The following is a 57272-nucleotide window of genomic DNA, read 5'->3' as shown; positions in this document are numbered from 1 at the left end:
GCGTGTCACGGAATGTTCCTCTCCCCGGCGGGCGTGCGCCCTCGTCCGACTGCGTTCGCTGGGCGCCTCCGGGCATGGGGGCATGCGCGGAGGCAGGACAGAAAGCGCTTCCGGCGCGACGATAGAAAGCGCTTTCTGACGCGGATGACGCTAGCCTGCCGACAACACGCCGGACAAGGGCCCCGCACCTTCGGCCTTGGAGGTACGCACGCGATGCCGGAGGCACGCACGATGGCGCAGGCACGCACGAAGTCGGACGCACCCACGAAGGCGCAGACGCTCACGAGGGCGCAGGCACGCATGAAGGCGCAGGCGCTCACGAAGGCGCAGGCACGCACGAAGTCGGAGGTACGCACGCGATGACCGTCACCCTGGCGGACGTGGCCGCCCGCGCCCGGGTCTCCCCCGCGACCGTCTCCCGCGTCCTCAACGGCAACTACCCGGTCGCCGCCTCGACGCGCGAGCGGGTCCTCAGAGCCGTGGAGGAGCTGGACTACGTCCTGAACGGGCCCGCGAGCTCACTCGCCGCCGCCACCTCCGACCTGGTCGGCGTGCTGGTCAACGACATCGCCGACCCCTTCTTCGGGATCATGGCGAGCGCCGCGCAGAGCGCGATCGGCGAGGGCGGCTCGGGCCGGGCGGGCGGCGAGAAGCTGGCCGTCGTCTGCAACACCGGCGGCTCCCCCGAGCGCGAGCTGACCTACCTCACGCTGCTCCAGCGACAGCGGGCCGCCGCCGTGATCCTCATGGGCGGCTCCCTGGAGGACCCCGAGCACCTGGCCGCGACGGCGGCGAAGCTGGCCCGGATGGCGGAGGCCGGGACCCGGGTCGTCCTCTGCGGGCGCCCGCCCGTGCCCGGGGACGCGCACCTCGCCGCGCTCGTCTTCGACAACCGCGCCGGGGGCCGCCGGCTCGCCGAGCACCTGCTCGGCCTCGGCCACACGCGGATCGGATACGTCGCGGGCCCCGCCGACCGCACCACCACCCGGCACCGCCTGGAGGGCCACCGGGAGGCCCTCGCGGCGGCGGGCGTCGCCGAGGGGCCGACCGTGCACGGCCCCTACGACCGCGCCGCCGGCCACGCGGCCGTCGCGGAGCTGCTCGCCCGCGACCCGGAGCTCACGGCCGTCGTCGCCGCCAACGACACGGTGGCCCTCGGCGTCTGCGCGGCCCTGCGGGAGCGGGGCCTGTCGATCCCCGGCGACGTCTCCGTCGCCGGCTTCGACGACCTCCCCTTCTCGATCGACGCGGTCCCCGCCCTGACCACCGTCCACCTCCCCCTCCACGAGTCCGGGGTCCGGGCCGGCCGCCTGGCGATGGGCACGGAGGACGCCCCGCCGACCGGCACGGAGACGGTCCCGGGCGCGCTGGTGGTGCGGGACTCGACGGGGGCGCCGCGGAGCTAGCGGCGGAAGGGCGGACGGCGTGCCCCGGCCACGGGCACCGGCACCCCCACCCCTGACCAGGAACGCCCACCCCGGCCATGGATGCCCGTTTCGCGCCTTTCGCCCGTATAGCCTGGCCCCATGTGTACACGCGCCTTGTGGCGGGCCGCCGGACAACCGGTGGTCGTCGGCCGGAACATGGACTGGAAGCAGAGCCTCGGGACCTCGCTGTGGGTGCTGCCGAGGGGCGCCGAGCGGATCGGGGTCGGAGGCGGGGATCCGGCGCCGCTGCGGTGGTCCGCCGCGTACGGGAGCGTGGTCGCGACCGCGTACGACGCCGCCACCACCGACGGGGTGAACGAACGGGGCCTGGGCGCCCACCTGTTGTGGCTGACCGAGGCCGACTTCGGGGAGCGGCGGCCGGAGCTGCCGGCGGTGAGCGTCTCGCTGTGGACCCAGTACGTGCTCGACCGGTTCGCGACGGTCGCGGAGGCGGTGGCGTCGATGGAGGCCGCGCCGTTCCAGGTCCGGCCGCAGGGCGACGCGCACGCGGGCACCTGGAGCACCGTCCATCTGGCGATCGAGGACGCGGGCGGGGACTCGGCGGTGATCGAGTTCCTGGACGGCGAGCCGCGGATCCATCACGACCGGTCGTACACGGTGATGACCAACTCGCCGCCGTTCGACGAGCAGTTGGACCATCTGAAGCGGTACGAGGGGTTCGGCGGCGAGCTGCCGCTGCCGGGGACGACGGAGGCGGCCGACCGGTTCGTCCGGGCCGCGTACTACCTGGACCGGCTGCCGCCGGCCGACAGCCCGGCGCGGGCCTACGCCGCGCTGCTGAGCGTGATGCGGAACGCGGCGCAGCCCTTCGGGACGCCCGATCCGGCCCGGCCGAACATCTCGGCGACGATCTGGCGCACCCTCGCCGATCTGACGAACGGCGTGTACGCCTTCGAGTCCTCGTACTCCCCCGACATCGTCTGGACCCATCTCGACCGGGTCGACTTCGGCCGGGCGGCACGCCTCGACGTGACGCGGGAGGGACTCGCCGGGGACGTGACGGACCGCTACGAGCCGGCGGAGCCGTTCTCCTTCGCGTCCGCGTAGGCGTCGGCTTCGGCTTCGGCTTCGGCTTCGGCTTCGGCTTCGGCCTAGGCGTCCGTGTAGGCGGTCAGGCCGGTGGCGGCGAGGACCGCGTCGACCGTCTCGTCGACCGTCTGGTCGGCGTTGTCGATCCAGATTCCCTCGCCGGAGAGTTCCTCGCGCATGGCCTCGTCGAGGAAGGACCAGTCGGTGGTGAGGCGCTTGTGGCGGGCGTTGTTGCGCTCCCAGGCCTTGTCGGGGCCGGGGGCGAGGAAGACCACGTGCAGCGGGCCCGCCGCCATCTGGTCGCGGTAGAAGCCCAGGTGGGAGCGGCGGACGACGACGTCGTCGACGACCGGCAGGAAGCCGGCCGTGACGAAGCTGCCGGCGAGCAGGGCGGCGTTGCGGGCCCGGAGGAAGATCTGCCGGTCGGCCTCCGGGTCGCCGTCCGGGGTGGGCCAGTGGCAGCCCCGCACGATCAGGTTCTGGAGCTCGTCGACCTCGATGTGCGCGGACCACGCGAAGCGGGCGGCGAGGGCTGCGGCGACGGTGGACTTGCCGCTGCCGGGGATGCCGCTGAGCAGGACGGTTCCGGGGGCGGAGGGGTCGCGGTCGACGGGTACGAGATCCATGGCCGCACCCTATCCGGATGATCCGACCGGGCGTTCGACGATTTCCCGCCGCCCCGTCCCGTTCAGAAGGCGAGCGTGCCCTGCTCGCCCGCCTGCCACGGGCCCGTGTCCCCCGGGGTGTTGCCGACCCCGTCCTGGAAGGTCATGGTTCCGGAGCCGGTCACCCGGTGGTAGCGGCCGGGACGGGAGGCCGGTTCGACGACGGCGGTCGCGTCGAGGACGTGACCGTCCTCGCCGAAGGTGCAGTACGTGCCGCTGAGCACCTTGCGCCAGCCGATGCCCGGGTGGTCGAGCCGCCGGTGGAAGGTCACGGTACTGCCCTCCGCCAGCGGCTGGCAGCCCTGCGCGTCCCAGTCGCCGGCGGTGCGGAGCTCCACCACGACGTCGAGCTCGTCCTGCCCGTACGGGAGTCCGGCACCCGTCGCGGTGCCGGTGAAGACCCACTGGCAGGCGGCGGCCGCGGTCGGCTCGCAGGACACCACGGATCCCTCCGCGCCGGACTCGCTCAGGGCGAAGTCCTCCTGGGCCGCGGCGGCCGGGTGGGCGAGGAGCGGGATCGTCAGGAGGGCACCGAGCAGCGCTCCGTACAGCGGTCGTGTGTTCACTGGGCCATTGAAACCTCCCCCTCCTGAAGGAGGGGGATTCCTAGCTCACTGCGCCTGACCCCTGGCAGGGGGCAGGGCTTACAAGGTCAGCACTAGCCGGGTTGAGACCAGCCCGGACGAGCATCACGCGGGCGGAGTTCTTGTCCCTGGGCGAGACGGCTCCGCACACGGTGCACGTATACGTTCTCTCGGAAAGAGGTAGGCGGTGCTTGGCTCTCGCTCCGCAGCGCGCGCAGTCCATAGTGGTGTGCGCGGGGTTGACCAGGTGCACGGTACGGCCGTGCTTGCGGGCCATCTCGACCAGGGCGGTCTTCGTGGCGCCGATCGCGGCGTCGGCCGCCTTGCGGGCCATGGTGGTCTTCGCGAGGAACTTCGGCCGGAAGTCCTCAACCGCCAGGTGGTCGAAGTCGCGGACGACCCGCTTGGCCCACTTGCGGCCGGTGTCGGTCCGCTGCCGGGCGATCTTCTTGGACACCTTCGCCGCCACCCGGCGGGCCTTCTTGTAGCCCTTGGAGTCGGGCTGGTTCTTCGGCGCCTTCCGGCGGGCCATCATCCGCTGGTAGTGCGCGAGCTTCTGCGCGGCCGTCCGCCCATGCTGGGCGTGCGGGAGGTCGTGCAGGTCGCTCGTGGTGGTCGCGGTCTCCCTGACGCCCCAGTCGATACCGATGGCGCGGCCGGTCTCCGGCAGGGCCTCGGTCACGGTGGCCACGACGAACGAGGCGTACCAGTGCCCGAGGCCGTCCCGGTAGACACGCACGCTGGACGGCGGCTCGGGCAGGTCACGCGACCACACCACCGTCAGCACGATCCCGCCCGCCAGGTGCAGACGGCCGTCCTTGATCCGGAAGCCCCTGGCCGTGTAGTTCAACGACGGCGCGGCATCACGCTTGCGCTTGATGCGGGGCATCCCGGCACGCTGCCGCATCGGCAGCTTCGCCTTGATGTCCTTCAAAGCCTTGGCCCGGGACGTGGCGAAGTCCCGGATGATCTGCTGCTGAGGGACGGACGCGCCCTCGCGCAGCCAGCTCATCGACCGGCGGGCCCCGGTCAGCATCCTGTCAAGCTGCGCCGGACCGCACGTCGCCTTCGTCTCGGCGCCCTTGTTGAGCCGGTGGACCTTGCGGGACATCGCCACGCACTCGTTCCACACCCACCTGCACCGCCCCCACTCCGCTTCCAGAGCGGTACGGGCAGTGGACGACAGACGCACCCGGTAGGTGTACCGGGCGTGCCCGGCCACCGTCTCGGCCATCGCCGCTGTCGTCATGATCCGCAAGCTAACACCCGCCACTGACATGCGAAGAGAACTCCGCCCCTTCGCGGCTCCGATCCGAGGACCCATTCCTCCCCGGCCTGAAGGCCAGGGCATCCTGGGAGAAGTCAGGTGAAGGGCTGCCGGGCGCGGGGGGCGGTGCGGCGGGCTGAGGCTGTCCCCCGGAGGGGGCAGGGGAGACGTCCGAATGCCCGGCGTCCGCCCGCCCGGCACCTGCCTTCCCGGCGTCCGTCTTCCCGGCGCCTGCCTTCCCGGCGTCCGCCTTCCGCGGTGCCAGGGTCGTCAGGGCCACGCCGCCGACCAGCAGGGCCGCCGCGAGCCAGCGCAGGGGGGTGACCGTCTCGCCCAGGAGGAGCGCGGCCGAGGACATGCCGAAGACGGGGACGAGGAGGGAGAAGGGGGCCACGGAGGAAGCGGGGTGGCGGCGGAGCAGCCAGCCCCAGGCGCCGAAGCCGAAGACGGTGGTGACCCAGGCGACGTAGAGGATGACGCCGGCACCGGTCCAGTCGAGGGCGCGCAGCGCGGCCAGGTCCCGCTCGGGGCCCTCCAGGAGGAGGGAGAGGGCGAGCAGCGGCAGGACGGGCACGGTGCTGACCCAGACCATCCAGTTGAGCGGGTCGGGCGGGGCGGCCTTGCGGGTCAGGACGTTGGAGACGCCCCAGCAGGCGGCGGCCGCGACGACCAGGACGAAGCCGGTGACGGGCCCGGAGGCACCCTCGTCGACGGCGGCGACGCCGATGCCGGCGAGGGCCACGCCCATGCCGAGGACGGCGGGCCGTCCGGGGCGCTCGCCGAGGGCCGCGAAGGCGAACAGGGCGGTGAAGACGGCCTGGACCTGTAGGACGAGGGAGGAGAGTCCGGCGGGCGCGCCGAGGTCCATGCCGGTGAAGAGCAGGCCGAACTTCGCGACGCCCAGGGCGAGTCCGACGGCGATGATCCACTTCCAGGCGACCTTGGGCCGGCCGACGAGGAAGACGGCGGGGAGGGCGGCGACGAGGAAGCGAAGAGCGGAGAAGAGCAGCGGCGGGAAGTGGTCGAGGCCGATCTCGATGACGACGAAGTTGACTCCCCAGACCGCGGCGACGAGCGCGGCGAGGGCGATGTGTGCGGGGCGCATGCGGTCGAGCATGGCGGGGCCCGACCATGTAGCACCAGCGCGGGTTTCTTCATGGTTGGATGAAGTAATACTGAATCCAAATGTTGGATCCAATATTTGGATCCCGGATCCCGGATCCCGGATCCCGGATCCCGGATCCCGGATCCCGGATCCAGAATCCGAATATTGGATCCAGGATCCGCGATCCGGATATCGAATCCAGGGGGCTCCCGTGCTCGATCTCGGCCGTCTGCGCGCCCTGTACGCCGTCTCCGTCCACGGCAGCGTGGGCGCCGCGGCGGCTGCCCTCGGCTACACCCCGTCGGCGGTCTCCCAGCAGATCGCGAAGCTGGAGCGGGAGACGCGTACGACGCTGCTCGAACGGAGCGGGCGGGGCGTCCGCCTCACCGACGAGGCCCGGCAGCTCTGCGACACCGCACGGCAGTTGCTGTCGCTGGTGGAGGAGGCGGAGGTGCGGCTCGAAGAGCGGCGCGGGCTGCCCGCCGGGCTGCTGGCGGTCGGCTGCTTCCCGAGCGCGGCGCGCGGGCTCATGCCCCGGGTGCTCGCGGAGCTGGCGCGGCGCCATCCCGGTCTGGACGCCCGGCTGACGGAGGTCGACCCGCATCTGTCGGTGGACCTGGTGGCGCGCGGGGTGCTCGATCTGGCGGTGGCGCACGACTGGGACATCGCGCCGCTGCCGGCGCCGCCCGGGGTGGAGCAGGCGGTGATCGGCGACGACGGCTGTGACGTGCTGGTCCACCGGGACCATCCGCTGGCGGCGCGGCGGGCGGTGCGGCGGGAGGAGCTGGCGGAGGAGCGGTGGATCTCGCAGCCGCCGGGGACGGTGTGCCACGACTGGCTGACGCGGACGCTGCGGGCGGCCGGGGCCGAGCCGTTGATCGTCCATCAGGCGGAGGAGAACCACACGCAGGTCGCCCTGGTCGCGGCCGGTCTGGGCATCGCGCTCGTACCGCGGCTGGGGCGTGGCGCGCTGCCGCCGGAGGTGGCGCCGCTGCGGCTCGACCCGGCTCCGACGCGGCGGCTGCACGCGCTGTGGCGGGCGGGGGCGGCACGGCGGCCGGCGATCCGGGAGGCGGTCCGTACGCTCCAGGAGTCGTGGCCGTCGATCGCGTCGGCGGCCTGAAGCCGACCGCGGCGGCCCGGACCGGGAGACGCGACTCCCTTCTCGGCGATTCGTGCGGGAATCCTTGACCGGGCAGTTACTTTCAGACTATCCGTTCATCTTGGAAGTTTCTTTCACCCTCGCACGGCCGGAAGGAGCACCAGTGCCCCACCCCACCCGACGCACCCTGCTCGCCGTCACGGCGGTCGCGGCCGCCGCCGCCACGGGGGCCGCCGCCCCCGCCCACGCCACCGACGCCCGCACCGAGGAGCGGCTGCGCCGGATCGTCGGCCGGATGTCGCTGGAGGAGAAGGTCGGCCAGCTCTTCGTCTCGCGGGTGTACGGCCACTCGGCCACCGCCCCCGACCAGGCGGACGTCGACGCCAACCTCCGCGAGCTGGGCGTCCGCACCGCCGCCGAACTGGTCGGGCGCTACCACCTCGGCGGGATCATCTACTTCGCCTGGGCCCACAACACCCGCTCCCCGCACCAGATCGCCGAGCTGTCCAACGGCATCCAGGCCGCCTCCCGGCTCCCCGTGCTGATCTCCACCGACCAGGAGCACGGCATCGTCTGCCGGGTCGGCGAGCCCGCCACCCTGCTGCCCGGCGCGATGGCGCTCGGCGCGGGCGGCTCCCCCGCGGACACCCGCAAGGCCGCCCGGATCGCCGGGGCCGAGCTGGCCGCCCTCGGCATCCGGCAGAACTACGCCCCGGTCGCCGACGTCAACGTGAACCCCGCCAACCCGGTCATCGGCGTCCGCTCCCTCGGCTCCGACCCGCGCGCGGTCTCCGCCCTCGTCACCGCGCAGATCCGCGGCTACCAGGGCGCCGGGGTCGCGGCCACCGCCAAGCACTTCCCCGGCCACGGCGACACCGCCGTCGACAGCCATTACGGCCTGCCGGTCATCACCCACAGCCGTGCGCAGTGGTCCGAGCTCGACGCCCCGCCGTTCCGGGCCGCGATCGCCGCCGGCATCGACGCGATCATGACCGCGCACCTCGTCGTCCCGGCGCTCGACCCGTCCGAGGACCCGGCGACGCTCTCGTACCCGATCCTCACCGGGGTGCTCCGCGAACAGCTCGGCTACGACGGCGTGGTGGTCACCGACGCCCTCGACATGCAGGGCGTGCGCACCAAGTACGGCGACGACCGGGTGCCGGTGCTCGCCCTGCAGGCCGGGGTGGACCAGCTGCTCAACCCGCCGAAGCTCGACGTCGCGTGGAACGCGGTCCTCGGGGCCGTACGGAACGGGGAGCTGACGGAGGAACGGCTGGACGAATCGGTTCTGCGGATCCTGCGGCTGAAGGCCCGGCGGGGCCTGTTCACCGCTCCCGCCACCACCCCGGCGGAGGTCGACGCGACCGTCGGCACCGCCCGGCACCTCGCCGAGGCCGACCGGATCGCCGAGCGGACCACCACCCTCCTCGTCAACGAGGACGGCTTCCTGCCGCTCTCCCCCGCCTCGCACGGCAGGGTCCTGGTCGTCGGCGCCGACCCCGCCTCCCCCTCCGGTACGACGGGACCGCCGACGGCCACGCTCGCCGGGGCCCTGCGCGACCTGGGCTTCACCGCGACCGCGCTCTCCACCGGGATCACCCCGACGGCGGCCCGGATCGAGGAGGCGGTGGCAGCCTCGGCCGGGCAGGACGTGATCGTGGTGGGCACGTACAACGTCACCGCGACCAGCCCGCAGCGCACCCTGGTGGAGCGGCTCGTGGCGACCGGGGTGCCGGTGGTGACGGTCGCGATCCGCAACCCGTACGACGTCGCCCGGCTCGCCGGGCAGCGGGCCACGCTCGCCGCGTACTCCTGGACCGACGTCGAACTCCGCGCCGCCGTCCGGGTCCTCGCCGGCCGGGCGGAGCCGCGCGGGCGGCTGCCGGTGCCGGTGCGGAGCGCCGAGGACCCGGCGGTGACGCTCTACCCGGTGGGGTTCGGGCTCTCCTACGCCTGACGGCACGAGGGGCGCGCCCACCGGGCGCACCCCTCGTCGGGGGCTACGGCCGCAGGCCGTGGCCCGGCATCGCGTCCTCGTCCACCGGGCGGTCCAGGCGGGCGTCGAAGGCGGCGAGCGGGCGGGCCGCCTCGACGGCGGGGGCGTCGACGCCGGCCCAGGCCAGGATGCGGGCGGTGGCGTTCTCCCGCTCGGCGTCGGCGAGTCCGGCGACGTTGGCGCCGTGGTTGGCGCCGGGCGCGTAGTAGACGTAGCTGTCGCGGGCGCCCTTGCCGAGGCGGAAGGGCTCGGCGCCCCACGGGTCGTGCTCGCCGTAGACGAAGAGCATCCGGTTCGCGTTCTTGCGGACCCAGTCGTCGACGTCGCGCATCACCCACGGCTTGAACTTCATGGGGATCTCACGGGGCACGAAGTTCGAGGCCGGCTGGTAGCCGTAGCGGCTGAGCCCGGCGAGGTGCGGCTGCTTGATGGTGGGCGAGCCGAGCTCGGTGGCCGCCTGGTAGTAGTACGGCGTGTAGTACTCCAGGCCCTGGTCGGTGTAGGCGTACCAGCCGGCGTAGGCGTCGATCGTCTCGTAGACGGTGTCGTCGCTCGCGGTCTCGGCGTCCGGGATCGTGTCGCAGACGTCCTCGCCGTAGTACTGCCAGAAGCCCCAGACGAAGTCGAGGACGGTCGCCTCCCACGCCTTGTCGACCGAGCCGAGCGTGTTGAAGGTGACGCCCTCGGCGGCGGCCCAGGTCTTGAACTTCTCCTGGAGCGGGCCGCGCCGGAGCAGGGCCTCGCGCTGCATGGAGTTCAGACGGTCGCGGCACTCCTTGGTGCCGACGGTGGCGAAGAACCGGTCGTAGGCCGAGTCCTCCTTGTTCACCACGTCGTTGGGGGCCACGTAGGCGACGACGCCGTCCATGTCGCGCGGGTAGAAGCGCTCGTAGTAGGTGGCGGTCATGCCGCCTTTCGAGGCGCCGGTGGAGAGCCAGTTCTCGCCGTAGACCTTCTTCAGCGCGGTGAAGATGCGGTGCTGGTCGGAGGCGGCCTGCCAGATGTCGAGCTTGGACCAGTCGGCGGGCTGCGGACGGGACGGCGTGAAGAAGCGGTACTCCATGGAGACCTGGTTGCCGTCGACGATCCGGGTCGGCTCGGCCCGGCCCGGGGTGGTGCTCAGACCGTAGCCGCTGGTGCGGAAGACGGTGGGGCGGTCGGTGCCCTTGTGGAGGACCGAGATCCGCTGCTTGAACGTGCCGGCCCAGGGCCGCTTGTGGTCGATCGGCTGCACGAAGTCCAGGACGAAGAAGCGGTAGCCGGCGTACGGCTTCTCCTCGATCAGGCTCATCCCAGGGATCGCCAGGAGGCGGTCCTTGATGTCCGAGCTCTGCGCGTCCGCGACGGTGCTGCGGGACTCCGTCTCCGCGGCGGTGGCGGTGGCCACGCCGGTGGAGCCCACGGTGCCTATGAGCACCGAAAGCGACAGCATCAGTCTCAGCGACTTACGCATTCACCCTCCCATGATTCACAACGGTGCCGTGAACCTAGCGGGGTGAACGTCCGGGCCGCCAGACCCGGTTGGGCCTTACCTGTGGCTCAGCACAGGATCCAGCCGGTGGAGGCGGAGCGTCCGGAGACGGTGGCGGTGGCGCGGACGCAGCGGTTGAGCGCGTGCACGGTCACCGGTCCGGCCTGCCGGCCCCAGCGCCCGCTGACGGCGGCGGCCCGGCCGCCGCGCGGCTGGAGGGTGACCTTCATGGGGCGCGTGGCGCCGGGCCGCTTGGCGAGGACCAGGGCGCAGGCGTAGTGGCGGGTGCGGTAGACGCGCAGCTCGCCGGTGGCGAAGGAGACCGTGCGGGCGGGCCTGCCCTGGCAGACGGAGACCGCCTCCGCGGTGCCCGCGCCGGGCCCGGCCAGGGTCAGCAGCCCGGCGGCGAAGGCGAGGGCGAGGATGTACGCGACGGGGTGCGCACGCGCGCGTGCGAGAGCCCGCCGGACCGCAGTACCTCCGGGCATGCCCGTCTCCTCCCCCACCGCTCTTCTTGCCGTACACACATACGACGTTCGAGAGGTCCGTACGGTTGCCCTGGTGGCGTCGATCAGCCGTTGAAGTACGCCATGACGAGGCCGAGGAAGAGCAGCTCGGCGCCGATCAGCGTCCACAGGGCGGCCCAGCGGGCCCGGGTGGGCGGGGCGCCGTAGGGGACGGTGAGCGCCCGGAGCCAGGCGCCGCCCCCGACGGCCAGGGTGACCCAGTAGAGCCAGCCGGGGACCTCGCCGCACGTCCCCCGCATCACGCACGCCGTGCCGCTCTCGGAGGCCAGGGCGAGCACGACGCCGAGCAGGACCGCCGGGAGGAACAGCAGTCCGGCGCAGAGCGCGCTGCGGCGCAGCAGCCGGACCGCCCGGTCGGGAGCGGGGGCGGAAGCGGTGGGGCCGGTGGGAGCGGTGGGAGCAGTGGGAGCGGTGGGGGCGGGAGCGGTGGGGGCGTGGTCGTTCACGGCACCGATCCAACCCCGCCCGCCGCGCCCGGGCATGAGCCCACGTACTCAGATCGCGGCGGGTTCCTCCTCCGGCTCCGCCTCCGGGTCCGCCTCGCCGATGAAGGTGCGCCACAGGGTCGCGTAGCGGCCGTCGCGGGCGAGGAGTTCGTCGTGGCTGCCGTCCTCGGCGACCCGGCCGTGGTCCATGACGACGACCCGGTCCGCGCGGGCCGCCGTGGTCAGGCGGTGGGCGACGATCAGGGTCGTACGGCGGCCGGAGAGGCGCTCGGTGGCGGCGTTCACCTGCGCCTCGGTGGCCAGGTCCAGGGCGGCCGTGGCCTCGTCGAGGAGGAGGACGTCCGGGTCGACCAGCTCGGCGCGGGCCAGGGCGATCAGCTGCCGCTGGCCCGCCGAGAGGTTCCGGCCGCGCTCGGCGACCTCGTGGAGGTAGCCGCCGTCCAGGGTGGCGATCATGTCGTGCGCGCCGGCCGCGCGGGCCGCGGCCTCCACCTCGGCGTCGGTGGCGCCGGGCCGCCCGTAGGCGATGGCGTCGCGGACCGTGCCGGCGAAGAGGTACGCCTCCTGGGGGACGACGCCGAGCCGGTGCCGGTACGCGGTGAGGTCGAGGTCCCTGAGGTCGGTGCCGTCCGCGGTGACCCGGCCCGAGGTCGGGTCGTAGAAGCGGGCGACCAGCTTGACCAGGGTGGACTTGCCGGCGCCGGTCTCGCCGACGAAGGCGACGGTCTGCCCGGCGGGGATCCGCAGGTCGATGCCGGTGAGGGCGGTCTCCTCCCGGCCCTTCTCCGTGCCCCCCTCCGGGCCGTCCCCCGTGCTCTCCCCCGCTCCGTACGCGAAGGACACGGACTCGAAGGCGAGGTCGCCGCGGAGCGACGGCACCGCGCGGGGCTTCTCGGCGGCGGCCGTCGACGTCGGCTCGCGGAGCAGTTCCTGCATGCGGCCCAGCGAGACGGCGGCCTGCTGGTAGCCGTCGAAGACCTGGGAGAGCTGCTGGACGGGGGCGAAGAACAGGTCGATGTAGAGGAGGTAGGCGACGAGGGCGCCGGTGGTGAGGGTGCCGGCCTCGATCCGGTTCGCGCCGACGATCATCACGGCCGCGGCGGCGGCCGAGGACAGCAGGGTGACGAACGGGAAGTAGACCGAGATCAGCCACTGGCCGCGCACGCGCGCGTCCCGGTAGGCGTCGCCGCGCTCGGCGAACCGGGTGGCGCCCGCCCGCTCGCGGCCGAAGGCCTGCACGATCCGCAGCCCGGCGACGGACTCCTGGAGGTCGGCGTTGACGACGCTGATCCGCTCGCGGGCCAGCTCGTACGCCTTCACGCTGGAGCGGCGGAAGTAGTACGTGGCGACGGCGAGGAACGGCAGCGAGGCGAAGACGACCAGGGCCAGCTGGAGGTCGAGGACGAGCAGCGCGGCCATGATCCCGAAGAAGGTGACGACCGAGACGAAGGCGGTGACCAGGCCCGTCTGGAGGAAGCTCGACATGGCGTCGACGTCCGTCGTCATCCGGGTCATGATCCGGCCGGTCAGCTCACGCTCGTAGTAGTCGAGGCCGAGGCGCTGGAGCTGGGCGAAGATCTTCAGGCGGAGCGCGTAGAGGACCCGCTCGCCGGTGCGGCCGGTCATGCGGGTCTCGGCGGTCTGCGCCACCCACTGCACGAGGACGGTGACGAGGGCGAGCGCGGAGGCGGCCCAGACGGCGCCGATCGCCAGCCGGTTCACGCCCTCGTCGATGCCGTGCCGGATGAGGACCGGCAGCAGCAGGCCGGCGCCGGCGTCGAGGGCGACCAGGCCGAGGCTGATGAGGAGGGGCGCGCCGAAGCCGCGCAGCAGCCGGCGGAGCCCGTACTCGGTCTCCGGCTCGACGGCCCGGGCCTCGTCCACGTCCGGGGTGTCGGCGGCGGGCGGCAGGGCGGCGACGGCGGCGAGCAGCTCGGGGGTGGCTCCGGCGGCCTTCGCGGCCCGGTCGGGGGCCTCGTCCCGCACCCAGAGGGCGGGGGTGATGCCGCGCTCGGCGTCGAACTCGGCGTCCAGCTCGGCCCGCAGGCCCGCGTCCTCCACCAGCTCCTCGGTGGCCTTCAGGACGTGGCCGGGCGAGACGCCGCCGAGCTCGTCGGGGTCGGTGAGGAGGCGGCGGTAGAGGGCGGAGCGCTCCTGGAGCTCCTCGTGGGTGCCGAGGTCGGCGAGCCGGCCGCCGTCGAGGACGGCGATCCGGTCGGCGAGGCCGAGGGTGGAGCGGCGGTGCGCGATGAGCAGGGTCGTACGCCCCGCCATGACGGACTTCAGGGCCTCGTGGATCTCGTGCTCGACCTTGGCGTCGACGGCGGAGGTGGCGTCGTCGAGGACGAGGAGGCGGGGGTCGGTGAGGATCGCGCGGGCCAGGGCGACGCGCTGGCGCTGGCCGCCGGAGAGGGTGAGGCCGTGCTCGCCGACCTTGGTGGCGTAGCCGTCCGGCAGCTCGGCGATGAAGCCGTCCGCGCGGGCGGCCCGGGCGGCGGCCTCGACCTGCTCGTCGGTGGCGTCGGGGACGCCGTACGCGATGTTGGCGCGGACGGTGTCGGAGAAGAGGAAGGAGTCCTCGGGGACGAGGCCGATCGCGGCCCGCAGCGACTCCAGGGTCAGCTCGCGGACGTCGTGGCCGCCGACGAGGACGGCGCCGCGGTCGACGTCGTAGAAGCGGGGCAGGAGGAGGGAGACGGTCGACTTGCCGGAGCCGGAGGAGCCGACGAGGGCGACGGTCTCGCCCTCCCGCAGCTCCAGCGAGAACCCGTCGAGGACGGGCTTCCCGCCCGCGTCGCCGTCGCCGTAGCCGTAGCCGAAGCTCACGTCGTCGAACTCGACGGTCGCGGGGGCGTCGGCCGGGAGCTCCTTCGTGCCGTCGTCGATGACCGGCTCGGTGTCGATCAGCTCGACGACGCGCTCCACGCCCGCGCGTGCCTGCTGGCCGACGGTGAGGACCATGGCGAGCATCCGGACCGGGCCGACGAGGGAGGCCAGGTAGGAGGAGAAGGCGACGAAGGTGCCGAGGGTGATCTGGCCCTTGTACGCGAGCCAGCCGCCGAGCGCGAGCACGGCGACCTGCCCGAGGGCGGGGACGGCCTGCAGGGCGGGCGTGTAGCGCGAGTTCAGCCGGATCGTCCGCAGCCGCGCGGCGAACAGCTTCCGCCCCGCGTCCCGGATCTTCCCGGTCTCCTGCGCCTCCTGCCCGAAGCCCTTCACGACCCGGACGCCGGTGACGGCCCCGTCGACGACCCCGGCGACGCCGGCGGCCTCCTGCTGGGCGGCCCAGGTGGCCGGGTGGAGTCGGGTACGGCTCCGCTTGGCGATCCACCAGAGGGCGGGGGCGACGGCGAGCGCGACGAGGGTCAGCGGGATCGACAGCCACGCCATGACGGCCAGCGAGATCAGGAACAGCAGGACGTTCCCGATGGTCATCGGGAGCATGAACAGCAGGCCCTGGATGAGCTGGAGATCGCTGGTGGCCCGCCCCACGACCTGCCCGGTCGACAGCTCGTCCTGCCGCCGCCCGTCGAGCCGCAGGATCGTCCCGTACATGTCGTCCCGGAGGTCCCGCTGCACGTCGAGCGCGAGGCGGCCGCCGTAGTAGCGCCGGATGTACGTCAGCCCGTACACGAGGACGGCGGCGCCGAGCAGCAGCCCGGTCCACACGGCCAGGGACCGCGTCCCCGCGCCGATCACGTCATCGATGATCACCTTGGTGATGAGCGGCACCAGCGCGAGCAGCGCCATGCCGGCCAGCGACGACCCGAGTGCGAGCACGACGTCCGCCTTGTACCGCCAGGCGTAGCCCCACAGCCGCCGCGCCCACCCCTCTTGCCGCTCCACCACCACGTGGCGCCTCCCGTCCGTCCTGGTCTACCGGAAGGCCACAACACCCCCGACGTGCGTTTTCATCCCGCCGCGACAAAGACCGGGCGCTGGTCCTAGGACTGGCCGGGTCACCCGAGGAGCTGCCAGCAGCCGCAGTAGGTCACGAGACCGGCGCCGCCCGCGAGGGCGACGAAGACGGCGAGGGCGGTCCCGGCGAGCCACCCCTGACGCCGTCCTGGCCCCCGGGCGTACTGCACGCCGCCGTATCCGGCAAGGGCCAGGAGCCCGGCGCCGCCGGCGAGGGCCCCCACCGGGCTCGCCGCGTACGCCGCGGCGCCGAGGAACACGACGCCGAGGAGGAGTCCCACGGCAAGCGCGCACAGCAGGAACTCCCCCACCACCTCCCCGACGAACTCGCCGAAGAACCTGCCTGTCTTCCCCAGCACGCGCATCCCGGATCCCCTGATTCCCTCGTACGGCCCGGCCGGGCCGTACGAGGGAAAGGACTCACGGCAGGGCCGTGTCGTTGCCCCGACGGGTCCGTCAGAGGTGCGTCGGTTCGAACATCCTCAGGTGGGCCGGGAGGACGACGACCGAGGGGCCCGGGGTCGTCAGGGACTTCGACAGGTCGGCCGTGAGGGTCTCGGGGGTGGTCAGGGTGGCCGGGACGCCGAAGGATTCGGCGAGGGCGACGAAGTCGGGGCGGGTGAGTTCGGTGCCGGTGGCCTCGCCGTAGGTGTCCGTCATGTACTCGCGGAGGATGCCGTAGCCGCCGTCGTCGACGATCAGCCAGGTGACGTCGAAGCCGTACTGCTTCGCCGTGGCCAGCTCCGCGAGCGAGTACATCGCGCCGCCGTCGCCGGAGACGGCGAGGACCGGGACCGTCGGGTCGGCCGCCGCCGCGCCGAGGGCGGCGGGGAGGGCGTAGCCGAGGCCGCCGGCGCCCTGCGCGGAGTGCATGGTGTTGGGGTGCCGGGGGTCGAAGGCGGACCACGCCCAGTAGGCGAGGATCGTCATGTCCCAGAAGCTGGGGGCGCGGGGCGGGAGGGCTTCGCGGACCGCGGCCACCAGGTGGCGTTCCAGGGCCAGGTCCTGGGCGTCCAGGCGGGCCGCGACGCGGTCCAGGACCGCGCGGACCCGTTCGGGGGCGGTGGCGTCCGTGCGGGGCTCGGTCGTCTCCAGGAGGGCCTGGAGGGCGAGGCGGGCGTCGGCGTGGATGCCGAGCCCCGGGTGGTTGGACTCCAGCTTGCCCGCGTCCGCCTCGATCTGGATCACCCGGCCGCGCGGGGCGAAGGTGTGGTAGTTCGAGGACAGCTCGCCGAGCCCGGAGCCGACCACGAGGAGGACGTCGGCGTCCTCCAGGAAGTCGGTGGTGTGCCGGTCCTCCAGCCAGGACTGGAGGGACAGCGGGTGCTTCCAGGGGAACGCGCCCTTGCCGCCGAAGGTGGTGACGACCGGCGCGTCGAGCCGCTCGGCGAGCGCGCGGAGCTTGCCGGAGGCGTCGGAGCGGATCACCCCGCCGCCGGCGATGATCGCGGGCCGCTCGGCCGTCGAGAGGAGGTGCGCCGCCAGCGCGGTCAGTTCCGGGCGCGGCGCGAGCTCCTCGGGCGTGGCGTCCATGGCCGTGACGACGGGGAGGATCGTTTCCGCCGTGAGGACGTCCTGCGGGATCTCGACCCAGACCGGGCCGTGCGGGGCGGTGAGCGCCGACTCCCAGGCGGCGGCGATCGCGGACGGGATCTGGGAGTGCGTACGGGCCGTGTGGACGGACTTCACGACGTCCCGGAAGCTCGCCTGCTGGTCGCGGAGCTCGTGGAGGTGGCCGTGTCGGCCGCCGCCGAGCCCGGCGGCCGGGACCTGGCTGCCGATGGCGAGGACCGGCGCGGAGGCGGCGGCCGCCTCCTGGAGCGCGGCGAGCGACATGAGCGCGCCGGGGCCGGTGGAGAGGAGGAGGGGCGCGGCCTCGCCGGTGATCCGGCCGTACGCGTCGGCGGCGAAGCCCGCGTTGTTCTCGGCGCGCAGGCCGATGTAGCGGAGGTCCGAGCGGCGCAGGGCGTCGAAGACGCCGAGGGTGTGCTGGCCGGGGAGACCGAAGACCGTGGTGGCGCCGAGGCCGGTGAGGGTCTCGACGACGAGGTCGCCTCCGGTGCGCCCGGGGGGCGGGTCGAGGGCGGCTTCCGTCTGCGCGGGCGTGGGGCGCAGGACCAGGTCGTGGTCGTGGGTCATGGGCCGGTTCCTCCGGGCGTGGTCGGTCTCGTACGCGACGGGTGCCCGGCCCCGCGGGAGCAGGGCCGGGCACCCCCGGGAATTATCGACCGGCCGCGATCTGGCGGCTCATGATCGTGGTCAGTTCGTACGCCGTGTGGGAGGCGGCGACGGCCGTGATCTCGGCGTGGTCGTAGGCCGGGGCGACCTCGACGACGTCCGCGGAGACCAGGTTGCAGGAGGAGAGGCCGCGGAGGATCTCCAGGAGCTCGCGGGAGGTCATGCCGCCCGCCTCGGGGGTGCCGGTGCCGGGGGCGTGGGCCGGGTCGAGGCAGTCGATGTCGATGGAGATGTACAGGGGGCGGTCGCCGATGCGCTGGCGGAGCTGGTCGGCGACCTCGTCGGCGCCGCGGCGGTAGATGTCGGCGGAGGTGACGATGCCGAAGCCCATCTTCTCGTCGTCCGTGAGGTCCTGCTTGCCGTACAGCGGGCCGCGGGTGCCGACGTGGGAGAGGGCCTCGGTGTCGAGGATGCCCTCCTCGACGGCGCGGCGGAACGGCGTGCCGTGGGTGTACTCGGCGCCGAAGTAGGTGTCCCAGGTGTCCAGGTGGGCGTCGAAGTGGAGCAGGGCGACGGGGCCGTGCTTCTTGGCGACCGAGCGGAGCAGCGGGAGGGCGATGGTGTGGTCGCCGCCGAGGGTCATCATGCGGGCGCCGGTGCCGAGGAGCTCGTCGGCGGCGGCCTCGATGGTCTCGACGGCCTCGTTGATGTTGAAGGGGTTGACGGCGATGTCGCCGCCGTCGGCGACCTGCGTGAGGGCGAACGGGGAGGCGTCCTGCGCCGGGTTGTAGGGGCGCAGGAGGCGGGAGGCCTCGCGGATGGCGTTGCCGCCGAAGCGGGCGCCGGGGCGGTAGGAGACACCGCTGTCGAAGGGGACGCCGACCACGGCGATGTCGGCGGTGCCGACCTCGTCGAGCCGCGGCAGCCGGGCGAACGTCGCGGGACCGGCGTACCGCGGGACGCGGGACGAGTCGATCGGACCGCGCGGGGTGCTCTGGTCGCTGCTCATGGTCGGTGCCTCCTGGGCTGTCGTCGGGGTGCGGCTCGACGGTAAGTCGCCCGAAAGCCACATTGAAGTGTACGTTTCCTCCACTGTCGTGGCGGGAGATGTACGGAAGGACCATGTCCATGGCGCGTACCGAGTCGCGTACCGAGGCACGTACCGATCCGGGCTCCGCCCCTCCGGCGCCGCCGGTGCCGCTCGCCGCGCTGCTGGCCCGCCGTGAGCTCCGGCTCCGGCTGCTGACCGGCACGGACGAGGTGGCGCTGCACGGGGTGCACACCTCGGAGATGGCCGACCCGTATCCGTATCTCCTCGGCGGTGAGCTGCTGCTGACGGCGGGGGTGCAGCTGACGGATCCGGCGCGGTTCGTGGAGCGGGTGGTGGAGGCGGGGGCGGCGGCGCTCGGCTTCGGGGTGACACCGGTGTACGACACGGTGCCGGCGGAGCTGGTCGAGGCGTGTGCCCGGCACGGGCTGCCGCTGGTCGAGGTCGAGCCCGGGACGCCGTTCGCGGCGGTGGCGCGGGCGCTGTGGCGGCTGATGGCGGAGGCCAGGTTGTCGGAGCTGCGCCGGGTGACGGAGGCCCAGCAGTCCCTCGCGACGGCCGCCGCGCGTCCGGCGCCGGTCCCGGCCGTCCTCCACGCGCTGGCCTCGCGGCTCGGCGGCCGGGCGGTCCTGTACGGCGGGGACGGCGCGGAGTGGGCGGCGGCGGGCCGGGAGCCGTCCCCGGAGGCGGCGCGGGCCCTGGCGGAGCTCGCCGGGGTCGTCGGCCCGCGTCCGGGCGGTCCCGCGTCGGCGAGCGGCGAGGGCGGCGGACTGCGCCTCGCGGCGTACGCGCTGGGCGGCGGCGAGGGGCTGACGCTCGGCGTGGCGACGGAGCGCCGCGACCCCGGCGACCACACGGTCGCCGGGGTGGCGGTGGTGCTGCTCTCGCTGCTGACCGCGCCGCACCGGGCGAGCGACGTGGCGGTACGGGACGGGGTGCTGACCCGGCTGCTGCTCGGCGCCCCGGCGGCGGAGGCCGCGGCCGCCCTCTCCCCCGGCCCGTGGACGGTGGTGCACGCCCGGGGCGGCGACGGCACCCCGTTCGCGGCGGCGGGCCTGGCGGCGGCGCTCGGCACGGACCTGGTCGACGCGGGCCCGGTGGTACGGCTCCTGCTGCCGCCGGGCGCGCCCGCGACGGCCCAGTCCGGCTGGACCCTCGGCGTCTCCGCCCCGGCCGGGCCGTCCGACCTGCCCGCGGCGGACGCGCAGGCGGGCCGGGCGCTGCGGCGGGCGGAGGCGACCCGGACCCCCCTGGTCCGTCACCGGGCGAACGGCCTCGCGGGTCTGGTCGACCCGGCGGAGGCCGCCGCCCACGCGCGCGCGCTCCTCGCTCCCCTCGGCGAGGCGCAGGCCGAGACCCTGCGCGCCTGGCTCTCCCTGCACGGCAGCTGGGACCGGACGGCCGCCGCGCTGGGCGTCCACCGCAACACGGTCCGGCAGCGGATCGCCCGCTGCGCGGTCCTCCTCGACCGGGACCTGGACGATCCGGACGTGCGGATGGAGCTGTGGTTCGCGCTCGGCCGGGCTCAGTAGAGCTTGTTGACCGCGGTCTTCGTCGTGGTGCGGAAGCCGTTCAGCGGGGCGTCGGCGAGGTCGCCCATCTGGCCCCACCGGACGTAGGTGACGGTGCGGCCGTCGCGGCCGACGGAGAACAGGTGGATGTCGGTGTTCCCGATCTCCGGGTCGTCGGTGTCCAGGCTGTAGACCCAGGCGCCCTCCTCCACGGCGAGCTTGCCGTGGTAGGCGCTGACGGCGTTCAGGCCCGGGTTCTGCCGCTCCAGGAGGGCGCCGCAGCCGGCGATCGCCTTGCGGAGGGTGTCGACCAGCTTCACGGCGTCGGCCTCGGTGCGGGCGACGGTGGTGATCTGGACGCCGTTGGTGTCGAGCTCGGTGCTGAACTCGCGGTAGCGGGTGTGCTGCGCCGGGATCTTGTAGGGGGCGCAGAGGGCGCCGCCGTTCTCCGGCACGCCGGTGAAGACCGGGGTGGCGGTCCACGGCGTCGACGACGCCGGCATCTGGGCGGCGGAGAGGAAGGCGGGCCGGGCGGCGGCCTGCGCCGGGGCGGCGGCCTGCGCCGGGGCGGCGGCGAGGGCGGCGAGGCCCAGGGCTGCGGCGGCGGTGGCGGCGAGTGCGGTACGGAGCTTGCTCATGGTGGTGGATCCCCCGTCGGGTCGTTCGGTCGGTGCTCCACCAGCGTCGGGCCCCCGCCCGCCCCGGGCAACGGTGACGCGCCCGCCACCCGTCCCGGAACCATTCCACCCCCGCTGACGTGCAAGGACGTGAGGCGAGTGGGACGCAGGGTCGGGGGGCGGAATGGCGAAGGACGCCGCGGTCGAGGAGTTCGCGGGGCTCGTGCGCGCGCTGAAGACGCGGGACGGGCGGAGTTACGAGGCGCTGGGCCGGCGTCTGAACGTGAGCGCGTCCACCCTCCACCGGTACTGCTCCGGCGCGACCGTCCCGGAGGACTTCGCCGTGGTCGACCGGCTGGCGCGGCTGTGCGGGGCGGACGAGGAGGAGCGGCGGGCCCTGGAGGCGGCCTGGACCCGCGCGGACGGCGCCCGCCGCCCTCCGGCACCGGAACCCGGCGCGGAGCCGACGTCGGCTCCGGAGCCCGTGCCGGTCCCGGTGGCGGCGCCCGAGCCCGAGCTGGACCCCGTGCACGCGCGCGTGCCGGGCCTCCCGTCCGAGCGGCGGCGGCGCCGGTGGGGGTGGGTGGGCGTGGTCGGAGGGGCGCTGGCGGTCGTGGGGGCGGTGACGCTCGGAGCCGTACTCCTGCCCGGGAAGACCGGGGAGCGGGTCGCCGAACCGCCGGCGCCGCTGACGTGGACGGTCGCGTCGCACATCTGGAAGAACGGGTGCGGGCACACCTACCTCGTGGAACGGACGCCCCCTCCTCCGCCGGAGGCGGCCGACGCGCGGAGCTGGGCGACGGCGCAGGGGGCCGTGGACGGCGGGGAGACGCTGGTGCGGGTGTCGGTGCAGGGGAAGGGCGCGGCGGCGGTGGTGCTCCAGGCGTTGCACGTGCGGGTGGTCGAGCGGGGCGCGCCGCTGCCGTGGGCGGCGTACCGGACGGACGACGGGTGCGGCGGGGCGGTGACGCCGCGCCGTTTCGAGGTGGACCTGGACCGGCCGCGGCCGGTGGCGCGGGCGCTGGACGGGTACGACGCCTCCGGACAGGAGGGGCGGACGATCCCTGCGGTCTCCTTCCCGTACGCGGTCACCGCCGCCGAGCCGGAGGAGCTGCGGGTGTCGGCGCGGACGGCGGGGTGCGACTGCCGCTGGTACCTGGAACTGGAGTGGAGCGCGGAGGGGCGGAGCGGCACGGTGCGGATCGGGGACGAGGACGGGCAACCCTTCCGGACGAGCGGGGTGGGGAGAGGGCCGGTGTACGGGTACGACTCCGTGGGACGGGCCTGGATCACAGGCCGGGAGTCTGGACAGGGCGGGTGACCGCTGGGTAACTTCGGACCTGACAGACTGAGCAAGCGCTTAGACAACTGGGCTCGCACACCGGAGGAGTCGCACCGTGCGCCGTACCGTATTCAACGAGGACCACGAGGCGTTCCGGGAGACCATCCGGGCCTTCATCGAGGCCGAGGTCGTCCCCGTCTACGACGAGTGGTTCGCGGCCGGCCAGGCGCCGCGCGACTTCTACTACAAGCTCGGCGAGCTGGGCATCTTCGGCATCAACGTGCCGGAGGAGTTCGGCGGCGCCGGTCTCGACACCCACAAGTTCGAGGCCGTCCTCTACGAGGAGACCTCCCGCGCCGGCGTGCAGTTCGGCGGCTCCGGCGTGCACGTGCTGCTCGCCCTGCCGTACATCAAGATGCTCGCGAGCGCGGACCAGAAGAAGCGCTACCTGCCGAAGTTCGTCTCCGGCGAGGAGATGTGGGCCCTGGCGATGACCGAGCCGGGCACCGGCTCCGACGTCGCGGGCATGAAGACCACCGCCAAGCTCTCCGAGGACGGCACCCACTACGTCCTCAACGGCGCCAAGACCTTCATCACCGGCGGCGTCCACGCCGACCGCGTGATCGTCTGCGCCCGCACCTCGGCCCCGTCCGAGGACGACCGCCGCTTCGGCATCTCCCTCTTCGCCGTCGACACCAAGTCCGAGGGCTACTCGATCGGCCGCAAGCTCGACAAGCTCGGCCTGAAGACCTCCGACACCGCCGAGCTCGCCTTCGTCGACGTCAAGGTCCCCGTCGAGGACCTGCTCGGCGAGGAGGGCAAGGGCTTCTCCTACCTCGGCCACAACCTCGCCTCCGAGCGCTGGGGCATCGCCTTCGGCGCCTACGCGCAGGCCAAGGCCGCCGTCCGCTTCGCCAAGGAGTACGTGCAGGAGCGCACCGTCTTCGGCAAGCCGGTCGCCCACTTCCAGAACACCAAGTTCGAGCTGGCCGCCTGCCAGGCCGAGGTGGACGCCGCCGAGGCCGTCGCCGACCGCGCCCTGGAGGCCCTGGACGCGGGCGAGCTGACCCCGGCCGAGGCCGCCTCCGCCAAGCTCTTCTGCACCGAGGTCGCGCACCGCGTCATCGACCGCTGCCTCCAGCTGCACGGCGGCTACGGCTACATGAACGAGTACCCGATCGCCCGCCTGTACGCCGACAACCGCGTCAACCGCATCTACGGCGGCACCAGCGAGATCATGAAGTCGATCATCGCGAAGAGCATGGGCCTGTAAGTGCCCGAAGCGCCTTCCGCACTGGATGACCTGCTCGCCCTGCTCGACCTGGAGCGGATCGAGCAGGACATCTTCCGGGGACAGTCCCGGTCCGCGATCGTCCCCCGCGTCTTCGGCGGCCAGGTGGCCGCCCAGGCGCTGGTGGCGGCGGGCCGGACCGTCCCCGCGGACCGTCTCGCCCACTCGCTCCACGCGTACTTCCTCGTACCGGGAGACCCGGGCGCGCCGATCGTCTACGAGGTCGACCGGATCCGGGACGGGCGGTCCTTCACCACCCGGCGGGTCGTCGCCATCCAGCACGGGCGGCCGATCTTCCACCTCTCCGCCTCCTTCCAGGCGCACGAGGAGGGGCTCGACCACCAGGTCGCGATGCCGGCCGCGCCCGACCCGGAGTCGCTGCCGACCGCCGAGGAGATGCTGCCCCGGCACCTCCCCCGGGAGATCGCCGACCGGCTGGTCGAGGCGCGCGCCGCCGTCGACCTGCGGTACGCCGAGGCCCCGCCGTGGGGCTCGGTCGGGGAGCCGCGCGAACCGCGCTCGCAGGTGTGGTTCCGTACCAACGGCAAGCTGTCCGACGACCCGTTGCTGCACGTCGTGCTCGCCACGTACGTCTCCGACATGACCCTGCTCGACTCGGTGCTGCTCGCCCACGGGCGCGGCGGCTGGGCCGTCGGGGACGTGGTCGGCGCCTCGCTCGACCACGCGATGTGGTTCCACCGGCCGTTCCGGGCCGACGAGTGGCTCCTCTACGACCAGGAGTCGCCGTCGTCCTCCGGCGGGCGCGGTCTCGGCCAGGCCAGGATCTGGACGCGGGACGGGCGGCTCGCGATCTCCGTCATCCAGGAGGGTGTCGTTCGCGTCCCGCGCTGACGACCGGACATACCGTCCGATGCCATGACGGATGTCAAGGCCGACAACGGCGAGAGCACCTTCACCGTGATCGTGGCGGCGTTCGCGAACCTCGGGATCGCGGTCGCCAAGGCCGTCGCGGGCGTCATCAGCGGGTCGAGCGCGATGCTGTCGGAGGCCGCCCACTCGGTCGCCGACACGGTCACCGAGGTCATGCTGCTCACGGCGCTCAAGCGGAGCGAGAAGCCCGCCGACGAGGACCATCCCGTCGGGCACGCGGGCGAGCGGTACGTGTGGGCGATGCTCGCCGCCGTCGCCACCTTCGTCGGCGGCGCCGTCTTCTCGATCTACGACGGCATCCACACCCTCGCCCACGGCGAGGAGCTCGGCGACCCGCTCGTCTCGTACGTCGTGCTCGCCGTCTCCTTCGTCCTGGAGGCCTTCTCCCTGCGGACCGGCGTCAAGCAGGTCAAGGCGGAGGCGGAACGGATGCGGGCGCCGTTCGCCGACTACCTGCGGCTCACCCCCGACACCACCGTCAAGGCGGTCGTCCTGGAGGACTCGGCCGCCCTCGCCGGTCTGATGCTCGCCGCCGGCGGCCTCCTCTGCGGCCAGATCACCGGCTCCGGCGTCTGGGACGGCGTCGCCTCGGTCCTCATCGGCTGCCTGCTCGTGTACGTGGCCTGGGTCCTGGGCCGCGCCAACGCCCAGCTCCTCATCGGCCGCCCGCTGCCCCACCCCATGCGGGCGGAGGTCCGCGAGGAGCTCCTCGGCGTCGCGCACGTGGTGGACGTGCTCGACCTGATCACCCTGATCCAGGGCCCCGGCGAGGTGATGATCGCCGCGAAGGTCGACTTCCGGGACGTGGTGACGGCGGCGGAGGTGGAGCGGGCCTGCGAACAGGCGGAGGCGCGCCTCCGGGCCCGCTTCCCCTCGGTGCGGCGGGTCTACCTGGACCCGACGCCGGGGCCGCCGTCCTAGCCCAGGAGGCCCGCGGCGTTCAGCAGGTACGTCGTCATCGGCTCGTAGAAGCGCGGGTCCACGACGTGGTCGTCGAGCGGGACGGTCACCTTCATGGTGCCCTCGGCCTCGGCGAGGAAGAGCGCCGGGTCGTTGCAGTCCGCGTAGCCGACGGAGTCGATGCCGCGCTGCGCGGCGCGGCCGGCCCAGCCGTGGTCGGCGACGACGAGGTCCGGCGCGGCCTCGCCGAGCAGGGCGAGGCCGTCGAGGATCGCGTTCATCGGCTCCGGCGAGTGGGTGTGCCAGAGGCTGGCGCCGCGCTCGAACACGGCGACGTCCGCGAACTGCACGACGTACCCCTCGTCGGCGACGAGCCCGCCGGGGATCCGCACGACGTCGCAGCCCTGCGCCCGCAGCGCGGCGGCGACCCGGCCGTGCGCGTCGATCAGCGCACCGGGGTGGCCGGTCGCGAAGAGCACGCGCTGCCGGGCGGCGGCGGCCTCCTTCAGGCGGGCGGCCATCCGGTCGAGGGCGTCGACGGTCAGCTCGGGGTCGATGGTGTCCTGCCCGGCGCGGTGGGCCGGGTCGTCGACGACGCCGCAGCGCTCGGCCATCACGGCCAGCACGTCCTGCTCGTCCGTCCACCGGTCCCCGAGCTCCAGGCCGAACCAGTAGTGCCGGTCGCCGTTGGCGAGCTTGCGGTAGTGGTCGAGGTTGTTCTCGCGGGGGGTGGCGACGTCGCCCGCGATGCGGCTGCGGACGAGGTGCTCGACGAGGGCGGCACGGCTGAGTATCGGCATGGGGCTCATTGTGACGCGCCCGCCGCGCGGCCGGGGAGACGTTCCGCGCCTCAGACGCCTCCGTCGTCTCCATGCGGACGGCTTCCTGGCCCTGGCGGCCTGCTCCGCCGTCGGCGTGGTCGTCGCGCTCGTCCTGCGCCGGCTCACCCGCGAGGAGCGGCCGGCGACATGAGGCGGCGGCGGTTCAGGCCGCCAGGGCGCCCAGGGCCCCGTGGGTGAGGCTCCTCAGGAGGCGCTCCATCTCCTCGCGCTCCAGGGGGGCGCCGAGGTGCGGGGTGGAGTTGAGGAGGCCGAAGACCGCGTGCACGGCCGCCCGGACCTCCGGCTCGCCGGCCGCCGGGTGCAGGGCGCGCACGACGTCGACCCAGAGCTCGACGTACTGGCGCTGGAGCTGGCGGACCCGCTTGCGGTCCTCGTCCTTGAGCCGGTCGAGCTCGCGGTCGTGCAGGGTGATGAGCGGGCGGTCGTCGAGGGCGAAGTCGATGTGGCCGTCGATGAGCGAGGCCAGGAGGGCCGCCGGGTCGCCGGGCGACTCCGCGACCCGCAGCCGGCCGCCCGCGAGGAGCCGCTCGCTGATGCCGACGAGCAGCTCGGCGAGCATCGCGTCCTTGCCGGGGAAGTGCCGGTAGAGCCCGGGGCCGCTGATGCCGACCGCGGCTCCTATCTCGTCGACGCCCACCCCGTGGAACCCGCGCGCGGCGAAGAGGCGGGCGGCCTCCTTGAGGATCTGCTCGCGGCGGGTCGGCGCGTCCATGCGGGCGGGCGTCGGGGTCGGGCTCGTGCTCATGCCCTCCATCCTAGACAACCTGGTTAGCGGTCGTTAACCTGAACCGCGTACGTTAACGCTCATTAACCGAACAAGGGAGATCGGTCGATGCGGCAGGCACCTGAGCTGTCGAGCGCGGCAGATCCCGCCTCGGCGGCCTGGCGGGCCAACGAGGCGGCGCACCGGGAGCTCTCGGAGACGCTGCGGGCCAAGCTGGCCGAGGCGGCGCTCGGAGGCGGTGAGAAGTCCCGCGCCCGGCACACCGCGCGCGGGAAGCTGCTGCCGCGCGACCGGGTGGACACCCTCCTGGACCCGGGTTCGCCGTTCCTGGAGCTGGCGCCGCTCGCGGCGAACGGCATGTACGGCGACCAGGCCCCGGCCGCCGGCGTCATCGCGGGCATCGGCCGGGTCTCCGGCCGCGAGTGCGTGATCGTCGCCAACGACGCCACGGTCAAGGGCGGCACCTACTACCCGATGACCGTGAAGAAGCACCTGCGGGCGCAGGAGGTGGCGCTCGACAACCGCCTCCCCTGCCTCTACCTGGTCGACTCCGGCGGCGCCTTCCTGCCGATGCAGGACGAGGTCTTCCCGGACCGCGAGCACTTCGGCCGGATCTTCTACAACCAGGCCCGCATGTCCGGCGCCGGCATCCCGCAGATCGCGGCCGTCATGGGCTCCTGCACGGCCGGCGGCGCGTACGTCCCGGCGATGAGCGACGAGGCCGTGATCGTCCGGAACCAGGGCACGATCTTCCTCGGCGGCCCGCCGCTGGTGAAGGCGGCGACCGGCGAGGTCGTCACGGCGGAGGAGCTGGGCGGCGGCGAGGTCCACTCCCGCATCTCCGGCGTCACCGACCACCTCGCGGAGGACGACGCGCACGCGCTGCGGATCGTCCGGAACATCGTGGCGACCCTGCCCGAGCGGGGCCCGCTGCCGTGGTCCGTCGAGCCCGTCGAGGAACCGAAGGTCGACCCGTACGGGCTGTACGGCGCCGTCCCGGTCGACTCCCGCACCCCGTACGACGTGCGCGAGGTCATCGCCCGCGTGGTGGACGGCTCCCGCTTCCAGGAGTTCAAGTCCGAGTACGGGCAGACGCTGGTCACCGGCTTCGCCCGGATCCACGGCCACCCGGTCGGCATCGTCGCCAACAACGGCATCCTGTTCGCCGAGTCCGCCCAGAAGGGCGCGCACTTCATCGAGCTGTGCGACCAGCGCGGCATCCCGCTCGTCTTCCTCCAGAACATCACCGGCTTCATGGTCGGCAAGGCGTACGAGCACGGCGGCATCGCCAAGCACGGCGCGAAGATGGTCACGGCGGTCGCCACCACGCGCGTGCCGAAGCTGACGGTCGTCGTCGGCGGCTCCTTCGGCGCGGGCAACTACTCGATGTGCGGCCGGGCCTACTCCCCCCGCTTCCTGTGGATGTGGCCGAACGCGAAGATCTCCGTCATGGGCGGCGAGCAGGCCGCCTCGGTCCTCGCCACGGTCAAGCGCGACCAGCTCGGCGACGCCTGGAGCGCCGAGGAGGAGGAGACCTTCAAGGCGCCGATCCGCGAGCAGTACGAGACGCAGGGCAGCGCCTACTACGCGACCGCCCGCCTCTGGGACGACGGCGTGATCGACCCGCTGGAGACCCGCCAGGTGCTGGGTCTCGCGCTGACCGCCTGTGCCAACGCGCCCCTGGGTGACCCCCAGTTCGGCGTCTTCCGGATGTGAGGACCCTGACGATGCAGCAGATGTTCGACACCGTCCTCGTCGCCAACCGGGGCGAGATCGCGGTCCGCGTCATCCGCACCCTGCGGGCGCTCGGCGTCCGCTCGGTGGCGGTGTACAGCGACGCCGACGCCGACGCCCGGCACGTGCGGGAGGCCGACACGGCGGTACGCATCGGGCCCGCGGCGGCCTCGGAGTCGTACCTCTCCGTCCCCGCCCTCCTGGACGCGGCCCGCCGCACCGGCGCGCAGGCCGTCCACCCCGGCTACGGCTTCCTCGCGGAGAACGCGGCCTTCGCGCGCGCCTGCGCCGACGCCGGGCTCGTCTTCATCGGCCCGTCCGCCGAGGCGATCTCCCTCATGGGCGACAAGATCCGGGCCAAGGAGACCGTGAAGGCGGCGGGCGTGCCCGTCGTCCCGGGCGACGCCGACCCCCGGGTGGCCGAGGCCGCGCGGGAGATGGGCGCGCCCGTCCTCCTGAAGCCCAGCGCGGGCGGCGGGGGCAAGGGCATGCGCCTGGTGCGGGACCTGACGGTCCTGGACGAGGAGATCGCGGCGGCCCGCCGCGAGGCCCGCGCCTCCTTCGGCGACGACACGCTCCTCGTGGAGCGGTGGATCGACCGCCCCCGGCACATCGAGATCCAGGTCCTCGCGGACGCCCACGGGAACGTGGTGCACCTGGGCGAGCGCGAGTGCTCGCTCCAGCGCCGCCACCAGAAGATCATCGAGGAGGCGCCGAGCGTCCTCCTCGACGAGGCGACCCGCGCGGCGATGGGCGCGGCGGCGGTGGAGGCGGCCCGGTCCTGCGGCTACGTCGGCGCGGGCACGGTCGAGTTCATCGTGCCGGGCGGCGACCCCTCCGCGTACTACTTCATGGAGATGAACACCCGCCTCCAGGTCGAGCACCCGGTGACGGAGCTCATCACCGGCCTGGACCTGGTGGAATGGCAGCTGCGGGTGGCCTCCGGCGAGCCGCTCGACTTCACCCAGGACGACGTCCGCCTCGACGGCTGGGCGATCGAGGCCCGCATCTGCGCGGAGGACCCGTCGCGGGGCTTCCTGCCGTCCGGCGGCACGGTCCTGGCGTTGCACGAGCCTTCGGGCGAGGGGGTACGCACCGACTCCGGCCTCCTGGAGGGCTCCGAGGTCTCCTCCCTCTACGACCCGATGCTGTCGAAGGTCATCGTCCACGCGAAGGACCGCCCCACGGCCCTCCGCAAGCTCCGCGCGGCCCTCGCGGACCTCACCACCCTCGGCGTCCCCACCAACGCCGGCTTCCTCCGCCGCCTCCTCGCCCACCCGGACGTGGTGTCCGGCGCGATGGACACGGGCCTCGTGGAGCGCGACGCGGAGAGCCTCGTCCCGGAGGGCGTACCGGAGGAGGTGTACGCGGCGGCGGCGGCCGTACGGAGCGCGGAGCTGGCGCCGCGGCCGCGCGGCGGCTGGGCGGACCCGTTCGACGCGCCGACCGGCTGGCGGCTCGGCGGCACGCCGAAGCCCCTGGCCTTCCCGTTCCGCGTCCCGGGACTCGAACCCGTCACGGTCGAGGCCCCCGGCGGCGCGCGCGTGACGGACCGTTCGGTCACCGTCACCGTCGACGGGGTCGTCCACTCCTTCCGCCGGGCCGGCGCCTGGCTCGGCCGGGACGGCGACTCCTGGCACGTCGCGGACCACGACCCGGTGGCCGCCGCGCTCTCCGGGGCGCGGCACGGCGGGGCGGACACGCTGGCCGCGCCGATGCCCGGCACCGTCACCGTCGTGAAGGTGGCGGTCGGGGACGAGGTGGAGGCGGGGCAGAGCCTGCTCGTCGTCGAGGCGATGAAGATGGAGCACGTCATCTCCGCCCCGCACGCCGGCACCGTCACCGAACTGGACGTCACGCCCGGGACGACCGTCGCCATGGACCAGGTCCTGGCCGTCGTCACCCCCCGCGAGGAGGCCACGGAATGACCGCCCTGCCCATGACCGTCCCCGACCCGTCGCTGCCCGCCCGGGTCAGGATCCACGAGGTCGGCCCCCGGGACGGGCTGCAGAACGAGAAGACGGCCGTCCCGACCGAGGTGAAGGCGGAGTTCATCCGGCGGCTCGCCGCCGCCGGGCTCTCCACCGTCGAGGCGACCAGCTTCGTGCACCCCAAGTGGGTGCCCCAGCTGGCCGACGCGGAAGCGCTGTTCCCCCTCGTCAACGGCCTGCCCGTACGCCTGCCCGTCCTCGTGCCGAACGAGCGCGGCCTCGACCGGGCGCTCGCGCTCGGCGCCCGCGAGGTCGCCGTCTTCGCCTCCGCCACCGAGTCCTTCGCGAAGGCCAACCTCAACCGGACCGTCGACGAGGCGCTCGCCATGTTCGAGCCGGTCGTCGTCCGGGCCATAGAGGCCGGCCTGAAGGTCCGCGGCTATCTGTCGATGTGCTTCGGCGACCCCTGGGAGGGCGCCGTCCCCGTCGAACAGACCGTCCGCGTCACCAAGGCGCTCGCCGACATGGGCTGCGACGAGCTGAGCCTCGGCGACACCATCGGCGTCGCCACCCCGGGTCACGTCCAGGCGCTCCTGGCGGCCCTGAACGAGGCCGGGGTCCCCACCTCCCGCCTCGCCGTGCACTTCCACGACACCTACGGGCAGGCCCTGTCGAACACGCTCGCCGCGCTGCGGCACGGCGTGACGACCGTGGACGCCTCCGCGGGCGGCCTCGGCGGCTGCCCGTACGCCAAGTCCGCCACCGGCAACCTCGCCACCGAGGACCTGGTGTGGATGCTCGACGGCCTCGGCATCGAGACCGGGGTCGACCTGGCCGCCCTCACCGCCACGAGCGTGTGGATGGCCGAACAACTGGGCCGGCCGAGCCCGTCCCGTACCGTCCGAGCCCTCTCCCACAAGGAGTGACGAACACCATGTCCCTCGACCACCGGCTCTCCGCAGAGCACGAGGAACTGCGCCGCACCGTCGAGGCGTTCGCCCACGACGTCGTCGCGCCGAAGATCGGCGACTACTACGAGCGCCACGAGTTCCCGTACGAGATCGTCGCCGAGATGGGCCGCATGGGCCTCTTCGGCCTGCCGTTCCCGGAGGAGTACGGCGGCATGGGCGGCGACTACCTCGCCCTCGGCATCGCCCTGGAGGAGCTGGCCCGCGTCGACTCCTCCGTCGCCATCACCCTGGAGGCGGGCGTCTCCCTCGGCGCGATGCCGCTGCACCTCTTCGGCACCGAGGAGCAGAAGAGGCAGTGGCTGCCGAAGCTGTGCGCCGGCGAGATGCTGGGCGCCTTCGGCCTCACCGAGCCGGGCGCGGGCTCGGACGCGGGCGGCACCCGCACCACCGCCGTCCGGGACGGCGACCACTGGGTCATCAACGGCTCGAAGTGCTTCATCACCAACTCCGGTACGGACATCACCGGTCTGGTGACGGTCACCGCGGTCACCGGCCGCAAGCCCGACGGCCGCCCGCTGATCTCCTCGATCATCGTCCCGTCCGGCACCCCCGGCTTCACCGTCGCCGCCCCCTACTCGAAGGTCGGCTGGAACGCCTCGGACACCCGCGAGCTCTCCTTCGACGACGTCCGCGTCCCGGTGGAGAACCTCCTCGGCGAGGAGGGCCGCGGCTACGCCCAGTTCCTCCGCATCCTCGACGAGGGCCGCGTCGCCATCGCCGCCCTCGCCACGGGCCTCGCCCAGGGCTGCGTCGACGAGTCGGTCAAGTACGCGAAGGAACGTCACGCCTTCGGCCGCGCGATCGGCGACAACCAGGCCATCCAGTTCAAGCTCGCCGACATGGAGACGCGCGCCCACATGGCCCGCATCGGCTGGCGCGACGCCGCCTCCCGCCTGGTGATGGGCGAGCCGTTCAAGAAGGAGGCGGCGATCGCCAAGCTGTACTCCTCCACCGTCGCCGTCGACAACGCCCGCGAGGCGACCCAGATCCACGGCGGCTACGGCTTCATGAACGAGTACCCGGTGGCCCGCATGTGGCGCGACTCCAAGATCCTGGAGATCGGCGAGGGCACCAGCGAGGTCCAGCGCATGCTGATCGCCCGCGAGCTGGGCTTCGCGGGCTGAGCCGTACGCGGGCACTCCCCCCGGGCGCGCCGGAACGCGCCCCCGGGGGCTCTCCGCCAGGGAACGGCACTCCGTCAGGAGCCGAACGCGTCGGCGAGTCCGTTCACGGCGAACGAGACCGTGGCGGTCCAGCCTCCGGCCTCCCCCGCATGGGTCCTCGCCCCCGGCGGGCGGGACGCGCCCCATCCTGCCGCGCGGGCGTCCTTCGTCGCAGGGGCAGCCGCTTGACGGTGCGCGGGGGCGTGGGGGCGTGGGGGCGTGGAGATGTGATCCAGACCTCGCGGACCCGGGCCTGTCGGTCGGTGTGAGGTTAGGCTAACCTACCCTCGACTTGATCAGGCCGACTCCGGCACGTATCGAAAGCGATCCCGCCATGCCCAGCAACGCCCGAGCCACCTCCCTCACCCGCCGCGGCATCCTCGCCGCGGGCGGCGCCCTCGGGCTCGGCGCCGTGCTCGCCGCCTGTGGCGACGGCGACAAGAAGAAGGACGCGAGCCCGTCCTCTTCCTCCGCCAAGTCCGGCTCCTGGGAGTTCAAGGACGACCGCGGCCAGACCGTGAAGACCAAGGCGACGCCGAAGAACATCGTCGCCTTCACCGGCACGGCCGCCGCCCTCAAGGACTTCGGCGTCGAGGTCACCGGCGTCTTCGGCCCGACCTACGTCGAGGACCCGAAGACCAAGGAGAAGAAGCCCGACGTCCAGGCCGGCGACCTCGACATCACCAAGGTGAAGGTCATCGGCAACGTCTGGGGCGAGTTCAACATCGAGGAGTACCTCAAGCTCCAGCCCGAGGTCCTCATCACCGACATGTGGGAGAAGGACGCCCTCTGGTACGTGCCGGAGGAGCAGAAGGCCAAGATCGCGAAGATCGCGCCGAGCGTCGCCCTGTGGGCCGCCGGCAAGTCGATGCCGTCCGTCCTCCAGCGCCACGCCGACCTGGCCGCCTCCCTCGGCGCCGACGTGAACAGCGAGCAGGTCAAGAAGGACAGGGCCCGCTTCGAGGCCGCCGCCGAGCGCCTGCGCAAGGTCGCCCAGGGCAAGAAGGACATCAAGGTCCTCATCGGCTCCGGCGCGCCCGACACCTTCTACGTGTCCACCCCGGCCCGCCCGACCGACACGCTCTTCTTCCAGGAGCTGGGCCTCAACATCGTCACCCCGAAGAAGCTGGACCCGTCCGGCTGGTTCGAGCTCCTCAGCTGGGAGAACGTCGACGCCTACAAGGCCGACGTCATCCTCCTCGACAACCGCACCGGCACCCTCCAGCCGGAGCAGCTGAAGGCCAAGCCGACCTGGGCCGCGCTGCCCGCCGTCAAGGCCGGCCAGGTCTTCCCGCGCGTGACCGAGCCCGTCTACTCCTACGCCAAGTGCGCCCCCCTCCTGGAGGACCTGGCCACCGCCCTGGAGAACGCGAAGAAGGTGTCCTGACCCGATGACGACCGCCGAGACCGCCCCGTTCCAGTTCTTCTCCCTCCAGGTCGACCGGACGCGGCGGCTCGGCCCGTCGCTGGTCCGCGTCACCTTCACCGGAGCCACCGGCGAGGAGCTGAAGGGCTTCGCCGCCGGGGGCCGCGACCAGTCGCTGTCCCTCTTCCTGCCGCACCCCGGCCAGGACGCGCCCGTCCTCCCGCCGCTGGACGACCCCGACATGTACGGGATCCTCGGCGCCTGGCGGGCCATGCCCAACGACGTCCGGGCCGTGATGCGCTCGTACACCGTCCGGGAGCAGCGCACCGAGCCGGTGGACGAGATCGACATCGACTTCGCCGTCCACGAGGACGGCGGGCCCGCCTGCCGCTGGGCGCAGCACGCCGAGCCCGGTGACCGGGTGGTCGTGCTCGGCCCGGCGGTCGCCGACAACACCGGGGTCCGCTTCCGGCTGCCGGAGGACGCCGACTCGGTGATCGTCTGGGCCGACGAGACGGCGCTGCCCGCCGCCTCCGCCATCCTGGAGTGGCTGCCGGCCGAGACCCGCGCCCGTGTCTTCCTCGAAGTCCCGTACTCCGGCGACCGGATGGAGCTGGAGACGCAGGCGGACGCCACCGTCACCTGGCTCGTACGGGAGGAGGGCGCGCCCTCCGGCCTGGAGGCGGTCGCGGGCGCGGAGCTGCCCGGCGAGTCGCCGTACGTGTGGATCGCGGGCGAGTCCGGCGCGGTAAAGGCGCTGCGGCGGCACTTCGTGCGCGAGCGCGGGCTCGACCGGCGCCGGGTGACCTTCGTCGGCTACTGGCGCAAGGGGCTGTCGGAGGACGCCCTGCGCGAGGTGCCGGACGAGGCGACGCAGGACGCGGAGCAGGACGCGACGCGGAACACGTCGGCGTAGTCGGCCGGTTCACCTCACGGCCCCTCGATCTTCATCGGTCGGGGGGTCATTGTCGTACTAAATTAGGTTAGGCTAACCTTACTTCTGCACTCACGGTTGCGCGTTCCGCGTCCCTCGTCCCGGAAGGGCCCCCACATGCGTTCGCACCTGCTCAACGACACGACGGCGGAGAGCTACCGACGCTCCGTCACCGAAGGGGTCGAGCGGGTGGCGACCAAACTCGCCACGACGCGCGGCCCGTTCACGGGCGTCACCCCCGCCGAACTGGCGCCCGTGATCGACGCCGTCGACCTCGACCGCCCCCTCGGTGACGCCTCCGCCGCCCTCGACGAGCTGGAGGACGTCTACCTCCGCGACGCGGTCTACTTCCACCACCCGCGCTACCTCGGCCACCTCAACTGCCCGGTCGTCATCCCCGCCGTCCTCGGCGAGGCCGTCCTCTCGGCGGTCAACTCCTCCCTCGACACCTGGGACCAGTCCGCCGGCGGCACCCTCATCGAGCGCAAGCTCATCGACTGGACCACCGGCCGCATCGGCCTCGGCCCCCTCGCCGACGGCGTCTTCACCAGCGGCGGCACCCAGTCCAACCTCCAGGCGCTGCTGCTCGCCCGCGAGGAGGCCGGTACCGACGACCTGTCGAAACTGCGGATCTTCTCCTCCGAGTGCAGCCACTTCTCCGTCCAGAAGTCGGCCACCCTCCTCGGCCTCGGCCGCGACGCGGTCGTCTCGATCCCGGTCGACAAGACCAAGCGGATGCAGTCCGTCGTCCTCGCCGCCGAGCTGGAGACCTGCCGCGCCGAGGGCCTCGTCCCGATGGCGATCGTCGCCACCGCCGGCACCACCGACTTCGGCTCCATCGACCCGCTGCCGGAGATCGCCGCCCTCGCCGAGGAGTACGGCGCCTGGATGCACGTCGACGCCGCCTACGGCTGCGGCCTGCTCGCCTCCCTCAAGCGCCGCCACCTCCTCGACGGCATCGAGCGCGCCGACTCCGTCACCGTCGACTACCACAAGTCCTTCTTCCAGCCGGTGAGTTCCTCCGCCGTGCTGGTCCGCGACGGGGCCACCCTGCGGCACGCCACGTACCACGCCGACTACCTCAACCCCAAGCGCACCCTCGCCGAGCAGATCCCCAACCAGGTCGACAAGTCGCTCCAGACCACCCGCCGCTTCGACGCCCTCAAACTGTGGATGACCCTGCGCGTCATGGGCGCGGACGGCGTCGGCGAGCTCTTCGACGAGGTCTGCGACCTGGCCTCCGCCGGGTACGAGCTGCTCGCCGCCGACCCCCGCTACGACGTGGTCGTGGACCCGCAGCTGTCCACCCTCGTCTACCGCTACGTCCCCGAGGCCGTCACCTCGCCCGCCGAGATCGACCGCGCCAACCTCTACGCCCGCAAGGCGCTCTTCGCCTCGGGCGAGGCCGTCGTCGCCGGCACCAAGGTCGACGGCCGCCAGTACCTCAAGTTCACCTTGCTCAACCCCGAGACCACGGTGGCCGACATCGCCGCCGTCCTCGATCTGATCGCCGGCCACGCCGAGCAGTACCTGGGAGAGAACCTTGTCCACGCCTGAGATCGCCGATATCCACGACTTCATCGGGATCGGGCTCGGTCCGTTCAACCTCGGCCTCGCCTGCCTCACCGAGCCCATCGACGAACTGAACGGCCTCTTCCTGGAGTCCAAGCCGGGCTTCGAGTGGCACTCGGGGATGTTCCTCGAAGGCGCCCACCTCCAGACGCCGTTCATGTCGGACCTGGTGACCCTCGCCGACCCGACCTCGCCGTACTCCTTCCTCAACTACCTGAAGGAGAAGGGCCGGCTGTACTCGTTCTACATCCGCGAGAACTTCTACCCGCTGCGCGCCGAGTACAACGACTACTGCCGCTGGGCCGCCGACCGGCTCACCTCGATCCGCTTCTCCACCACCGTCTCCTCCGTCGCGTACGACGAGGCCGGCGAGGTGTACGTCGTCACCACCGAGGCCGGAGAAACGTTCCTGGCCCGCCGGATCGTCCTCGGCACCGGCACCCCGCCGTACGTCCCCGACTCCTGCCGCGAGCTCGGCGGCGACCTGATCCACAACTCGCGCTACGTGCCCAACAAGGCGGCCCTCCAGCGCAAGAAGTCGATCACGATCGTCGGCAGCGGCCAGTCCGCCGCCGAGATCTACCACGACCTCCTGTCGGAGATCGACGTCCACGGCTACCAGCTGAACTGGGTGACCCGCTCCCCGCGCTTCTTCCCGCTGGAGTACACCAAGCTCACCCTGGAGCTGACCTCCCCCGAGTACGTGGACTACTTCCACGCGCTCCCCGAGGAGACCCGCTACCGCCTGGAGTCCCAGCAGAAGGGCCTCTTCAAGGGCATCAACGGCGACCTCGTCGACGCCATCTTCGACCTGCTCTACCAGAAGAACTTCGCGGGCCCGGTCCCCAGCCGCCTCCTCACCAACTCCGCGCTGCGCACCGCCGCGTACGACGAGGCCTCGGGCACGTACACCCTCGGCTTCCGCCAGGAGGAGCAGGAGAAGGAGTACGAGATCGAGACCGAGGGCCTGATCCTCGCGACCGGCTACAAGTACGCCGTCCCCGCCTTCCTGGAGCCGCTCAAGGACCGCCTCCGCTTCGACGGGCAGGGCCGCTTCGACGTCGCCCGCAACTACGCCGTCGACACCACGGGCCGCGAGGTCTTCCTCCAGAACGCCGGCGTCCACACCCACTCGATCACCTCGCCCGACCTGGGCATGGGGGCCTACCGCAACGCCTACATCATCGGCGAGATGCTGGGATCCGAGTATTACCCCGTCGAGAAGACCATCGCGTTCCAGGAGTTCTCCGTATGACCGTCCGCTTCCGCCCGCTCGACCCCGTCCAGGACGCGGAGCTGATCCACGCCTGGGTCACCCACCCCAAGGCCGCCTTCTGGATGATGCAGGACGCGACCGTCGAGGACGTCGAGCGCGAGTACGCCGCCTTCGCCGCCAACCCGCACCACCAGGCCTTCGTCGGCCTCGTGGACGGGACCCCCGCCATCCTCATGGAGCGGTACGACCCGTCCGAGCTGGAGCTCGTCGGCCTGTACGACCCGCTCCCGGGCGACGTCGGCATGCACTTCCTCGTCGCGCCCAGCGACACCCCGGTGCACGGCTTCACCCGCATGGTGATCACCGAGGTCATGCGCGAGCTGTTCGCCGACCCGGCGACCGCCCGCGTGGTCGTCGAGCCCGACGTCGCCAACAAGGCCGTCCACGCCCTCAACGAGGCCGTCGGCTTCGTGCCCGAGCGCGAGATCCAGAAGCCCGAGAAGAAGGCCCTGCTGAGCTTCTGCACCCGGGCCCAGTTCGAGTCCGCCACCGCCGTCGGAGCTGGCATATGAACCCCGTCTCCCACCTCACCCCCGAGCGCTGGGCCGCCGCGAACCGCGCGCTCATCCGCAAGGGCCTCGCCGAGTTCGCCCACGAGCGGCTGCTGAACCCGCAGGAGCTGGGCGAGTCCCGCTACCGGGTGCTCAGCGACGACGGCGCCACCGAGTACCGCTTCACCGCGGACCGCTTCGCCCTCGACCACTGGCAGGTCTACCCCGAGTCGATCAGCCGGCACCGGGGCGACGAGCAGCTCCCCCTCGACGCGCTGCAGTTCATCACCGAGCTGCGCGGCGCGCTCGGCCTGAGCGACGAGGTCCTCCCCGTCTACCTGGAGGAGATCTCCTCCACCCTCGCCGGCACCGCCTACAAGGCCACCAAGCCGCAGGTGCCCGCCGCCGAGCTGGCCCGCGCCGGCTTCCAGGCCATCGAGACGGGCATGACCGAGGGCCACCCCTGCTTCGTCGCCAACAACGGCCGCCTCGGCTTCGGCGTCGACGAGTACCGCGCCTACGCCCCCGAGGCCGCGAGCCCCATCCACCTGGTGTGGCTGGCCGCCCGCCGCGACCGGGCCGCCTTCACCGCCGGCGCGGGCATCGAGTACGACGCCTTCATCCGCGCCGAGCTCGGCGACGCCGCCGTCGACCGCTTCGCCGGCATCCTCGCCGGCCTCGGCCTGGACCTCGCCGACTACCTCCTCATGCCGGCCCACCCCTGGCAGTGGTGGAACAAGCTGTCGGTGACCTTCGCCGCCGAGGTGGCGCAGCAGCGCCTGGTGTACCTCGGCGAGGGCGAGGACGCCTACCTGGCGCAGCAGTCGATCCGTACCTTCTTCAACACCTCCGACCCGGCCAAGCACTATGTGAAGACCGCCCTGTCGGTCCTCAACATGGGCTTCATGCGCGGCCTTTCGGCCGCCTACATGGAGGCGACGCCGGCCATCAACGACTGGCTGGCGCAGCTGATCGAGTCGGACTCCGTCCTCAAGGCGGCCCGCTTCTCGATCATCCGCGAGCGGGCGGCGGTCGGCTACCGGCACCTGGAGTACGAGGCCGCGACGGACCGCTACTCGCCGTACCGCAAGATGCTCGCCGCGCTGTGGCGCGAGTCCCCGGTGGAGCGGCTCGCGGACGGCGAGCGGCTGGCGACGATGGCGTCCCTCCTGCACGTCGACCACGCGGGCGCCTCCTTCGCGGGCGCCCTGATCAAGGAGTCCGGGCTGACGCCGGAGGAGTGGCTGCGCGGCTACCTCGACGCGTACCTCCTGCCGGTCCTGCACTGCTTCTACGCCTACGACCTGGTCTACATGCCGCACGGCGAGAACGTGATCCTGGTCCTGGACGAGCGCGGCGCGGTCGACCGGGCGATCTTCAAGGACATCGCCGAGGAGATCTGCGTGATGGACCCGCAGGCGGTCCTCCCGCCGGCGGTGGAGCGGATCCGCGCCGACGTCCCCGAGTCCATGAAGCTCCTGTCGGTCTTCACCGACGTCTTCGACTGCTTCTTCCGCTTCCTGGGGGCGACCCTGGCGGCGGAGGGCGTGGCCGCCGAGGACGTCTTCTGGCGGGCGGTCGCCGACTCCGTGAAGGCCTACCAGGAGTCGAAGCCGGAGCTGGCGGACCGCTTCGCGCAGTACGACATGTTCGCGGAGACCTTCGCCCTCTCCGCCCTGAACCGCCTCCAGCTGCGCAACAACAAGCAGATGGTCGACCTGGCGGACCCGTCCGGCGCCCTCCAGCTCGTCGGCGACCTGGTGAACCCGATCGCCCGGTTCGCCTGACGGGCACACCCCCGAAACCGATGCGAGCCCCTGGCGGAGTACGGTCCCCCGCCGGGGGCTCACATCCGTGTCGGCACGGTCACCGTGGGTGTCGCCACCTGTGCTTCGCGGGGGCCAAGTCTGGACCAATAGCCCCCGAAGGCCGGTGATCATGCAGCTCCTGCCCGATTTCGGGCAGGATTCTTGCGGGAACCCGTGGGTACCCCTCAATATTCATGGGTGCTCGAACGCCGCCCGTCCCATGACGACCTCATCGACCATCTGGTCCGAAGCACCGCGCTCCAGCGCGGTGAGGCCGCCCGGGTGGTGCTCGACGTGCTGGCGTACTTCGACGAGACGACCGAGGAGTTCGTCCGGCGCCGCCACCGCGAACTGCAGTCCGGCGGAGCGGTGAACGCGGAGATCTTCGAACGGATCTCCGCCGAGCTGCCGCACCGGGCCGTCGCGCCGCCGGAGCTCTCGCTCCGGCAGCTGCGCCGGATCGTCTACGGCTGAGCACCACGGCACCACAGCACTTCATCAACCGGAGGGGTTTCCTTTATGTGCGGAATTGTCGGTTACATCGGTAAGCGCGACGTGGCGCCGCTGCTCCTGGAGGGCCTCGCCCGCCTGGAGTACCGCGGTTACGACTCCGCCGGTCTCGTCATCAACAGCCCGAAGAGCGCGGCGCTGAAGATGGTCAAGGCCAAGGGCCGGGTCCGTGACCTGGAGGCCCGCGTCCCCAAGCGCTTCACCGGCACCACCGGCATCGCGCACACCCGCTGGGCCACCCACGGCGCCCCGAGCGACCACAACTCGCACCCGCACCTGGACCCCGAGAACAAGGTCGCCGTCGTCCACAACGGCATCGTCGACAACGCCCAGGAGCTCCGCGCCAAGCTGGAGGCCGACGGCGTCGTCTTCGCCTCCGAGACGGACACCGAGGTCATCACCCACCTCGTCGCCCGCTCCCAGGCCGAGACCCTCGAGGACAAGGTCCGCGACGCGCTCAAGGTCATCGAGGGCACCTACGGCATCGCCGTCATGCACGCCGACTTCAACGACCGCATCGTCGTCGCCCGCAACGGCTCGCCGGTCATCCTCGGCATCGGCGAGAAGGAGATGCTGGTCGCCTCCGACGTGGCCGCGCTCATCGCCCACACCCGCCAGGTCGTCACCCTCGACGACGGCGAGATGGCCACCCTGAAGGCCGACGACTTCCGCACCTACACGGTCGCGGGCGCCTCCACCACGGCGACCCCCGAGACCGTCGAGTGGGAGGCCGCCTCCTACGACATGGGCGGCCACGACACGTACATGCACAAGGAGATCTCCGAGCAGCCCGACGCGGTCGACCGCGTGCTGCGCGGCCGGATCGACGACCGCTTCTCCACCGTGCACCTCGGCGGCCTCAACCTCGACCCGCGCGAGGCCCGCACCATCCGCCGCATCAAGATCCTCGGCTGCGGCACCTCGTACCACGCCGGCATGATCGGCGCCTCCCTCATCGAGGGCATGGCCCGCATCCCCGCCGACGCCGAGCCGGCCTCCGAGTTCCGCTACCGCAACCCGGTCGTGGACCCCGACACCCTGTACATCGCCGTCTCCCAGTCCGGTGAGACGTACGACGTGCTCGCCGCCGTCCAGGAGCTCAAGCGCAAGGGCGCCCGCGTCCTCGGCGTGGTCAACGTGGTCGGCTCCGCCATCGCCCGCGAGGCCGACGGCGGCGTCTACGTCCACGCCGGACCCGAGGTCTGCGTCGTCTCCACCAAGTGCTTCACCAACACGGTGGTCGCCTTCGCGCTCCTCGCCCTCCACCTCGGCCGCATCCGCGACCTGTCCGTCACCGACGGCAAGCGGATCATCGAGGGCCTGCGCAAGCTGCCCTCGCAGATCGAGGAGATCCTCAAGGACGAGGAGGAGATCAAGCGCCTCGCCGCCGAGTACGCCGGTGCCGCGTCGATGATGTTCATCGGCCGCGTCCGGGGCTACCCGGTCGCCCTGGAGGCCTCCCTCAAGCTGAAGGAGATCTCCTACATCCACGCCGAGGCGTACCCGGCCTCCGAGCTGAAGCACGGCCCGCTCGCCCTCATCGAGCCGGCCCTGCCGACGGTCGCGATCGTCCCCGACGACGACCTCCTGGAGAAGAACCGCGCCGCCCTGGAGGAGATCAAGGCCCGCTCCGGCCGCATCCTCGCGGTCGCGCACCAGCCGCAGGAGAAGGCCGACCACACCATCGTGGTCCCGAAGAACGAGGACGAGCTCGACCCGATCCTCATGGGCATCCCGCTCCAGCTCTTCGCGTACCACACCGCCCTCGCCATGGGCCGCGACATCGACAAGCCGCGCAACCTGGCCAAGTCCGTCACGGTCGAGTAGTCGCCCGGCGGGACCTGTCACCCGCCGCACGACGCCACGGCCCCGGGCCTGTCCCCCGGAGCCGTACCGCCGGGCCTGTCCCCCGGCGGAACCGACCGGACACGAAGAGCGGCCCCCGCGCATCCCAGGTGCGCGGGGGCCGTTCTGCTTCCCTCTACGCGACCGGCTTACGCCGCTGCCGCCGTGCTGCCGCTGCTCGCCCGGCCCAGGGCCGTCGGCCAGCCGGCCACCGCCGCCGTGGCGCCGTACCAGGCCGCGAGGCCCGCGAGCGCGGCCACCCAGCCGCCCGCCTTGCCGAGGCCCTCGTTGCCCGCCAGGGCGGCGATGCCCGAGAGCAGCAGGGCGAGGAACAGCAGGGCGTACACGCCCTGTCCGAAGACGCCGCCGCCCTTCGCGGCCAGCGTCAGCGTGAGCACCAGGAGCGCCCACAGGAGCAGGAAGAGTCCGGCGGCGTCCGCCGAGGCCCCGCCGCCGACTCCGGTCCCCCAGGTGAACCAGAAGGCGCCGAGCGCCGCGAAGGCCGTGCCGTCGCCGGTGCTGCCCGCGCGCAGGGCGAGCAGGCCGACCAGGAAGAGCGCCACGCCGCCGACCCAGGTGGCGAGGCCCGCGGCATCGGCTGCCGCGACGTTGTCGATCACACCGGTGCCGCCCAGGCCGAAGGCCAGGAGGGTCAGTCCGAGTGCGAGGTTTCCGAGGGTGGAGGTGCCGTTCCCCGACGCGACGTCCTTGTTCACGTGGGGCTCCCTTCGAACGGGCGGTGATGCCGCCTGAGCTGCTGAGTTCCGGTCCTCTTTAACTACCCTTCACAAGCGCACAAATCACCTGAGCCGGGCGGAAATTATCGCCGGGGAAAGGGAGTTGAGGGAGAGTCGGGTGTGACGGGCGGGGCCGGAAGGGCGTCAGGGGATGACGATCACGGGCCGTCGCGCGCGCCGCGCGAGCCGGCCGGCCACCGAGCCGAAGATCCGCCCGACGATCCCGTGCGTCGAGCCCACCACGATCGCGTCGGCCGAGTACTCGCGGCCGACCTCCTCCAGCTCGTGACAGATGTCCCCGCCGCGCTCCACCAGGATCCACGGCACCTCGGAGAGGTGGTCCGCGCAGGCCAGCTCCAGGCCGAGGACCTCGGTGCGGTGGTCCGGGACGTCGACGAAGACCGGCGGCTCGCACCCCGCCCACACGGTGGTGGGGAGCCGGTTCGCGACGTGCACGATGATCAGGCCGGAGCCGGAGCGCCGGGCCATGCCGATGGCGTACGCCAGGGCGCGCTCACTGGACGTGGAGCCGTCGAAGCCGACGACCACCCCGTGCCGGAAGGCCGGGTCGCAGGCGTGGCGTGGCTGTTCCACCGCGAGGGGGTCGACCGTGGAGTCGGCGACGCGCTTGCGGTCCGCGGGTTCGGGGAATTCGTGACCGGCCATCGGTGTCTCGGCTAGGGAAGTCCTCGTGGGAAGGGACGGGGGAGGGAGCGGAACAACGGGTGGCGGCGGAGCTGTGTCCGGGAATCATCTTCCCAAGCCCATACCCGCAAGGGTACGGCGACACTCCTCTCCTGCCCAGGGCCCGCCGTGCCGTGCCCGGCGTGCTGACCGCTCGTGCGCGGGTCGGTGCGCGCGGTGCCCTCCGGAGGATGCACGAAGGATTCACCATCTGGCAATGCCGGATGTGCCCTACAGGCGTCCCCCGGCCAGGGCCCCGAGGGCCGAACGGGCGTCGCTCAGAGTGACCGGAGCATTCCGTTCCTCGTTCCCCACAGGTCCGGATCACCGTCGCTGGGAGCCCGCCCGTGCCCGCACCGTCCTCCGCCGCCTCCGCCGCGTCCACCGCCTCCGCCGCCGCCGTCCGCCCCGCCCGCTCCCGCCGCCGCGCCCGGGTACCGGGCCCCGCGGCGGCCGTCGCCCCGGAGACGGGCGGCCCCGCCGGGTCCGCGGCGGGCGGCCGGGCGGAGCCGGGGGCGGCCGGCGGGCGGCTCGCCGACCCGGCGGGCGACGTGGTCCGCTGGGCGGTGTTCTGCTGCGCCCTCGTGCCGCTGGTGCTGCTCGCCTTCGGCACCTCGCTCGGCGGGGCCGGCGGGACCGCTCTCGGGCTCGCCTCCGTGACGGCCGCCTGCCGGCTGCTGCTGCGCCGGTCGGAGCGGGGACTGCGCGCGGAGGGTCCGGGGAGCCGCCACCGGGGCTGAGCGGACGCTCACGGAGCCCCTGGAGTTGACAGGTTCGCACAGCCGATCCCATATGTTTTCAGCCAACTTGAAGTTCCCGGCGCGTCCTTGCCGAAACGGTACGCCTATGCCTGCCCGCTCCCCCGCGAAAGCCCCGCCCCACGGGGCCACACCCCTCGCACACGGCCACTTCGCCCCGTCGGGGCCCCGCTCGCGGGCCCCTTGGGCGGTCACCTGCGGATCGATCGCTTCACGCCAAGTGGCCTTGTCGACAATCTGCCGGATCGCGAACTTGTCACGCCGGCGGCACGGGACACAGTAGATTCGATCATGGGTACCGACGACTGGGGTCTCGTGCAGAACCGAGGGGAAACGTGGCACAGCGACACGACCAGGGAGACGCGAACACCGAGGGGAACTTAGCGCCATGAGCCAGGACTCCGCCGCACCGGAGGCGGCACGGAAGCTGTCCGGGCGCCGCCGTCGCGAAGTCGTCGCGGTGCTGTTGTTCAGCGGCGGCCCCATCTTCGAGAGCTCCATCCCGCTCTCCGTGTTCGGCATCGACCGGCAGGACGCCGGCGTTCCGCGCTATCGGCTGCTCGTCTGCGCGGGAGAGGAGGGCCCCCTGCGGACCACGGGCGGGCTCGAACTCACCGCGCCGTACGGCCTGGAGGCGATCGGCCGCGCGGGGACGGTCGTCGTCCCGGCCTGGCGCTCGATCACCTCGCCGCCGCCGCCGGAAGCGCTCGAAGCCCTCCGCAGGGCACACGAGGAAGGGGCCAGGATCGTCGGCCTGTGCACCGGTGCGTTCGTCCTCGCCGCCGCCGGCCTGCTCGACGGCCGGCCGGCGACCACGCACTGGATGTACGCGCCGACGCTCGCCAAGCGCTACCCGTCGGTCCACGTGGACCCGCGGGAGCTCTTCGTCGACGACGGGGACGTGCTGACCTCCGCCGGCACCGCGGCCGGAATCGATCTGTGTCTGCACATCGTGCGGACCGACCACGGCACGGAGGCCGCGGGCGCCCTGGCGCGCCGGCTGGTCGTCCCGCCGCGGCGCAGTGGCGGTCAGGAGCGCTACCTCGACAGGTCTTTACCGGAGGAGATCGGCTCCGACCCGCTCGCCGAGGTCGTGGCCTGGGCGCTGGAGCACCTCCACGAGCAGTTCGACGTGGAGACCCTGGCGGCCCGTGCGTACATGTCACGGCGGACCTTCGACCGCCGTTTCCGCTCGCTGACCGGCTCCGCGCCGCTCCAGTGGCTGATCACCCAGCGGGTGCTCCAGGCGCAGCGGCTCCTGGAGACCTCGGACTACTCGGTGGACGAGGTCGCGGGGCGCTGCGGCTTCCGCTCGCCGGTGGCGCTGCGCGGCCACTTCCGGCGGCAGCTCGGCTCCTCGCCGGCGGCCTACCGGGCGGCGTACCGGGCCAGGCGGCCCCAGGGCGAGCCCGCGACGGCCGTCCTGGAGTCGACCGTGCCCTCGCAGGTGGTGGCGGGAATCCGTCGCCCCGGGGTGTCGCTGGAGCCCGGCAAACCGCCGGGCGACGCCTACACGCCGGGCCGCCCCGCCCTGCCGGGCCAGCGCAGCGCCCCATGACCGCCGGCGCCGGCCCGGTGGGGGCACCCACCTGACGCGGGAGCCCCCACCACCGGCACCGAGAACCGCCGCCGCCACAAGCGGCGCGACGCGGTGCCGAAGGGCGCCCGGGGAACACCACCCCCGGGCGCCCTTCAGCACGTCCGGGGGCTCTGGGGGCCTTCCCGGCGCTTCCGGGCGCTTCCCGGACGCACGGGGGCGGCTCTCCGCCCGTCCGGCCGCCTAAGGTAGGACGCATGAACGATCGCATGGTGTGGATCGACTGCGAGATGACCGGGCTCTCGCTGACGGACGACGCACTCATCGAGGTGGCCGCGCTGGTCACCGACTCGGAACTGAACGTGCTCGGCGAAGGTGTGGACATCGTGATCCGCCCGCCGGACCGTGCCCTGGAGACCATGCCGGAGATCGTGCGCCAGATGCACACGGCCTCCGGACTGCTCGACGCGCTGCCCGGCGGGACCACGCTGGCCGACGCGGAGGCGCAGGTGCTCGCGTACATCCGCGAGCACGTGAAGGAGCCCGGCAAGGCGCCGCTGTGCGGGAACTCGGTCTCCACCGACCGCGGCTTCCTCGCCCGCGACATGCCCGCCCTGGAGGGGCACCTCCACTACCGGATCGTCGATGTGTCCTCGGTCAAGGAGCTGGCGCGCCGCTGGTACCCGAGGGCGTACTTCAACAGTCCGGAGAAGAACGGCAACCACCGGGCGCTCGCGGACATCCGCGAGTCCATCGCCGAGCTGCGCTACTACCGGGAGGCCGTCTTCGTGCCGCAGCCCGGTCCGGACTCGGAGACCGCGAAGGAGATCGCGGCCCGGCACGTCGTCCCGGCGGAGTAGGACCCCCGGAAGGGCTCGCTCGCGCACCCGGGGAAAACGTGTGCGCGAGCACCCCTCCGAACCCTGTAGACTTCTTCTCGGCCGGTCGGGGAAACCTTCGGGAAAACCGCCGGTCGTGGTGGGTATAGCTCAGCTGGTAGAGCACCTGGTTGTGGTCCAGGATGTCGCGGGTTCGAGTCCCGTTACTCACCCTGAAGGTCGAGGCCCCGGTTCGGACGAACCGGGGCCTCGGTCGTTCTCGTGCGCAGATCAGGTGACGGAGCCGAACTGGGCGGCGGCGGTCAGCCGGCGGAACACGTGGCACCTCCCAGGGTGAAGGCCGCGGGTACGGGGTTGCTGCCGGTCCAGGAGCCGGTGAAGCCGAAGGAGGCGGAGGCTCCGGCGGCGACGGCGCCGTTCCAGCCGGCGTTCTTCGCGGTGACGGCCGTGCCGGTCTGGGCGGGCGTGGCGTTCCACATCTGGCCGACGGTCTGCCCGGCGGCGAAGGACCAGCCGAGGGTCCAGCCGTTCCAGGCGGCGGCGGAGGTGTTGGTGACGGTGACGTCGGCCTGGAAGCCGCCCTGCCATTGGTTGGTGACCTTGTAGGAGACCTTGCAGGCGCCGGCGGGCGGAGTGGGCGGGTCGGTCGGGTCCGGCGGGTCGGTCGGGTCCGGCGGATCCGTGGGATCGGTGCCGCCGTCGTCCCCGCCCCCGCCGCCCGTCTCGCTCGTGTCGCCGTAGACGATGCCGCGGCCGTTGGTGGCGACGTACACCCGGCCGTAGACGCGCGGGTCGCCGGTGATGGTGGCGCCGGTCCAACCCCACTGGTGGGCGTCGTCGTTGACCCGGACCCAGGTGGCGCCGGCGTCGGTGGAGCGGAAGATGCCGCGGACGCCGCCGATCTTCGCGCTGGAGTAGAGCGCGGGGTAGGCGGCGTTCGGGGCGGCCTTGCCGAAGCCGATGGCGTCGGCCTGGTCGACGCCGGCGACCCGGGTGAAGGTGGCGCCGCCGTCGGTGGAGTGCCACAGGCCGTACGCGGCGTCGGGGGCGCCGCCCGCGAGCCAGATGTCGCCCTTCTTCCCGGGGACGGCCTTGAAGCGGACGTCGCCCTTGGCGGGGAGTCCGGTGGCCCTGGCGGTGAAGGTGAGGCCGCCGTCGGTGGAGGCGTAGAAGGTGCCGCCCTGGAAGCCGTAGAAGGTCTTCGGGTCGACCCGGTCGGACTCGACGGTGGCGCCGGCCGGGATGCCGGTCGAGGCCGTCCAGGAGGTGCCGAAGCCGGTGGCGGCGTGGACGCCGGCGGTGCCCTCGGGGCTCCAGACGAAGCGGCTGCCGTCGGCGGCCGCGGCGACCGTGCCGCCGCCGGTGATGCCGCTGCCGCCCGCGGGCTCCTGCCCGGCGAACCAGTGGGCGCCGTTGTCGGTGGAGAAGGCGACCCGGGGGCCGCCGTCGACGTGGCCGGAGCGGACGAGCGTGTTCGGGTCGGTCTCGGCGTAGTCGAGGCTGGTCGTCGACGTGAAGTTCGGGGAGGTGAACATCATCGGCGGGACGGCCGACAGGTCGGTGTGGCGGAAACCGCCGACGTCGCCGAGGGCGCTGATCAGCGGGGCGCCGGACGGCGGCGCGACCAGGTCGAGGACGGCGGTCTCCTCCAGGCCCTTCACCATCGGCTTGATCGTGAAGTTCGTGTCCGTGTCCCACTTGGTGAGCTCGGTGGTGCCGTAGACCGTGGCGCCGGTGCCGTACAGCATCCGGTTCGAGTCGAAGGGGTCGATCTCCAGGGCCTCGGTCATCCAGCCGAGCTTGGGGGTCTGCTCGGGCGGGGTGGGGTTGCTGCCCCAGGTCAGCCAGGGCACCGAGGAGACGTCCATGGTGTAGCGGTTGGAGCGGGTGGGGTACGAGGAGTAGTCCCACGCCTTGGTCCAGGTGGAGCCGGAGTCGGTGGTGCGGAAGAACTGGGTGTCGGGCCACCAGGAGCTGTAGGCGGAGACCATGACCGTGCCGGGGTGCTGCCGGTCGACGGTGAGGCCGCTGAAGCCGTGGTGGGTGTCGGCCTCGGCGACGGGGCTGATGTCCTGCCACGCGCCGGTGGCGGTCGCGTACCGGTAGACCTTGCCCTTGCCGCCGTCGTACGGGCCCGCCGTGTCGCTGTACGCGAGGTAGAGGTAGCCGTTCTCGGCGTCGAGGACGCCCTTGTGGGCGAGGTATCCGGTGGGCTGGCCGGCGAGGCGGGTCCAGGTGGCGCCCGCGTCGGTGGAGCGGTAGACGGCGTTCTCCTTGTCGCCGACGCCGACGTAGATCGTCCGGGTCGCGCCGCCGGCCGTGCCGGTGGACTCGTCGAAGGTGACCCAGACGACGCCCTGCTCGTCGGAGTTGTAGCCGCTGGTGTCGGTGGGGTCCTGCCGGTAGTCGCCGGGGTTGGTGAAGGAGGTGACCTTCGCCCAGGTGGCGCCGGAGTCGGTGGAGCGCCAGAGGCCGTTGCCGCTGGGGGCGCCGAGGTAGAGGATCCGGTTGTCGTGCGGGTCGACGGCGAGGCGTTCGCCCATGCCGCGGCCCGGCATGTTGCCGCCGAGCTTGAAGGGGAGGTCGGCGCGCCGCCAGGTGGCGCCGCGGTCGGCGGAGCGCAGGACGGCGCCCATGCCGGGGTCCCAGTCGTTGGTGTACGTGCCGACGGCGGCGTACACCTTGTCGGGGTCGGCGGTGTCGGAGGCGAGGGAGACGACGCCGGTGTGGCCCCAGTCGTCCCAGCCGACGTGGTCGAGGAGCGGGATCCAGGAGGAGGCGGACCGGTCCCAGCGGTAGGCGCCGCCGATGTCGGTCCGGGCGTAGAGGAGGTTCTCCTCGGTCCGGTTGAAGACCAGGCCGGGGACGAAGCCGCCGCCGTCGACGCGGACGTTCTTCCAGGTGTACGAGGCGGATGCGGCGGTCCGGGCCGGTGCGGCGGTCTCGGCGGCGCCGGCCGGGAGGGCGCCGGCGAGGAGCCCGCCCGTCAGGGCCAGGCCCGCGAGCCCCGCGAGGAGTCGTGGTCTGCGCATGGGTATCCCGTCGGGAAGTGGAGCAGAGGTATGGGAGCGCTCCCACTATCGGAGTCCTGTCAGAACACGGTCAATATGCGGGAGTCGTCGAAGACGTTCGACGACTCGGAGCGACCGGGCGCCGCCGAAGGCGTCCGAACGGGTGAGGCGCGCCCGGGCCCCGGCGCCGCCCCGCCGGACGCCCCTCCCCCGCCGCCTACGGTCGGGCCCATGGGGCGGAGGAACGGGACACCACGAGGGACCGGCGCGCGCGCCCGCGCCCTGGCGCTGCTGCTCGCCGCCGCGCTGCTCGGGGGCTGCGCGGACGACCCGCCGGTGCCGCCGGCGGCCGGCGCCGGGGAGACCGTCGACGGCTCGGGGCGGCCGGTCACGCTCACCGTCGGTGTGTACGGCACCTTCGGGCTCAAGGAGGCCGGGCTGTACGACACGTACATGCGGCTCCACCCGGACGTGGCGATCCGGCAGACCTCCCTCGCCCGCGCCGACGTCTACTACCCGCAGCTGCTCACCCACCTCACGGCCGGCGCGGGCCTCGCCGACGTCCAGGCCGTCGAGGTCGGGAACATCGCGGAGGTCGTCGACACGCAGGCCGGCCGGCTCGTCGACCTGGCCCGCGCGCCCGGCGTGCGGGAGGCCGACTTCCTGCCCTGGAAGTGGGCGCAGGCGCGGACGGAGGACGGCCGGGTGCTTGGGCTCGGCACCGACATCGGACCGCTGGCCGTCTGCTACCGCACGGACCACTTCGCCGCCGCCGGGCTGCCCACCGACCGGGAGGAGGTGGGGCGGCTGTGGGCCGGGGACTGGGAGAAGTACCTGGAGACGGGCCGCCGGTTCGCCGCACGGGCGCCGGAGGGCGTGGCCTTCACCGACTCGGCGTCCGGGGTGATGGGCGCGGTGATCTCGGGCGCGGGGCTGCGCTACTACGACGCCGAGGGGCGGCTCGTGGTGGCGACCAACCCGGCGGTGCGGGCCGCCTGGGACCTCGGCGCGCGGTTCGCCGAGGACGGACTGACCGCCCGGCTCCAGCAGTTCACCCCCGACTGGGACCAGGGCTTCGCGCACGGCAGGTTCGCCTCGATCGCCTGCCCGGCGTGGATGCTCGGCTACATCCAGGACAAGGGCGGCCCGGACGGGAAGGGGAAGTGGGAGATCGCGACGGCGCCCCGGCCGGGGAACTGGGGCGGCTCCTTCCTGGTCGTCCCGGCCGCCGGGAGGCACGTCGAGGAGGCGGCCGCGCTGGCGGCCTGGCTGACCGCGCCGGAGCAGCAGGCGGTGCTCTTCGAGCGGCGCGGCAGCTTCCCGAGCGCCGAGGCCGCCTTCGGACTGCCGCAGGTGAGGAACGCCCGGCACCCGTACTTCGGGGACGCGCCGGTGGGCCGGATCTACTCGGCGGCGGCGATGGGGGTGCCGGTGGCGCCGGTCGGGCCGAAGGACGGCCTGGTGAACACGATCCTGTCCGACACCGGGATGCTCCAGGTCGACCAGACGGGCCGCTCGCCGGAGTCGGCGTGGCGGGCGGCGATGGAGGCCATCGACAACGCGCTGGACCGGTGAGGCGGATGGACGGGACGGGATGGCGGAGGACGTGACGGCGGGGGCCGGTGGGGCGGCCGGGGCCGGGGTGGGGAGCCGGGACGGCGGCGAGCCGGAGGGGCGGGCGGGTGCGGGCGGCGCCGGGGAGCTCGTGGCGCGGGCCCTGCCCGTGGTCGTTCCGGGCGGGCCCGGGCGGTCGGGAGCCGGGCGGCCGGGGGCCGGGCGGCGGGAGCGGCTCGGCCGGCTGCGGTCGCGGTCGGCGCCGTACGTGCTGGTGGCGCCGTTCTTCCTGCTGTTCGGGGCGTTCGGTCTCTTCCCGCTGGTGGCGACGGCGTGGACCTCGCTGTTCCGGGTGGAGTTGACGGCGCCGGAGGCCCGGGAGTGGGTGGGGCTCCACAACTACGCCCGGCTGCTCACCGACGAGTTCTTCTGGAACGCGCTGGCCAACACGGTGCTGATCGGGGTCCTCGCGACCGTCCCGCAGCTGCTGCTCGCGCTCGGTGCGGCGCACCTCCTGGACGCGCGGCTGCGCGGGCGGCTCTTCTTCCGGGTGGCGGCGCTCGCCCCGTACACGACGTCGGTGGCGGCGGCGACGCTGGTCTTCGCGCTGTTCTACGGGCGGGACCAGGGGATGGTGAACTGGGCGATCGGCCTGGTCGGGCTCGATCCGGTGGACTGGCAGAACGGGCCGTGGGCGTCGAGGTTCGCGGTGGCGTCGATCGTGATCTGGCGCTGGACCGGCTACAACGCGCTGATCTACCTGGCGGCGATGCAGACGATCCCGCACGAGCTGTACGAGGCGGCGGCGCTCGACGGGGCCGGGCGGTGGCGGCGCTTCCGGCACGTCACCGTGCCGGGGCTGCGGCCGGCGCTGGCGTTCACCGGGCTCGTGTCGACGATCGGGGCGGTGCAGCTCTTCGGCGAGCCGCTGCTGTTCAGCAGCGGGGCGGGCGCCTCGGGCGGCGCCGACCACCAGTACCAGACGCTGGGTCTCTACCTGTACGAGCAGGGCTGGGTGAACCTGCACCTGGGGCGGGCGGCGGCGATCGCCTGGGCGATGCTGCTGCTCCTGGTGGTGGTGTTCGGGCTCGTGCGGCTCGCCCGCGGGAGGGGGTCGCGGCGGTGACGGGACGGTCGGGCTCGGAGTCGTACGAGCGGGGCGGGTGGGGTACGTACCTGCTCCTGGCGCTGTTCACGGCGGTGTCCGTCTTCCCGCTGCTGTGGACGGCGGTCGCCGCCTCGCGGACGAGCGGGCGGCTGGCCCAGTCGCCGCCGCCGTTCCGGTTCGGGCGGAACCTGCCGCGGAACGTGTCGGTGGCCTGGGGCGAGGGCGGGATGGGCGAGGCGCTGGCCAACACGGCGGTGGTGGCGGGGTCGGTGGCGGTGGGCACGGTGGTCTTCTCGACGCTCGCCGGTTTCGCCTTCGCCCGGCTGCGGTTCCGCTTCCGGGGGCCGCTGCTGCTCCTGGTGGGGGCGACGATGCTGGTGCCGCCGCAGCTCGGGGTGGTGCCGCTCTATCTGCTGGTCGCCCGGCTCGGCTGGACCGACCAGCTGCAGGCGGTGGTGCTGCCCTCGCTGGTCTCGGCCTTCGGCGTGTTCTACATGCGCCAGCACCTGCGGGGCGCGCTGCCGCCGGAGCTCCTGGAGGCGGCGCGGATGGACGGGGCGGGGACGCTGCGGGTGGTGTGGCACCTGGTGCTGCCGGCGGCGCGGCCGGCGATGGCGGTCCTGGGGATGCTGTCGTTCGTGGCGGCGTGGAACGACTTCTTCTGGCCGGTGCTCGCGCTCACCCAGACGGGCAGTCCGACGGTGCAGGTGGCGCTGACGGGGCTCGGCCGGGGCTATGTGCCGGACACCTCGGTGGTGATGGCGGGGGCGCTGCTCGGGACGCTGCCGCTGCTCGTGGTGCTTGCGCTGTTCGGGCGGCAGATCGTGGGCGGGGTGATGCGGGGGGCGGTGAAGGGGTGAAGGGGTGAAGGGGTGAAGGGGCGTACGGGTGTTCACCCGGATGGGTGCGGTGGTGACCCTCTGTCGATCTTCCGCTGCTAGCGTCCCCTTATGTCTGCTATCAGAGGTTTTTGCCCCATGTGGGTGGGGTGAGGCCGGATGGGTGTGCTGCGCGACCATCCCGAACTCGCCCTCTTCGTCTGCCTCGCCGCGGGATACCTCCTCGGCAAGCTCCGGGTCGGCCCCATCACGCTCGGCGGCATCTGCGGGACGCTGATCGTGTCGCTGCTCATGGGCGCCTGGGCGAAGGTCACCGTCTCCGACGACGTGAAGACGATCTTCTTCGCGCTCTTCATCTTCTCGCTCGGCTATCTGGCCGGCCCCCAGTTCTTCGCCAACCTCAACAAGAAGAGCCTGCGCTACTTCGCCCTCTGCCTCATCGAGGTCGTCTGCGTCGTCGGCATCGCCCTCGGACTCGCCGCGGCCTTCGACCTGGACGTCGGCACCGCCGCCGGCATCCTGGCGGGCGCGGCCACCGAGTCCGCGGTCGTCGGCACGGCCACCGAGGCCATCGGCAAGCTCTCCGACCTGACCCAGGCGCAGATCACCCAGTACCAGGGCCATGTGGCCACCGCGTACACCGTCTGCTACCTCTTCGGCCTCATCACCATCGTGATCTACACCAGCCAGATCATGCCGATGATGATGCGGATCAACCTCCGCGACGCCTCCCGCGAGCTGTGGGAGAAGATGCGGGGCACCGGCGGCGGCCTGGAGGCCGACGAGCGCGAGGCGCTGCCCGGCATGGTCGGCCGCACCTTCCTCGTCACCGTCGCCGACGGCGCCAAGGTCTCCGACCTGGAGCGGCAGTTCGGCAACCGGGTCACCGTCGAGGCGGTGAAGCGGGGCAGCGAGATCCTCACCCCTCCCCCGCCCGGCTTCGAGCTGACCCTCTCCGACCTGGTCCTCGCGGTCGGCCGGCGGGCCAACATCATCGAGGCGGGCCGGCTGATCGGCCCCGAGACCCCGGCCGTCCCGGGCCTCGACACCCCGCTCGCCACCCAGCAGGTCTCCCTCACGGACAAGGCGGCGGTCGGCAAGTCCCTGGACCAGCTGACCGTCGAGCACCCGGAGATCGCCTCCGGCGGCGTCTACGTCACGGACGTGCTGCGCAACGAGTCGCATCTGCCCGCGACCCCGGAGACCGTCGTCCAGCGCGGTGACGTGCTCACCCTGGTGGGCGCCCGCTCCTCGCTCGGCCGGCTGGCCTCCAAGGTCGGCGCGATCGTCAAGAACGACGCCACCGACTTCATCTACCTGGGCCTCGGCATCGCCTGCGGCTCGCTCCTCGGGCAGGTCGTGGTGAAGTTCGGCGACGTCCCGATGTCGCTCGGCACCGGCGGCGGCTGCCTCATCTCCGGACTGCTCTTCGGCTGGTTCCGCTCCCGCACCCAGACCTTCGGCGCCTTCCCGCCGCAGGCCGCGACCACGATCAAGGACATGGGCCTGGCCATCTTCATCGCCTGCACCGGACTCGTCTCCGGCCCGCAGGCGGGGCCGCTGCTCAAGGAGTACGGGGCGCTGCTGCCGTTCGCGGGCATCGCCATGGTCCTCGTACCGGCGACGGTCTCGCTGTTCGTCGGCCGCAAGCTGCTGAACATCGAGAAACCGCTGCTGATCGGCGCCATCGCGGGCCAGCAGTGCTCGACGCCGGCGATCACCTCGGTCACCCAGGTCGCGCAGAGCTCGGTCCCGATGCTGGGCTACACGATCACGTACACCCTCTCCAACTTCCTGCTCCCGCTGACCGGCCCGCTCCTGGTCGGCATCCTGGGAGCCTGAGAGACGGCCCTCCCTCCATGATCGACTTCCTGAACCGGAACATCTTCCAGCCCCACCCCGAGCTGCTCGTCTTCATCACCGTCGCCCTGGGCTTCCTCTTCGGGAAGCTGCGCTACAAGGCGATCGCCCTGGGGGCCGTGACCGGCTGCCTCGTCGCGGGGCTGCTGCTCGGCGCCCAGTTCAAGATCACCATCGACGCGACGGTGAAGAACCTCTTCTTCACCCTCTTCCTCTTCGCCCTCGGCTACAAGGTCGGCCCCCAGTTCTTCCGGGGCCTGAAGAAGGACGGACTGCCGCAGGTCGTCAACGCCCTCATCGTCTGCGTCACCGGCCTGCTGGTCTCCTGGGGCTTCGCCGTGATGCTCGGGTACGGCCCCGGGCTCTCGGCCGGCCTGCTCGGCGGCGCGCTCACCCAGTCCGCCGTCATCGGCGTCGCCCAGGACGCCATCGGCAACCTCCCGGGCCTCTCCGCCGGCCAGACGAAGACCGAGGAGAACCTCGTCGCCATCGGGTACGCGGTCACCTACCCGCTCGGCACGATCCTCTGCGCCCTCCTCCTCGCCGGCATCCTCCCCCGCCTCTACCGACGGGACCTCGCCGCCGAGTCCGCGCGGCTCGCCAAGGAGCTGGACGCCCCCGGCGACAACCCCGACCTCGCCGAGGGCTACTACGAGGTCGTCCTCCGCGCGTACACGATCCGGCGGCCGGACCTCGTCGGCCGCACCATCGACGACTTCGAGAACCAGCAGAAGGAGCTCGGCCACCGCATCTACCTCACCCGGGTGCGGCGCGACGGCACCGTCCTCCCCCACGACCAGGGGACCGTCCTCCGCGAGGGCGACACCGTCGCCGTCTCCGCGCTGCGCGGCTCCCTCGTCGACTTCGACGCCCGCACCCACATCGGCCCCGAGACCGACGACGTCGAACTCCTCGGCTACGAGACCGAGTCGCTGCACGTCGTCGCCTCGAACAAGGAGCAGCTCGGGAAGACCGTCGCCGAGCTGCGCCGCGAGCCCTTCATGGTCGGCGTGTACATCGACAAGATCTACCGCTCGGGCGCCGAGTTCCCCTACCGGCTCGCCACGAAGATCGAGCGCGGCGACACCGTGATCCTCACCGGCCCGAAGCGGCTCGTGGGCCCGGCGGGGAAGGCCATCGGCAAGCCGGTGCCGACCTCCTTCGCCACCGACATGCTCTGGGTCGGCCTCGGCGTCTTCCTCGGCGGCTGCGTCGGCATCCCCGCCCTCACCGTCTCCGGCGTGCCGATCTCGCTGTCGACCTCGGGCGGCGCGCTGATCATGGGCCTGGTCTTCGGCTGGATCCGCGGCAGGTACCCCACGTACGGCAACGTCCCGCCGGGCGCCCAGTGGTTCATGGACACCTTCGGGCTCTGCGCCTTCGTCGCCGTCGTCGGCATCAACGCCGGTCCGAGCTTCACCAGCGGCCTGTCGACGGCCGGCTGGGGGCTGCTCCTGTGGGGCGCGGTCGCCACCCTGGTCCCGCTGCTCGTCGGCTTCCTCGTCGGCCACCACGTGCAGAAGATCCGCTTCCCGATCCTGATGGGCGTGCTGGCCGGCGGCCAGACGACGACCGCGGCGATCGGCGCGATCAACGAGCAGTCCAGGTCCCAGATCCCCACGCTCGGCTACACGATCCCCTACGCGGTGGGCAACGTGCTGCTGACCATCTGGGGCGCCGTGATCGTCATCCTCAACCACTGACCTCCCACCGACCTCCCACTGACCTCCCGCCGACCTCCTACGTAAGGACGCCCCATGCCCAGGACCACGTTCACCCGCGAGGAGATCAAGTCCTTCGCGCAGCTCTCGCCGTTCGAGCTGAAGGACAAGTTCATCACCCTCGCCCAGACGGCCCAGGCCGACCAGCCGGGCCAGAAGGGCAAGTCCTCGGTCCAGATGC

General features: G+C 72.7%; 49 protein-coding genes and 1 tRNA gene (2 of these 50 running past the window's edge). 32 read left to right on the top strand and 18 right to left on the bottom strand.

The features are described from left to right. Positions 1 to 9: the start of a Gfo/Idh/MocA family oxidoreductase gene (locus tag HHL19_RS01010; RefSeq protein WP_169084563.1), read on the bottom strand. The gene continues 1143 nt to the left of window position 1, outside the view; only the first 9 of its 1152 coding nucleotides appear in the window; it begins with the start codon at positions 7 to 9; its stop codon lies beyond the left edge, outside the window. A gap of 350 nt (positions 10 to 359) precedes the next feature. On the opposite strand from HHL19_RS01010, the gene HHL19_RS01005 reads away from it, so the two are divergent. Beyond that, entirely contained in the window at positions 360 to 1406 is a 1047-nt protein-coding gene (locus HHL19_RS01005) for a LacI family DNA-binding transcriptional regulator (RefSeq protein WP_169084561.1), read from the top strand. A 120-nt stretch (positions 1407 to 1526) separates the two neighbouring features. Beyond that, positions 1527 to 2495, top strand: a complete 969-nt coding sequence (locus tag HHL19_RS01000; RefSeq protein WP_206324462.1) for a linear amide C-N hydrolase — start codon at positions 1527 to 1529, stop codon at positions 2493 to 2495. A gap of 44 nt (positions 2496 to 2539) precedes the next feature. Here HHL19_RS01000 and HHL19_RS00995 read toward each other — a convergent pair whose 3' ends face one another. From HHL19_RS00995 to HHL19_RS00980, 4 genes are all read right to left on the bottom strand, one after another. Next, positions 2540 to 3103 carry an AAA family ATPase gene (locus HHL19_RS00995; RefSeq protein WP_169084559.1) on the bottom strand — a complete coding sequence of 188 codons (564 nt, stop codon included), beginning with the start codon at positions 3101 to 3103 and terminating at the stop codon, positions 2540 to 2542. Between the two features lie 62 nt (positions 3104 to 3165). After that, the gene (locus tag HHL19_RS00990; protein ID WP_169084557.1) at positions 3166 to 3708 is read right to left on the bottom strand and encodes a hypothetical protein; all 543 of its coding nucleotides are present in this window, start codon (positions 3706 to 3708) and stop codon (positions 3166 to 3168) included. A 40-nt stretch (positions 3709 to 3748) separates the two neighbouring features. Then, positions 3749 to 4975 carry an RNA-guided endonuclease TnpB family protein gene (locus tag HHL19_RS00985; RefSeq protein ID WP_169086176.1) on the bottom strand — a complete coding sequence of 409 codons (1227 nt, stop codon included), beginning with the start codon at positions 4973 to 4975 and terminating at the stop codon, positions 3749 to 3751. A gap of 10 nt (positions 4976 to 4985) precedes the next feature. Further along, positions 4986 to 6098, bottom strand: a complete 1113-nt coding sequence (locus HHL19_RS00980) for an EamA family transporter (protein ID WP_240981370.1) — start codon at positions 6096 to 6098, stop codon at positions 4986 to 4988. Positions 6099 to 6309: 211 nt separating this feature from the next. Between HHL19_RS00980 and HHL19_RS00975 the strand changes: the two genes are divergently transcribed. Both HHL19_RS00975 and HHL19_RS00970 read left to right on the top strand, forming a co-directional pair. Continuing rightward, on the top strand, positions 6310 to 7221 hold the full coding sequence (locus HHL19_RS00975) for a LysR family transcriptional regulator (protein ID WP_169084556.1): 912 nt from the start codon (positions 6310 to 6312) through the stop codon (positions 7219 to 7221). 142 nt (positions 7222 to 7363) lie between these two features. Beyond that, complete coding sequence (locus HHL19_RS00970; RefSeq protein ID WP_169084554.1) at positions 7364 to 9157, top strand: glycoside hydrolase family 3 protein; 1794 nt, start codon at positions 7364 to 7366, stop codon at positions 9155 to 9157. Positions 9158 to 9200: 43 nt separating this feature from the next. Here HHL19_RS00970 and HHL19_RS00965 read toward each other — a convergent pair whose 3' ends face one another. From HHL19_RS00965 to speB, 7 genes are all read right to left on the bottom strand, one after another. Continuing rightward, positions 9201 to 10649, bottom strand: a complete 1449-nt coding sequence (locus HHL19_RS00965) for an aminopeptidase (RefSeq protein ID WP_169084552.1) — start codon at positions 10647 to 10649, stop codon at positions 9201 to 9203. An 86-nt stretch (positions 10650 to 10735) separates the two neighbouring features. Next, positions 10736 to 11155 carry a hypothetical protein gene (locus HHL19_RS00960; protein WP_206324460.1) on the bottom strand — a complete coding sequence of 140 codons (420 nt, stop codon included), beginning with the start codon at positions 11153 to 11155 and terminating at the stop codon, positions 10736 to 10738. A gap of 83 nt (positions 11156 to 11238) precedes the next feature. Beyond that, entirely contained in the window at positions 11239 to 11640 is a 402-nt protein-coding gene (locus HHL19_RS00955; RefSeq protein ID WP_169084550.1) for a hypothetical protein, read from the bottom strand. Positions 11641 to 11688: 48 nt separating this feature from the next. After that, positions 11689 to 15486: an ABC transporter ATP-binding protein gene (locus tag HHL19_RS00950; protein ID WP_169086172.1), complete on the bottom strand. Its 3798-nt coding sequence runs from the start codon at positions 15484 to 15486 to the stop codon at positions 11689 to 11691. Between the two features lie 113 nt (positions 15487 to 15599). Continuing rightward, positions 15600 to 15917, bottom strand: a complete 318-nt coding sequence (locus HHL19_RS00945) for a hypothetical protein (RefSeq protein ID WP_169084548.1) — start codon at positions 15915 to 15917, stop codon at positions 15600 to 15602. A gap of 97 nt (positions 15918 to 16014) precedes the next feature. After that, the gene (locus tag HHL19_RS00940; protein ID WP_169084547.1) at positions 16015 to 17697 is read right to left on the bottom strand and encodes a thiamine pyrophosphate-binding protein; all 1683 of its coding nucleotides are present in this window, start codon (positions 17695 to 17697) and stop codon (positions 16015 to 16017) included. 82 nt (positions 17698 to 17779) lie between these two features. Next, complete coding sequence (speB, locus tag HHL19_RS00935) at positions 17780 to 18745, bottom strand: agmatinase (RefSeq protein WP_169084544.1); 966 nt, start codon at positions 18743 to 18745, stop codon at positions 17780 to 17782. 119 nt (positions 18746 to 18864) lie between these two features. Here speB and HHL19_RS00930 point away from each other — a divergent pair, with 119 nt between their 5' ends. Next, on the top strand, positions 18865 to 20316 hold the full coding sequence (locus HHL19_RS00930) for a PucR family transcriptional regulator (protein ID WP_169084541.1): 1452 nt from the start codon (positions 18865 to 18867) through the stop codon (positions 20314 to 20316). On the opposite strand, the gene HHL19_RS00925 is transcribed toward HHL19_RS00930, so the two are convergent. Further along, the gene (locus tag HHL19_RS00925; RefSeq protein WP_169084539.1) at positions 20310 to 20933 is read right to left on the bottom strand and encodes a hypothetical protein; all 624 of its coding nucleotides are present in this window, start codon (positions 20931 to 20933) and stop codon (positions 20310 to 20312) included. The two genes, HHL19_RS00930 and HHL19_RS00925, sit on opposite strands and share 7 nt — an antisense overlap. A 163-nt stretch (positions 20934 to 21096) precedes the next feature. On the opposite strand from HHL19_RS00925, the gene HHL19_RS00920 reads away from it, so the two are divergent. From HHL19_RS00920 to HHL19_RS00905, 4 genes are all read left to right on the top strand, one after another. Beyond that, entirely contained in the window at positions 21097 to 22233 is a 1137-nt protein-coding gene (locus tag HHL19_RS00920) for a helix-turn-helix transcriptional regulator (protein ID WP_169084537.1), read from the top strand. Between the two features lie 76 nt (positions 22234 to 22309). Continuing rightward, positions 22310 to 23467, top strand: a complete 1158-nt coding sequence (locus HHL19_RS00915; RefSeq protein WP_169084535.1) for an acyl-CoA dehydrogenase family protein — start codon at positions 22310 to 22312, stop codon at positions 23465 to 23467. Next, entirely contained in the window at positions 23468 to 24337 is an 870-nt protein-coding gene (locus HHL19_RS00910; protein ID WP_169084533.1) for an acyl-CoA thioesterase II, read from the top strand. 24 nt (positions 24338 to 24361) lie between these two features. Further along, a complete protein-coding gene (locus HHL19_RS00905; protein ID WP_169084531.1) occupies positions 24362 to 25297 on the top strand; it encodes a cation diffusion facilitator family transporter in 936 nt (311 codons plus the stop codon). Here HHL19_RS00905 and HHL19_RS00900 read toward each other — a convergent pair. Further along, the gene (locus tag HHL19_RS00900; protein ID WP_169084529.1) at positions 25294 to 26076 is read right to left on the bottom strand and encodes a phosphatase; all 783 of its coding nucleotides are present in this window, start codon (positions 26074 to 26076) and stop codon (positions 25294 to 25296) included. The two genes, HHL19_RS00905 and HHL19_RS00900, sit on opposite strands and share 4 nt — an antisense overlap. Here HHL19_RS00900 and HHL19_RS00895 point away from each other — a divergent pair. Continuing rightward, positions 26075 to 26248, top strand: a complete 174-nt coding sequence (locus tag HHL19_RS00895; protein ID WP_169084527.1) for a hypothetical protein — start codon at positions 26075 to 26077, stop codon at positions 26246 to 26248. The genes HHL19_RS00900 and HHL19_RS00895 overlap by 2 nt on opposite strands. A gap of 12 nt (positions 26249 to 26260) precedes the next feature. On the opposite strand, the gene HHL19_RS00890 is transcribed toward HHL19_RS00895, so the two are convergent. Beyond that, the gene (locus HHL19_RS00890) at positions 26261 to 26863 is read right to left on the bottom strand and encodes a TetR/AcrR family transcriptional regulator (protein ID WP_206324459.1); all 603 of its coding nucleotides are present in this window, start codon (positions 26861 to 26863) and stop codon (positions 26261 to 26263) included. Positions 26864 to 26950: 87 nt separating this feature from the next. Between HHL19_RS00890 and HHL19_RS00885 the strand changes: the two genes are divergently transcribed. From HHL19_RS00885 to glmS, 12 genes are all read left to right on the top strand, one after another. Next, positions 26951 to 28558 carry a carboxyl transferase domain-containing protein gene (locus HHL19_RS00885; protein ID WP_169084525.1) on the top strand — a complete coding sequence of 536 codons (1608 nt, stop codon included), beginning with the start codon at positions 26951 to 26953 and terminating at the stop codon, positions 28556 to 28558. A 20-nt stretch (positions 28559 to 28578) separates the two neighbouring features. Next, positions 28579 to 30504 (top strand): biotin carboxylase N-terminal domain-containing protein, encoded by a 1926-nt coding sequence (locus HHL19_RS00880; RefSeq protein ID WP_169086168.1) that lies wholly within the window; start codon positions 28579 to 28581, stop codon positions 30502 to 30504. Next, positions 30501 to 31433: a hydroxymethylglutaryl-CoA lyase gene (locus HHL19_RS00875; protein ID WP_169084523.1), complete on the top strand. Its 933-nt coding sequence runs from the start codon at positions 30501 to 30503 to the stop codon at positions 31431 to 31433. The genes HHL19_RS00880 and HHL19_RS00875 overlap by 4 nt, the downstream gene beginning before the upstream one ends. Before the next feature lie 8 nt (positions 31434 to 31441). Then, positions 31442 to 32602 carry an acyl-CoA dehydrogenase family protein gene (locus HHL19_RS00870; protein ID WP_169084521.1) on the top strand — a complete coding sequence of 387 codons (1161 nt, stop codon included), beginning with the start codon at positions 31442 to 31444 and terminating at the stop codon, positions 32600 to 32602. 373 nt (positions 32603 to 32975) lie between these two features. After that, on the top strand, positions 32976 to 34028 hold the full coding sequence (locus HHL19_RS00865; protein WP_169084519.1) for an ABC transporter substrate-binding protein: 1053 nt from the start codon (positions 32976 to 32978) through the stop codon (positions 34026 to 34028). 4 nt (positions 34029 to 34032) lie between these two features. Further along, entirely contained in the window at positions 34033 to 34923 is an 891-nt protein-coding gene (locus HHL19_RS00860; protein ID WP_169084517.1) for a siderophore-interacting protein, read from the top strand. Between the two features lie 135 nt (positions 34924 to 35058). Further along, a complete protein-coding gene (locus HHL19_RS00855) occupies positions 35059 to 36498 on the top strand; it encodes an aspartate aminotransferase family protein (protein ID WP_169084515.1) in 1440 nt (479 codons plus the stop codon). Further along, positions 36485 to 37768 (top strand): SidA/IucD/PvdA family monooxygenase, encoded by a 1284-nt coding sequence (locus HHL19_RS00850; RefSeq protein ID WP_169084513.1) that lies wholly within the window; start codon positions 36485 to 36487, stop codon positions 37766 to 37768. Before HHL19_RS00855 ends, HHL19_RS00850 begins: the two co-directional genes overlap by 14 nt. Continuing rightward, the gene (locus HHL19_RS00845; RefSeq protein ID WP_169084511.1) at positions 37765 to 38301 is read left to right on the top strand and encodes a GNAT family N-acetyltransferase; all 537 of its coding nucleotides are present in this window, start codon (positions 37765 to 37767) and stop codon (positions 38299 to 38301) included. The genes HHL19_RS00850 and HHL19_RS00845 overlap by 4 nt, the downstream gene beginning before the upstream one ends. After that, complete coding sequence (locus HHL19_RS00840; protein ID WP_169084509.1) at positions 38298 to 40067, top strand: IucA/IucC family siderophore biosynthesis protein; 1770 nt, start codon at positions 38298 to 38300, stop codon at positions 40065 to 40067. The genes HHL19_RS00845 and HHL19_RS00840 overlap by 4 nt, the downstream gene beginning before the upstream one ends. Positions 40068 to 40286: 219 nt before the next feature. Then, positions 40287 to 40562 (top strand): hypothetical protein, encoded by a 276-nt coding sequence (locus HHL19_RS00835; RefSeq protein WP_030324756.1) that lies wholly within the window; start codon positions 40287 to 40289, stop codon positions 40560 to 40562. A gap of 45 nt (positions 40563 to 40607) precedes the next feature. Further along, positions 40608 to 42425: a glutamine--fructose-6-phosphate transaminase (isomerizing) gene (glmS, locus tag HHL19_RS00830; protein WP_169084507.1), complete on the top strand. Its 1818-nt coding sequence runs from the start codon at positions 40608 to 40610 to the stop codon at positions 42423 to 42425. Positions 42426 to 42592: 167 nt separating this feature from the next. Here glmS and HHL19_RS00825 read toward each other — a convergent pair whose 3' ends face one another. Both HHL19_RS00825 and HHL19_RS00820 read right to left on the bottom strand, forming a co-directional pair. Further along, complete coding sequence (locus HHL19_RS00825; RefSeq protein ID WP_169084505.1) at positions 42593 to 43159, bottom strand: GPR1/FUN34/YaaH family transporter; 567 nt, start codon at positions 43157 to 43159, stop codon at positions 42593 to 42595. A gap of 165 nt (positions 43160 to 43324) precedes the next feature. Further along, a complete protein-coding gene (locus tag HHL19_RS00820) occupies positions 43325 to 43846 on the bottom strand; it encodes a universal stress protein (RefSeq protein ID WP_030750021.1) in 522 nt (173 codons plus the stop codon). 569 nt (positions 43847 to 44415) lie between these two features. Here HHL19_RS00820 and HHL19_RS38385 point away from each other — a divergent pair. The 4 genes from HHL19_RS38385 (at position 44416) to HHL19_RS00800 (ending at position 47210) form a co-directional block, all read left to right on the top strand. Continuing rightward, the gene (locus HHL19_RS38385) at positions 44416 to 44604 is read left to right on the top strand and encodes a hypothetical protein (RefSeq protein WP_169086166.1); all 189 of its coding nucleotides are present in this window, start codon (positions 44416 to 44418) and stop codon (positions 44602 to 44604) included. Between the two features lie 406 nt (positions 44605 to 45010). Continuing rightward, on the top strand, positions 45011 to 46180 hold the full coding sequence (locus HHL19_RS00810) for a helix-turn-helix domain-containing protein (RefSeq protein WP_169084503.1): 1170 nt from the start codon (positions 45011 to 45013) through the stop codon (positions 46178 to 46180). Between the two features lie 236 nt (positions 46181 to 46416). Further along, positions 46417 to 47019 (top strand): oligoribonuclease, encoded by a 603-nt coding sequence (gene orn / locus HHL19_RS00805; RefSeq protein WP_169084502.1) that lies wholly within the window; start codon positions 46417 to 46419, stop codon positions 47017 to 47019. 118 nt (positions 47020 to 47137) lie between these two features. After that, positions 47138 to 47210: transfer RNA gene (locus tag HHL19_RS00800), tRNA-His, on the top strand. Between the two features lie 90 nt (positions 47211 to 47300). Here HHL19_RS00800 and HHL19_RS00795 read toward each other — a convergent pair. Continuing rightward, positions 47301 to 50030 (bottom strand): cellulose binding domain-containing protein, encoded by a 2730-nt coding sequence (locus HHL19_RS00795; protein ID WP_169084500.1) that lies wholly within the window; start codon positions 50028 to 50030, stop codon positions 47301 to 47303. A 210-nt stretch (positions 50031 to 50240) separates the two neighbouring features. Here HHL19_RS00795 and HHL19_RS00790 point away from each other — a divergent pair, with 210 nt between their 5' ends. The 6 genes from HHL19_RS00790 to HHL19_RS00765 all read left to right on the top strand — a co-directional run. Further along, positions 50241 to 51584, top strand: a complete 1344-nt coding sequence (locus HHL19_RS00790) for an extracellular solute-binding protein (protein ID WP_169084498.1) — start codon at positions 50241 to 50243, stop codon at positions 51582 to 51584. Between the two features lie 19 nt (positions 51585 to 51603). Then, positions 51604 to 52689 (top strand): sugar ABC transporter permease, encoded by a 1086-nt coding sequence (locus HHL19_RS00785; protein ID WP_240981369.1) that lies wholly within the window; start codon positions 51604 to 51606, stop codon positions 52687 to 52689. Beyond that, positions 52686 to 53531, top strand: a complete 846-nt coding sequence (locus HHL19_RS00780; RefSeq protein ID WP_169084496.1) for a carbohydrate ABC transporter permease — start codon at positions 52686 to 52688, stop codon at positions 53529 to 53531. Before HHL19_RS00785 ends, HHL19_RS00780 begins: the two co-directional genes overlap by 4 nt. A 138-nt stretch (positions 53532 to 53669) precedes the next feature. Then, complete coding sequence (aspT, locus tag HHL19_RS00775; protein ID WP_169084494.1) at positions 53670 to 55352, top strand: aspartate-alanine antiporter; 1683 nt, start codon at positions 53670 to 53672, stop codon at positions 55350 to 55352. A gap of 17 nt (positions 55353 to 55369) precedes the next feature. After that, positions 55370 to 57073 carry an aspartate-alanine antiporter gene (gene aspT, locus HHL19_RS00770; protein WP_169084492.1) on the top strand — a complete coding sequence of 568 codons (1704 nt, stop codon included), beginning with the start codon at positions 55370 to 55372 and terminating at the stop codon, positions 57071 to 57073. Positions 57074 to 57127: 54 nt separating this feature from the next. Beyond that, positions 57128 to 57272: the 5' portion of a bifunctional aspartate transaminase/aspartate 4-decarboxylase gene (locus HHL19_RS00765; protein ID WP_169084490.1), read on the top strand. The gene runs 1508 nt beyond the window's last position; 145 of the gene's 1653 nt are visible here — the first part of the coding sequence; its start codon is at positions 57128 to 57130; its stop codon lies beyond the right edge, outside the window.

Source organism: Streptomyces sp. R302 (genome assembly GCF_012927245.1).
Classification (GTDB): domain Bacteria; phylum Actinomycetota; class Actinomycetes; order Streptomycetales; family Streptomycetaceae; genus Streptomyces.
The sequence above is the reverse complement of the archived record's forward strand: the minus strand, read 5'-3'. Positions and strand labels throughout refer to the sequence as shown.

Bases quoted from the DNA above. Each gene is read 5' to 3' on its own strand.
- HHL19_RS01005 (WP_169084561.1), top strand. From the start codon at position 360: ATGACCGTCACCCTGGCGGACGTGGCCGCCCGCGCCCGGGTCTCCCCC.
- HHL19_RS01000 (WP_206324462.1), top strand. From the start codon at position 1,527: ATGTGTACACGCGCCTTGTGGCGGGCCGCCGGACAACCGGTGGTCGTC.
- HHL19_RS00995 (WP_169084559.1), bottom strand. From the start codon at position 3,103: ATGGATCTCGTACCCGTCGACCGCGACCCCTCCGCCCCCGGAACCGTC.
- HHL19_RS00985 (WP_169086176.1), bottom strand. From the start codon at position 4,975: ATGACGACAGCGGCGATGGCCGAGACGGTGGCCGGGCACGCCCGGTAC.
- HHL19_RS00980 (WP_240981370.1), bottom strand. From the start codon at position 6,098: ATGCGCCCCGCACACATCGCCCTCGCCGCGCTCGTCGCCGCGGTCTGG.
- HHL19_RS00965 (WP_169084552.1), bottom strand. From the start codon at position 10,649: ATGCGTAAGTCGCTGAGACTGATGCTGTCGCTTTCGGTGCTCATAGGC.
- HHL19_RS00960 (WP_206324460.1), bottom strand. From the start codon at position 11,155: ATGCCCGGAGGTACTGCGGTCCGGCGGGCTCTCGCACGCGCGCGTGCG.
- HHL19_RS00940 (WP_169084547.1), bottom strand. From the start codon at position 17,697: ATGACCCACGACCACGACCTGGTCCTGCGCCCCACGCCCGCGCAGACG.
- speB (WP_169084544.1), bottom strand. From the start codon at position 18,745: ATGAGCAGCGACCAGAGCACCCCGCGCGGTCCGATCGACTCGTCCCGC.
- HHL19_RS00930 (WP_169084541.1), top strand. From the start codon at position 18,865: ATGGCGCGTACCGAGTCGCGTACCGAGGCACGTACCGATCCGGGCTCC.
- HHL19_RS00925 (WP_169084539.1), bottom strand. From the start codon at position 20,933: ATGAGCAAGCTCCGTACCGCACTCGCCGCCACCGCCGCCGCAGCCCTG.
- HHL19_RS00920 (WP_169084537.1), top strand. From the start codon at position 21,097: ATGGCGAAGGACGCCGCGGTCGAGGAGTTCGCGGGGCTCGTGCGCGCG.
- HHL19_RS00905 (WP_169084531.1), top strand. From the start codon at position 24,362: ATGACGGATGTCAAGGCCGACAACGGCGAGAGCACCTTCACCGTGATC.
- HHL19_RS00895 (WP_169084527.1), top strand. From the start codon at position 26,075: ATGGGGCTCATTGTGACGCGCCCGCCGCGCGGCCGGGGAGACGTTCCG.
- HHL19_RS00900 (WP_169084529.1), bottom strand. From the start codon at position 26,076: ATGCCGATACTCAGCCGTGCCGCCCTCGTCGAGCACCTCGTCCGCAGC.
- HHL19_RS00890 (WP_206324459.1), bottom strand. From the start codon at position 26,863: ATGAGCACGAGCCCGACCCCGACGCCCGCCCGCATGGACGCGCCGACC.
- HHL19_RS00885 (WP_169084525.1), top strand. From the start codon at position 26,951: ATGCGGCAGGCACCTGAGCTGTCGAGCGCGGCAGATCCCGCCTCGGCG.
- HHL19_RS00880 (WP_169086168.1), top strand. From the start codon at position 28,579: ATGTTCGACACCGTCCTCGTCGCCAACCGGGGCGAGATCGCGGTCCGC.
- HHL19_RS00875 (WP_169084523.1), top strand. From the start codon at position 30,501: ATGACCGCCCTGCCCATGACCGTCCCCGACCCGTCGCTGCCCGCCCGG.
- HHL19_RS00870 (WP_169084521.1), top strand. From the start codon at position 31,442: ATGTCCCTCGACCACCGGCTCTCCGCAGAGCACGAGGAACTGCGCCGC.
- HHL19_RS00865 (WP_169084519.1), top strand. From the start codon at position 32,976: ATGCCCAGCAACGCCCGAGCCACCTCCCTCACCCGCCGCGGCATCCTC.
- HHL19_RS00860 (WP_169084517.1), top strand. From the start codon at position 34,033: ATGACGACCGCCGAGACCGCCCCGTTCCAGTTCTTCTCCCTCCAGGTC.
- HHL19_RS00855 (WP_169084515.1), top strand. From the start codon at position 35,059: ATGCGTTCGCACCTGCTCAACGACACGACGGCGGAGAGCTACCGACGC.
- HHL19_RS00845 (WP_169084511.1), top strand. From the start codon at position 37,765: ATGACCGTCCGCTTCCGCCCGCTCGACCCCGTCCAGGACGCGGAGCTG.
- HHL19_RS00840 (WP_169084509.1), top strand. From the start codon at position 38,298: ATGAACCCCGTCTCCCACCTCACCCCCGAGCGCTGGGCCGCCGCGAAC.
- glmS (WP_169084507.1), top strand. From the start codon at position 40,608: ATGTGCGGAATTGTCGGTTACATCGGTAAGCGCGACGTGGCGCCGCTG.
- HHL19_RS00820 (WP_030750021.1), bottom strand. From the start codon at position 43,846: ATGGCCGGTCACGAATTCCCCGAACCCGCGGACCGCAAGCGCGTCGCC.
- HHL19_RS00810 (WP_169084503.1), top strand. From the start codon at position 45,011: ATGAGCCAGGACTCCGCCGCACCGGAGGCGGCACGGAAGCTGTCCGGG.
- orn (WP_169084502.1), top strand. From the start codon at position 46,417: ATGAACGATCGCATGGTGTGGATCGACTGCGAGATGACCGGGCTCTCG.
- HHL19_RS00795 (WP_169084500.1), bottom strand. From the start codon at position 50,030: ATGCGCAGACCACGACTCCTCGCGGGGCTCGCGGGCCTGGCCCTGACG.
- HHL19_RS00790 (WP_169084498.1), top strand. From the start codon at position 50,241: ATGGGGCGGAGGAACGGGACACCACGAGGGACCGGCGCGCGCGCCCGC.
- HHL19_RS00785 (WP_240981369.1), top strand. From the start codon at position 51,604: ATGGCGGAGGACGTGACGGCGGGGGCCGGTGGGGCGGCCGGGGCCGGG.
- aspT (WP_169084494.1), top strand. From the start codon at position 53,670: ATGGGTGTGCTGCGCGACCATCCCGAACTCGCCCTCTTCGTCTGCCTC.
- aspT (WP_169084492.1), top strand. From the start codon at position 55,370: ATGATCGACTTCCTGAACCGGAACATCTTCCAGCCCCACCCCGAGCTG.